We start from the raw sequence: 57,671 nt of genomic DNA on the forward strand, positions 1-57,671 counted from the left end.
AAAGACTGATTAATCTCCATCTTTTTAAAACAATAAATAATGCTATAAGTAATTCAATTATCGGTATCATCCAAGCAATTGATCCGGCAAAAGCACTTAATAAAGGGGATTGTCCCAATTGAACTTGAAAATTTTCAAAATCAAGCAATTTACTTACTGCTGCGTATACAAATAGAATCATATACAATAAACAAATTGCATCGAGAATCTTACTTTTAATATCTGCACTAAGTTTCATTCTTTCTCATTTTTATTAATGATTTAACCCTTATTGTTTATGGAAACTTTCATTTTGTTTTCTATACATAACCAATAAATTAAAATTGATATCCAGATAATAACATGTATCAAAATTACAACGGCCCGATTAACAAAAAAACATCAAAAACATACCAAAAAACATCAAAAACATACCAATTTCATTTTAAACATTATTTACAATATTAAATGCTATAGACTATCAAAAAACTGATTCGAATTTGGCAAGTTTCTGTATTTAAGATTTCTGTTGATACAAATTTACTGCTGTTGATTTGAACGCTTGTTATCAAAATCGAGCCAAAAGTTTTCAAAAACGCGCCATTTTCATTCAAAATGAGGAAATTTTCTTACTTATTATTTATTTTACATAAAACACTGATATTAAAGAGCTTATTTTCACTTTATAAAATTGTTATTTTAATACACAAAATTACATTACGCTTTTTAGTTACTTGTTATCAAAAACAGGCCAAAATTTTTCTAAAACAGGCTTTTTGAGTTAAAGTTTTGCAATGGGAACCAGTCCTTAAATAAAAATGAATCTCTAATCATCTTTTAAACAATAAAGATTTAAATCAGAAAAAAAGCAAAGCAAGATATTGGACACAGTCAGAGAAGTGCTCATAATGCCTTTTTCTCGTTCCTCCAAAAAGCCACCCTTCGGGACTTATAGCACTTCAGCTGCCTGCTTATCCAATTTGAAGACTGCTTTCTTTTTTTCCTTTTTCTTTTTTAAGTATTTATTCATTCTTACTGTCTGCAGTCATGATAGGTAAATTTTACTTATCAAGATCTGGAAGATTCTCATTAAATTAGTTGCTGGCTTTTAAAATATCTCCAAAGATTGCCACGTTCCTGCAATCAGCAAGATGAACGGTTGTTTAACAACCGCCTATCTTGCCACCCATTGTCGCGGAACTCGGCGGTGGAGAAACTTAAAAGATAAGAGTTTGATAATAATGAAAATGAAAGATGATGAAAAGAGAAAATTCAAACAGAACACGAATCGTGGGACTGCGATTCACTCCTTTGGAGTATGCCGAACTGGAAAAAAGATTTAGAGCTAGCACTTGCCGAAAATTAAGCGACCACATCAGGAGCCACTTATTCAACAAACCCATTGTAGCCATTTACAGAAATCAGTCTTTAGACGAACTGATGGAAGAGACAGCTGTACTTACTTCCGAATTACGGGCAATCGGCAATAATATCAATCAGATTGCCAGAAAGATAAACACGCTCAAAACAGTTCCCGATTTCAAAGGACATCTTTATCTGTTCGAAATCCAGAGAAAAAGGCTTTTTGATAAAATGGAAGAAGTCTCAGGTCACACCCAGAAAATAGCAGAAAAATGGTTGCAGTGATAAAAACAAGCTCGTCCATAAGAGGCATTCTGAATTACAACGAAAATAAAGTTGAGATCGGAGAAGCGGAATGTATAAGTGCAGTGAATTATCCGCTGGAACTGGAAAAACTGAGTTTCACTTTAAAATTAAACCGTTTTATAAAACTGGCAGAACTCAATACCAATGTGAAGCGAAACACGGTGCATATCTCGCTCAATTTTGATCCCTCGGAGAATCATTCGAAAGAAAAACTGGCTGAAATCGCGGATGTCTACATGGAAAAACTAGGATTTGGCAGACAGCCTTATCTGGTGTATCAGCATCACGATGCGGGGCATCCGCACTGCCATATAGTGACAAACAACATTCAGAGAGACGGAAAAAGAATCGATCTGCATTTACTGGGGATCAGAAAATCAGAACCTGCCCGAAAAGAAATTGAAGAAATGTTCGGGCTTGTAAAAGCCGAAGGAAGAAAACAGGAAGAACAATTTTCGTTAAATCCGATAGATGTCGGCAGAGTCCAATACGGAAAAGCAGAGTCCAGAAAGGCGATAAGTTCAATTTTAAACAAGGTTTTATTTGATTACAAGTATTCAAGCCTGGCTGAACTCAATGCAGTTTTAAACCTGTATAATGTTCATGCTGACAGAGGAAGCGAGGAATCGAGAGTTTTTAAAAACAACGGACTGCTTTATAAGATACTTGATCGGGATTCAAAGCCGATTGGAGTTCCGATAAAAGCAAGCGAATTTTACAGCAAACCTACCTTAAAATTTCTGGAAGGAAAATTTAAAACTAATGAAGCCGAGAAAGAGCCTTGTAAAAAATATGTAAAAAATGCCATTAAACTGGCTTTCTTTCGTGAAAACATATTTTCTCCCGAAAAATTATCTAAAATACTGGAAAAAGAAAGCATTAATATAATATTCAGAAAAAGCAGAGAAGGACAGCTTTACGGAATAACTTACGTTGACCACAAAACCAGATCCGTTTTTAACGGAAGCAGTCTCGGAAAGGAATTCAGTGCAAAAGGAATTCAGGAAAGCTGTGCCTTGAAGATTCTTGAACTTGAAAGAAAGCATCAAAACTCTATCTCTAATAATTCAGAAAATTGTCTAAATCTCGAATTAAAAGAGTATGTAAAAGAAAATCTCGTTGACATACTGCTTCGTGGAGAGAGAATAAATGACTATGTCTCAAAAGAATTTAAACCAAAAAAGAAAAAGAGGCTTTATAAAGGGATTTAATAACGTAAAGGGTGCCATTATTTTGCTCCCTTTACCATTTTAGTAAACCTGAGTTATCTGTTTAGTTCTTATATTTTGCTTTTCCATATGAACCTTTCTATTTTTCTAAAAAAGTTGTTTATAATCAATTCTTTTTTAGGCAACATATCATTTTTAAAAGGTGGAAATTTTTCTTTTAAAATCGAATCTTTATAAGTTGGATAATTTTTTAATAGAGTATGTTTTTCAAAAATTAATTTATCAGAATATTCTATTATTTTTTCATATGCTCTTATCTTTTCAAAATATCTATATGGTTTCATTTCATCATCAAATGCACTACGTTTCTCCTTCTTAAGGAAAACCCAAGTTAAAAATTGAAGCAAAAAAAATATTTTAACATAGTTTTCAAAGTTATATTCAAACTCAAAACCTAACTCATGTAAAATGGAATGCCTATTAATTTCATTGGAAATTATCTGCCCATTAGTTTTTAAATAAAATGATTCATTAACAAATTCAGTTACAAAAGAAAACCAAGTATCATAGTACTGATTATGATTAGAAACTAATTTATTGAATTGTTCTTCTGTAAATTCGATTGATTCTTGATTTTCAGTTTTATAATTTTTCAAAAAATCTACGTAATTTTCCGATAAATCATTTTTTATATACTCAAAACTTCTTTTTAAATCTTTAAATTGAATCCTGTCACTAGTATAACCTTTTTCATTTGTAAGATATTTTCTTAAAATACCTTCAATAATTGGAATTATAGTTTTTATGCTTCCTTCATAATCTTTTTGGAAACATAAAATCAAACTATTTTCAATTGATTCTAAAAAAGGACTAATATTTTTACATCTTGAACAATCTCCTTCAATGAATGAGGCAATATGTTTTAAATTATAAAATTTTGTCTTAATTATTTTAAGAATATCGATTTTGCTACTATTTTCATTTTCGCTTAACTTAAGAAAACTATTTAGTTCATAGCCTTGAAAAAAAAGAGGTGAAATAAATAACCAATCATTAGATTTTAAAAAGTTATTTACAAGTTTATATTTCAGTAAAGTTTTATTTTCGTTTTTATTGCCTAAAAGCAAATGATAATGATATTTGGCTAATTGTTCATTCATTTTCAGTGTTAATTTTTTATCGATGTATATTTACCCGATCAGGTATCAAAATAGTATTTATTTTATTGTACAGATTTATGACGTGATAAAGAGGTTTTCATTACCACTAGACGCATTTTATTGCATTTAATCGTATTATTGCTCTCTTGTATCTTTTCATTTTTTTAATCTTCTACTATTCAAAGGTATTCATCTAGTGCGCAGTGTTCTTGCGTAATAAAAATATGTTCAATTTTACTGAATATTTTTTTTCTGATTATGACTGATAATTTAGCTAATGTATTAAGTCATATTTCCTCATTAGAATCAATCATTAGCTTATCAATATTTGTTATCGTTTTTGCTATACTTATGCAAAAAATCTATAACTTTTACTACACAAACCTTATTGTCAGGATATTTATAAAGCAAAGTATCATCGCCAATATCAAAGAAAATTGGTGCACCTGCTGATGCCCAGCTTTTCCTTTCATGCTTCCAAGATAAGGTCAGTTTATCTTTATCCTTGATAATTTTATTTCTTTCCTCGTCAAAATTAGCTTCTAATATTTTTAAATTTGTTGTGATATAATTGTCGATTGAACCTTTTAATTGTTGTAATTCCTTATCATTTTCTTCACTCTCGCTTTTAAAAAAAGCAATAACTCTTGAAAGTTGAGTAATTTCGTCTTCTCGTTTTAAAAACTGCGATGCAACAAATTTCAATTCCTCTTTCAGTGCTGGTTTTAGATTATCAAGATCAGCCTCTAAGTCAGCACGCTCTTTGTAAAGCTGTTCAATTTCTACACTATTTTCAATAGCTACACTCAGGAAGTACTTATTCCTTTTCAGCTCTCCTAACAATTTAAAAAATGGCTTTTTAGAAATAAGTGCGGCATCATTTGTAATATCAACAAGGGAAGGTTCAACAAATAAGTTTTCGCTTTCCCAGATTTTTATAATTCTCTCTACAAATGTTTCTGCATTTTTATTGTCAAAACTAAAAATATCTGTTAGAGATTTCAACAATGATAGATCGTTTTCCCTATTTTGAATTTCAGAAGATAAAGATTTACTTTTTCTCTTTATATTTTGAAGTTCTATAGAATTGTATTGTTGTAACGAAGTTCGTTGCACTGAATAGCGATAATCGATTTCTGCAAGATGTTTATCTGATTTATTTTCTGTAATCAAATTATTCTTAAATGTCTGAGCATTTATAACCCAAATCATTTTTTCGTAAAACATTTCCCGCTCCGCAATAGTTGACGAAGAAATCATTGAGTTTTGAAATTCTATTACAATTCCATTATCTGTAAAAATATCAGCAATGTGTTTTTCGTTATTTTTTTTAATAATTTTTTCTTGCCACTCAGATGGAAATTTGTTTTTCCAAGACCGATGCCACTCGGTTTCAGCTTCTTTCCATAAGTCACAATTTGCATTATGTGCATGTTGCCAATGCCAAATATAAATTTTGCCACATTTACCAATTACTTTCTCTTTGCAAAAGGCACAAAATGCAATTTGACCTGAGTAAGTAGGCTTAATTTTTTCTCCTTCTATGTCTAATGCATGTTGCATAGCCGAAATAATAATGTATAATTACTAGTTATAAAATGGAGTTGCGACTAAGTTAAATCCTCTTCTTGAACTTGCCAAGTCTGCCTGCATATTTACATTAGTAAAATCAGCAAAACCATTATTTTTAATATTTTCTATAAGTGACGATTCAAGGAATTTAGCGGTTTCTGTAATTGTTACTACATTGCATTAAAAATCAGCTCTTTGCAAAATTATCTTTATTTCAACTGTAAAACCTTTTTAAGTAAATACATTTGCAATATCCATTTTAGAAGATGCATTCTCTAACGAAATTATTGCTTATTCGGGTGTATCGTAACTGTAATTCATAATTTATTTATCACCAAATTTCACTGTGTTTTGCTTTTAAGTTATTAAATCTCGTCTAATTCTTTTCGGACAGCTTGTCTCAACTGTAATTTAAGAGCATTTAATTTATTGGCAGTCTCTTCAATTTCGGACTTATATTGTTCCAATTTGTCCATTTGTCTTGAAACCAAAAGCGAAGCATAATCTTTCATCATTACAGCTGATCTGTTTAAGGCTTCATCATTTTCAATTTCAGTTTCTTCTAATAGTCTTAATACTTCTTCACCAGCTATTATTTTTAATGAAGCTGTTTCTGTTTTAAATCGCAATTGCGATTGATTCGTTCTAGCCATAATCCCTTGTATGGACTCTGAAAATTCAATTGTTGCCTCCATTTCTTTTTCAGAATCATTTTGAGCAATCAAAAATGAAGCATTAAATTTTGACAGCGCAGGTAAAAATTCTGTTTGAGCCTCTTCGTTCGACTTTGTATTAAGTTCATCAAGCAAATTAAAATACTTTATATACAAATTACTTTTATATTCATATTTATATTTCCGTTTTGAGTTTTCTAAATCAAATTTAGAGGTAACCTTTTCTTTTTCTTCAGTCAACAACTTTGTATCTTCTATGGTAGCCCTATTTTTACCTTTCTCTTTTATATATGAAGTTAGATATCCAAATAAAAAACCAGTTAATAGACTTACAGTAATAAGTATAATTTCGTACATATTCATTGCGTTAGTTAATATTAAAATCGCTAATTAGATTCACTTATTTGAACAAACCCTTCTGATTCATCGTAAAATTTTATTTCTATTGTATCAGTATTATTAACAATGCGCTCTGCTAAGTTTTCTCCAATAATTTTATATGTAATAGCTCTATTCATCTTATCTATTGTTTGCAGATATCCTTTCGTGGAATGCTTATTGATAATTGAAAATTTATTATCATCAAAAAGCAAAAATTTGGGTTCTATTTCCCGCCTTGTATCAAGAATCTTAATATCTGGCTTAGGAATATATTCTTCAAAATCACCTTTATGCTTTTCATATTGATGAAATCGTTTTGAAGATTCTTCAAAAAAATCAGTTGCTCCAAAATTTAATATGTATTCAAAGCCTTCAACTTCCCCTTCTAAACTATAATAATCTCCTTTTTTTACAAAAAAATATATACCACCTTCATCATGTGGTCTTCCTAAAATCAGCCCGCCCATAGTTGCGTCAATTGCGCGACCATCATTCAAATATTCTTCCATTTGAGCTAACAAAAATTTCATTTTATAGTAATACATAAGTTTAAAGGTTAAAGGATTATTTGTTAATAGCATAGTATAATATACCTTTTTTTTAATAAATAATATCATGAAAGATGGCGTCAACATGTTTTTCCCAATATTTCATTCTAATGATTTGACTATTTGTTGTATCACTATTAGGAATTTTCTTTTCAATGACCTTTTCAAATGTTGGATAACTTAAAATTAGCTGTGCAATCAACTTTCTTCCTTCTTCGAGAATTGACGGTTCAGAACCTTCGTAATCATAATTTATAGATACTGATTCTCCGCTATGAACAAAATTATTTCTTTTATGATATAAATTGTCAAAATCTCTTGCAACCTTTTTTTGCTTATCCTTTGGTAACTTCATTAAACGTGGAATGATTGCTGAAATCCTAAGTCTTTTCTCATTTCTGTTTCTTGTTAAAATACTTTCAGCAATTGTCATTGTTATGATTGTTGAAATTGAAGTATTTTGCTTTATCGATTCATTAAATAAAATTAATGCATTAAGAAAGCAAACATTAAAATCATCTAAGTTTTCTTCAAAATATATTCTCTTAAGGAAATTTTTGAATTTTTTAGCCAGCTCTTTTTCTTCCAACCAGTTTAAATCAAATGGAACGCTAACATCAAAGTTTAATGGTTTATGATTTTGTCTCCAAGTTTCTTTAGAATAAATTGCTAAATGGCTTGCTTCTGCCAAACTTGTTTGTGCCCAAGTGAGAAAAGATGTTTTATCTTTTGAAGTTTTATGTATATTCCCATAATAAAAACATCTTATGGAATATATAATTATTTTTGCAATATTAAGTGAATTGTAGTGAACAGTAGTTGTTTGATGTGTTTGTTTAATAAGTAAAAGTGGATACTTCAAGAAATCCTCTGATCTTGATTTTTCGGTATGATTTGCAATCCAAACAGTTTCTGCTAAAGTTTTTTTTGTAGATCGGGCTATAATTTTGAGCTTATCTTCTCGTGAATAATTTTGAGGTATAAATGTAAGATTATCAATCTTCATAATATTATTAAATTGCGCAGATTGAATGGGAACTATTATTACATGATCTGCTAAATTGTGTTTAAGAATTGTAACAATTTCTTCTACAACTTCTTCAATAATGTCTTCTTTAAATTGTACAGGAAGGTTTTGAAATCTTTTAGTTATAGTTTGTTCTACTCCATACATCATGATATCACCATCATATATTTCTTTAATGTCTGGAATATTATACAAAGCTTGAAATAGATTCTGAAATGTTTTATCTTCATAATCATAATCGATTTCGCCTTCTTTAAGACTTTTATTGGCGAAAGCATTAAATAGATTAGCCATTTTTTTTCTTTCTAATAAATTAAATATTGCCATAAAACCCTTGTATTTAGTGGTTAATATATTTTGAATTAAGAATGACGAGATGATATTTTTGAGATGTTGAGCTACTTCAAAAATCCAAGGTTTTTAAATATTACGACCTTCTTACTGTTAAAATAGTTAGAACATTTATTTCTTATTTATACCCTGTCTTGTATGTGATATCCAGCTTGTTTTGAATTATTGTTGCAACAACTAATACTTCTGTCATTTCAGTCAGTTGAGTGTCCTCTAATAATTTTGGATCATGTGCTTTTGGATTTCTATACATACTAAAAAAACCTTTAACGAAATTTGAAAAACCTTTATGTTCACTTTCCTCACTTTCGGATTGCAAAAGGTTAAATGCTAGCATTGGCTTTTTATCACTTCCTAGCCCAAAACATTCATCTACCAATATCGCTCCATCCGATGCATAACCACTTTTTTGACGCAGTTTATGTGCTACACTCTTAGTAATCTCAAGTATTGCGTGAAAGTAATTTTCATTAAGCCATTCAGATTCGCAATAAGCTAAAATGTCACGATGAATTCCTATCCCATGGACGCGTTCTTTTATTTTTAGAGAGCGATTCTTTGCTTCTGATATAGTTTTAGCTTTAGTTACATTTTTCGGTTTTCCTTCTTTATCTATTTCGATTCCTTCAAAAAGTAATTTTTCATTTATGCTGGTTCGATGCTTTTCAAAACTAGCTTCGTTGTCATAGCGTTTCGGATCTATGATTTTCAGCAAAAAATTTAAAACATTATTTGCACAATTATCTTGTTTTTGCCTTGATATTAATGTGTAATAAATTCTGTCAGCCTTATTCGTTCCTTCGTTAGTATCAAAAAGCCCCGCATTATGAAATTGTTCATTAATTTGTTTATGGGTCAGAATCTGTTCTCCAACTATGTTAGATATACTTCTCAATGTGCTCGGATCAAAATTTTGTATCATCTTTTTATGGTATTTGAATGGAGCATTACTATGTCTAGAATCTAGAAATTCAATCATAAAAAATGCTTCCTTTATTTAAGATACGAAGATATTAATATAGTGCGCAGTGATTCTGCGCACTATATTAATATCTGTCTTAAAAAATTAGACAAATATTATTAATCAATTTTAGTTCTCTTTACGGAAAACCATAAATGCCATAATTATTACTTTACAATTTCGCAAGAAATTGTATGTTTTCAATTTTTTTACGTACGCTTTTCTGTTGTTAAATGAATGTTTCTTTAAAAATTTTTACTTACAATTTTATTTTTGCCTATTATTATTTGAAGCTTACTGCCTTTAATGAGATAATATTTTTAAGAATTTATCATATTTAAAGATTGCCGATGATTGAAACAGATAAGCATGTTGTTTTAAGTAAATTGGTGAAACTGAGCACGTTTAATTTTTTTGATATACAATAATATTGAAAACTCATTTTTTTTTAGGCAAATTAAATATTTAGCAAGTGCTTCCTACAAAAAATCATTAAATTGTCAGCGAATAAAATTTTAAATACATATTTATCGACAATTTTAGAACATTAAAAAAATTCAAATAACAATTATAATTCATGAATACTAGATTAAAAATTTTAAGGGCAGGAAATGGAGATTCATTATTGCTTACATTTATTGGAAATGATGGCGCCAATAAAAACATTTTGATTGATGGTGGGAATAGTAAGAGCACATATAATACTTGTCTAAAATCCGAAATCTTAAATTTACAGAATCAAAATGAATATATTGATTTATTAATTATAACCCATACAGATCAAGACCATGTTAAAGGAATACAGTACTTACTTAATGATGAAGAAATTAATAAAAATATCATAAAAAAAATATGGTTTAATTCATTTGACAATTCAGACGCGCAAGATACTGGCGATATTAGTTACATTGAAAGTTGCAGAATACAAGCACTAATAAAAGGGTTTCAAATTTCTAGAGAAAGTAACATATTAATTGATAACAAATTTGATTTTTTTGGCGCTAAAATCACATTACTATCACCAACAAAAGACGACTTAGACAAACTTATAATTAAAAATTCAGTAGATATATCTTCTAGAGGTAATGATTACAATTTTACAATAGAAGAACTGATTGAAAACAATTCTAAAATTTTCATTGATGGAGAAGATGACTTAGATTCTACAATAGAAAATAGAGTTAGTATTGCTTTTTTATTAGAAATAAAAGATTTATCAATATTGCATTTAGGTGACGCAAATCCTGATATTATTGAAAACTCGATCAAAAACATTTTGAATGAACGAAAGAGTGAAAGATTAAAAGTTAATGTTGTAAAACTCTCGCATCATGCAAGCCATAGAAGTCTAAGTTTAGAATTAATTGAACTTATAGAATCTAATTACTTTATTGTAAGTACAAATGGTAAAAAAGCTGACCTGCCTAATAAACTAACGTTTTCCAAAATATTAAATCGCTCACAAAAAAACAATCAAACAGATTACTTTATTTTCAATTATGAAGATGTTATCAATAATTTGAACTTTCTAAATAATGAAATGGAAAAATATTTGTTTTGTTGCCTACCTCCAAATGATGTAAATGGCTATATTCTTGAATTATGAGTAAAAACTACACTTTAAACCAAAATCAAGCAGAATTATTGAAAGCCAATACTGTTAGATTGGAATCAATATTTAACGGTACAAGTCAAAGAGTAATTGGTACTGGTATAATTTACAAAACAAATAATGATAATAATACCCATTATATTTTTACTGCCCTTCATTGTCTATACGGAAAAAGGACAGGTTCAGTATTTGCAAATGAAACTGATTTAAAAGAAATTGAAATTTTCTGGTTAAATGAAAATGGAGAGTATGACAGGAGCCATGTATCTAAGAAGTATATTATTCCAATTCACGATCAAGATCTTGCAATAATAATTATCAAATTTGACTCTTCAAAATTGAAAGAATTCGTTATTGGAGACATTGACCATAAAGGGTACTTTAATTCGTATGGTTATCCTAAATTTAAAGAGAATTCTCCCTATGAATTAATATTTAAAAGGAAGCTTTCTCCAAGCAATATAAATACATTCAATATAGAATGTACTTCCCCAATTAACGATGAAGATGCACAAAATAAAATTGCTGGATATTCTGGAGCTGGCCTTTTTTATTCAAATAGATCTGTACTGGTAGGCTTAATTACTCAAATTTCTGATTCAAGTGGATTTGCAGGTTCAATTATTGCAAAAAAAATTGATTATCAACTTTTAAACAAAAAACTAGAAGAATTTGATAATAAATTAGAAAAAATAAAACATATTAATCATACTCTTAAAATTGGTTTAAAACCTGACGGAAGTATAATTGATTATGAAAAAATATTAATTAATGGCTGTGAATTAAACATATGGAAAGCAATTAGTCGACTTAAAAAAGATTTAAAAGATGACTGGTTTCAAGACCCAATAAATTTCCGATATTTATTATCAAAAAAGTTCTTTTACAAAAGAGTTGAACAATATATTGGCCGAAATAAACCTTATACATCTTCCTCACTTGCAAAGCATTTTACCATACCAAAATCTGGTTACTCCACTAGACCAGCGATTGAAACAAGTTTTATAGATAGAATTATGTATCAAGCTTATGTCGATAAGCTTGCAAAAAATTTAGATCATGTACTACATCCTCAAGTTTATTCATTTAGACATAACTTAGGAAAAGGAAATGATAAATACATGTATCATTATTCTATCGAGCAATGGAAAAAGTACGTTTACCAAACAAAATCAGTTTTAAAAAAGGAGAAGCCTTTTCTAGTAGTTGCCGATATCACAAATTTTTTCGAAAATATTAATACTAAACTTTTATTAGAGTACATACAAAGTCTCATACACGATTACACAACAGTAGATTCTAAAGATGAATTATATAGAATCTTGGAAAGTGTAGGAGATCTTATTAGGCAATGGAATGAAAAACAGATAAATGCAGAATTTGGAATTCCTCAGAACAGGGATGCATCATCATTTTTAGCAAATTTGTTTTTAAGTAAAATTGATTACATAATGATATACTCAAATAATCATAAGTGCTACTATAGATATATGGATGATATAAGAATTGTCTGTGATTCGAAGGCAGAAGCAATTAAGGCAATTTATGATTTATCAATTGCAATGAGAGATATTGGACTTAATTTGAACTCTTCAAAGACTACAATTTTTGATTTTAATGACACAGAAGAGAGTAAACTAATAAATGAATTTCTACCTGAATCATTAGTTCAAATTGATCAGATTAATAGTTTATTATCAACTAAGAATAAAAGGGATGTGCAAATTGCAGTAAACATGACATATAATCTTTTTCTGAAAACAATTAAAATGGATAACAATGAAAAGAAATTTTTAAAAAACAGAAAAATTAGTTTTTGCATAAATAAACTTCAGCTTTTTGCTAGAACTAAAGGACTGCAAAATATAATTGACTTTTCCAAGATTATAGATTATGTTATTGAAGAACTAGACAATCAGCCTTGGCTCACAACTTCTTTTATTAAATTATTAATGTCTATTGACAAGGAATATTTTAAGCCTGAACATTTTATTGTCATAAAAAAAATCATAATGAACAACCTAAAAAATATCTACGAAAGCCAAACCTACTATTTGTGGCTATTTCTAAGTTATCAGAAACATTTTGATGATGAATTAATTCAAATCGCAATATCTAATATTAAAAGTACAAATCAACAAAATCAAGCGAATACCGCGGGCTCTTACATTTATCTAGCGTCGATAAATTGGAAAAATTATAAACATGTAATGTTAAGCTCATTTAATAAAGGAAAATTATCTAATAACTATTTTTTACAGCGAAATGCTCTTATTGCACTGAGAAAAATTTCTCCAGATGAATTGAATAAAGAAGTCATTCTTGATGATTTAAGCAATTTACACGATAAATTATATAAAGAAAATAAAGAGGAATTTGTTTCAGATTTACCACCGATAAAAATTTCTCAAATAATTAAAGATTCACCAACTTTAATATCACTTTAAATGGAAATCATTATAATTAAATATACTTCCTTTGATAGAGGAAAGGAAACTATTCAATTTTATACTAAAATAGTAGGTCATAAATTTAAAATTTACAATGATTTAAGTTTTTTAGATAAAAATACAAACACAACTATAATATCATTTGAGTATGTCAATATTCTTAATGATGTATGCTTAAATAATAACTTTCAATACTTAGATATTGAAAGTTTAAAAAAACAACTGGAAGGAAGATCGAAAATTGAATTTAAGCTTAAGCAGAGACCTTGGAATGTTTGGGTTATGATTCAAAAATTAAATCCAGAAGATTTTAAAATGAAGAAAAGTGAATTTGAACAATCTGTAAATAATGCAAAAGCTGTTTTTATGGGGTTAAATTCAAAGGAGACTCCTGTTAATAAAACCTATCCTTTTTTACTTGAATGTATTGAAAAAATTTATTTGAATTTGAAATCAGAGCTTTCTACTTCTAATGAAAAAGAAAGATATGAAAAAGTTGAAAGCAAAATGAATAATGTATTATTCGAAGCAAGTAGAAGAGGAATACGAATAAATATAGATATAGTTAAAAAGCACATTGAAAATATTAATATTAAATTATATGAAACAAAAAACAAATTGCAACTACAATATGGAATTTTCTCCTTAAATGATTATGAAAATATTAAAGCGAATCTATCTAAAGAAAACAGATATTTTGAAGAACTTAAAGTGAATTCGAAAAAGTTCTGGAAAGCAATTAAATTGACAAGAGAGAAATCTGAACTCATTGAGCTTCTTTATTTGGAACGAAAATACACGACAAATAAAACTATCTTGACTAGAATAGGTTCTTTAGATAAAAATTATGTCAATCCTTTATTTGAAGGTTTAGGAACAATTACTGGACGAATAATCGTTAATTCTCCATCATTACAACAGCTCCATAAAGACTACAGAGATGTGATTATTCCAGAGCAAGACAAGGAATTAATTTATATTGATTACTGTCAATTTGAGGCAGGTATATTAGCTCATGAGGCGGATGATGAAAAACTCATTCAAATGTATAACACTAACGACATTTACACCGAAATTAGCAAAAAACTAGGAGACACAGTTGTATCAAGAGATCTAGCAAAAAAGCTTTTCTTTAGTTATTGCTATGGAATGAGCAAAGAAAATATTTTAGCATTTAGCGGACACGATCTTAATATTTTTTTCAATGAATTTGCAAGTTTGGAAATCTATGAAAAAGGAGTTCTTGAGAATTTTTTAAGAGACGGTTACGTTGACACAATTTTAGGCAACAGAAGGTACAAGAGCTTAAAAAATGTTGAAAACATCAAAGAAAATTGGATAATTAGTCAACGTATCCAAGGAGTTGCATCTCTCATTTTAAAAGATGTAATACTTAGTGTATATAATAGCGGTAAAGACATTGAATTTTTACTCCCAATGCACGATGCTATTCTATATCAAATACCTAAAGATAAAATTGAAGATTACACAAAATTCATCATTGAGCGTTTTGAATTTGAATTAAAAAAATATTTCAATAAATTAACTCCAAAAGCCTCAATAAAAAAATTTACAGATCGATGATTCTTAGCTGGCAAACTTGAACTTTTCGCACTAATATAAGTTTAATTTTCATGGCATTAGTACTTTGATAAAATAACAGGAAGGCAACTCTAAATATCATTTAAAACCTTCAAATCTTCTAACAAATGGTTCGAATTTTGTACCGTCAAGGTCATATTAATAACAAAAGTCTACCCGTTATTAATTTGTAGATTTTTTAATCTCTAGTGACTGCGGAGGGGTTCGAACCATAGTTATATTGAGTTTGTTTTTTGACTTTACAAAAGGTCCATTATTATAATATCTCATTTAATTTCGTCACAAAGTTCGGGAATCACCTGCGGGCGCTTGCAAAAAATTCCCCCATAAATGCAGGATAAAAATCCTGCTTTATTGCGTTGCTTTTTGCGCTTGCTGTATGATTTCCGACTGATGTTCCATAATTAATTTTAAAATTTAGAAATTATGGAAACTTTAAATCAGAAATGGCAGATTGTATCGGAAATTGAATTAATCTACAAATCAAAAATTAAAACCTCTGAAAGACCTCAGATCAAATCATCTAAAGACGCGTACTTACTTTTGAAATCCTCATGGGATCAGGGTAAGATAGATTATTTTGAACAATTCAAGATCTTGTTTCTGAATCATTCATTCAAAGCCTTAGGACTTTACGAAATGTCCTCAGGAGGAATAACAGGAACTATAGTAGATCTTCGCATGATATTTTCAGCAGCCCTAAAAGCAAATGCGACAAACATTATGATTACACATAATCATCCATCAGGAAATACAAGCCCCTCAGAAGCAGATAAACATATGACTGCAAAGATCAGACAGGCAGGCGAACTGCTTGATATAAAACTACTGGATCATCTAATTATAACCTCGGATACTTATTACTCCTTTGCGGATGAAGGCGCCTTGTAGGCGCCATTTACCATTTTTTGGTTAATATTTGGATTTAAAAACCATTTTTCTTTTTCCTGTCTTAATTTATAATCAGGTATTTATACTTAATAGTTTATATTCGCTAAATGATACTTTTGATATATATTAAAAAATCTTATGAATTACGGTTTTCCGTAAAAAACATAAGAGATAAACATTAATATTTGCTGACTAAATAGTCGCAGTATTCAAATTCATTTATAATTAAATAAAAAATAAAAAAATGAGCGATTTCAAAGGTTTAAAAAACTTAATGAACAAATCATTGTCAATTGCTGTCGCAGCATTGTCATCTCTTCAATCTATGCAGGCGAAAAGTTTAGAACTCCCAAAAACAATGGAGCATGATTATAATGACTTCACCAATGTAAATAAATTAAAGCCAAAATTAGTTTTGAAGTTAAATATGTCAAATCCAGAAGGACATATGCTTTTACTACATAGAAGTCACAGCTCTCATAGAAGTCATTCTTCACATAGAAGTCATTCTTCACATTACTCTTCATCGTATAGTTCGGGTTCAAGTTCGAGTTATTCAACTCAAACAACACCTTCTGCAGTATATACACCTTCGAGTTCCTCAAGCTCTTCTTCGTCCGGAAGTAGCACTTCAAGAAATTCCAATTCTTCTTCATCATCCGGATCAACTACAAAGCCTACCACAACTAATAAGGAAGTAAATACATTATACAATACTAATTATGAAAAGACTTCGCCATCAATTAAAATGACTCTTGGTGATAGGGAATTATACAAAGGATGCCAAGGAAGTGATGTAGAACAACTACAAAAACTTTTATCTGCCCTTGGATATGATATTATTATTTCAGAATATTTTGGTGACCGAACAGAAAAGGCTGTTATACAGTTTCAAAAAGATAATGAACTTAAACCAGACGGTCGTGTTTCAGGAATAACACTTTTAAAGATAAAATTAAAATCATGAAAAATATTGTAACTCTCATCAATAACGAATTACATTTTTCATTGAATGAACAACTTTACGATGAAGACGTAGTATTCAAATGCTTTTATTGGTATGGCACAGATTATAATGTAGAGATTGATAAAAAAGATAACGTTTTTTTTGTAAAAATTTCTTCTAAATCAGAAACTAAAATCGATCATGATCATTTATTAATCAAAATCAAACAGGATTTAATTGATTTTAAACTTCGTGATATTGTCACCAAAGAAACAAAAAATATAAGAGAACTCTTAACCGCAAAAGCTTTTGCACATTTCGAAACAGATGAAAATCCTGTAACTGAAATTTCTGATCCAATAGGTTTTGATCCAACTAATTTCTGATTGACAACTATGATTTCAGTAATACAAAAGAAAAATAGAAAATTTAAAGAAATTAATTATTATCAGAATCATGATGTAAGTAATTACTTTCTCCTCCCTTTTAGATTTCAAAAAATTAATTCTAAAACAGAAATTTTAGTAAACGAAGTTGGAGACTTTCTACTGGTGCCAGTTGGAACGGCTGAACAAATAATATTAAAAAAACTAGATAAAATTAAGGATGAAGATCTTTATTTAGACTTAATCAGCAACTTTTTTATATCCGAAGAAGTTATACCGCCACTTTTAAATATACTTGAAGCCCGTTATAGAACCAAAAAATCATTTTTAGATCATTTTACTGCTCTGCATATTTTTGTGATATCACTAAGATGTGAACATACTTGTCATTACTGCCAAGTGTCTCGAGTTACAGAAAACAAAGATGAATTTGACATGTCATTATACCATATTGATGAAGGAATAAAGATAATGATGCATTCTCCCAATCCGCATATTACAATGGAGTTTCAAGGAGGTGAAGCTCTCCTTGCATTCAATAATATCAAATATGCTGTATTAAAGGCTAAAGAAGAAGCCTTACTATATGAAAAACATATGACATTTGTAATTTGTACTAACCTTGCACCTCTAACAGATGATATGTTGCCTTTTATAAAAGAGCATAATATTATGATTTCTTCTTCTTTAGATGGACCAGCTTTTATTCATAACCAAAATAGACATCGACCGCAGCGTAATAGTTACGAAGTAACTATTGAAGGATTAAACAAATGTCGAGCGATACTAGGAGAAGATAATATTTCAGCGTTACTAACAACTACAAATTTATCACTGGATTATCCTACTGAAATTGTTGAAGAATATGTTAAACAAGGTTTTTCAAATATTTTTCTGCGTCCAATAAGCCCATATGGTTTTGCCACTTACAATGAAAAGAAAAACAAATATCAAACAGAAAAATTCTTGACCTTTTATAAATCTGCATTTGAAAAAATAATTGATTATAATAAAAAGGGATATTATATACGTGAAGATTACGCCACAGTAATTTTAAAAAAGATTTTAACTTCTTTTCCTGTTGGATATGTAGATCTTCAATCTCCAGCTGGAATGATTAATAATGTCATCGTATTTAATTATGATGGAAAAATCTACGCTTCTGACGAAGCCAGAATGCTGGCAGAAATGAACGACTTTACTTTTCAGCTTGGGATTCTCGGGCAAAGTACTTACAATGAAATTTTTTATGGAAAAAAAGCAATGGAAATTGCAGAAAACTGGACGAATGAATCTTTAGCAGGATGCTCTGAGTGTGCTTTTCAATCATATTGTGGAGCTGACCCTGTTCTCAATCATGCTACCCAGGGAAATATGTATGGTTATCGTCCAACAAATGTATTTTGCCAAAAAAACATGGAAATAATTCGTTATCTCTTTGATTTAATGGAAGACAAATCGATTGAAAAAATATTTAGAAGCTGGATAACAGGACATAGCGAATGATACTTAAAACTAAAGGAAGCCCGTACGACATTAATACACCCATAATCGGCAGAGTTACAAGAATTCCTGAAAATATAGAATATGAAATTTTTATTTCTGAAACTATTTTTTCAAAAACCTGGTACAAGTTTAAAGCTGTTTTATCCACCGTTAAAATCATTTCTTCTTTAGAAATTCCAATTATTCATTCAATAGAAAAACTAGACCATCTAGATGAAGGTGACATTGTAATTATCAATACAGACGGTATTATTAATACAATTTATCGTAAAAATTCTGATCATAATTTTTTACTTTTTACAGAACGCTGTAACAGTAATTGTTTAATGTGTTCACAGCCTCCAAAAGACAGAGATGACACTGATTATTTCTTTAGTCAGTACAGTCAAGCTATTCCATTAATACCTAAGGATTGCCCTGAAATTGGAATAACGGGTGGAGAACCAACTTTACTTGGCAATAGATTTTTAAAATTAATAAAGCAGTTGAAAGAAGAACTTCCTGAGACTGAGCTTCATTGTTTAACAAACGGAAGATCTTTTGCATGGGAAAATGTTGCGCAGAAAGTTGGAGAAATAGATCATAAAAGATTGATGTTAGCTGTTCCATTATATGCAGACGTTTATCACATTCATGATTATATTGTACAGGCTAAAGATGCATTTAATCAAACCATACAAGGTATTTATAATCTTGCCAAATACGGGCAAAGAATAGAAATTAGAATAGTACTACACAAACAGACAATTCCCAGATTAGCAAAACTGGCAAAATTCATATATAAAAATCTGCCGTTTGTTGAACATATCGCTTTTATGGGGTTAGAACATGAAGGTTATACCTCTTTCAACATTGATAAATTATGGATTGATCCTGTTGAATATCAACAGGAATTGACAGAAGCAGTAAGCTATCTATCAGATTTTGGAATGAATGTTTCGATCTACAATGCCCAGCTATGCACATTACCAGAGAATCTTTGGAAATATTCCCGTAAATCAATTTCTGACTGGAAAAATATTTATTTCGATGAATGTAACAAATGTGATTTATTAGATCAATGCGGAGGAATGTTTGCATCTGGAATTAAGAAACATAGTGATTTTATAAAAGCTATATATTTTTCATAGCTTAAAAAACATTTAACCAAATCTCCTATTGAGGCTTTTCTTTAGGCAATTTGTCTCAAACCAAAAAAAAAAAGTATTTCAAAAGAACCATGAAAGAAATAAAAACAGTATTTGATGCTACATTAAATTATGGAAAAGAATCTAACACGGGATTAAAAGGAGTAGTTATAGAATCTCGAGGCGGTACAAAAGAATCTAATAATTACAGAAATCCGGAGCATAGTTTATTACTTGCTTTTGTTCTGAAAAGTTTACAAAACTGTAACGTTTCTGACTTAGAAATATACGTTGCCTCTAATTCTTCATCGTATAAAAATAATACGGACCGAAAAATTTCTTTTAATGAAGATTTCAAAATAGACCTAAATAAAATACATGATTTTGAAGCCTTTTTAAAAAATATAAAAAAATCAATCAAAGAGTCGGGACAGAAAAAAACTGCATACGGAGGAAACAGCACAAAAAAAATACTTCTTTATTCTCAAGACTTTGATTTAGAAAAAATTCTTGAAAATCCTATAATCAGTTTAATTGAAAATGAACTTGACGAAGAGCAGCTGGAATATTTTTTTCAAAAAATAAAAAAGCGCTTTCGTCAATCCAAATTCAGATCAGAACTTATAAAAGCCTACGAAAAAACGTGTGCCGTAACAGGAAGTAAAGTAGAACGATTGTTAGAAGCTGCACACATACAACCGTATGCCGGAGCAGACACAAGTGTTATAAGCAATGGTATTTTACTACGATCAGATATTCACGATTTGTTTGATTTATACCACGATGAAAAACGATTGCTTACTATTTCTGAAAATTATGTAATTGAAATTCATCCTTCATTACAGGATTCTGAATATTGGCAGTACAACAATCAAAAAATAAATCTGCCCCGTGACAGCAATCACTATCCTAATTTTAGTTCCGTAAGAAACAAAGAAAAAGTAATTAAATGAAAAAAGTAATATCACTTTTTGATCAGGACAAATTATCTGATTTGAATTATGAAGAATTAAATATTTTTAAAACTAACTATTTAAAACTACTGACAGACAATCCGTTTCCTGTTGTCCCCAATTTGGGCTCTCATTATGAAATGATCACTTTTCTAAAAAGAAAAGACGAAAGCAATCCCGTAAAAATAGGTGTTTATGAAAACATTTCTCCTTTTGAAGCAGCAAACAGAATAGCATCTGATCTTGTGATTTTAAATGGTTTACTACAATTGATCGCGGCCAACAATGAGATTAAAGATGCTAAATTCACACTTCGTCTGGGCACAACGCATCATGTTGGAAAAGGAGATTTCACCATTAAAATAAAGGATGAAGAATTTGAAGGAGAAGCTTTTAATGCTGCTCCCTCTTTCCTGAAACAAAAAATGAGAAAAACTTTAAAGAAATGGGAAGGCAGTCCCAGACTACGTTATATTTTGGTGAATGTTGAAGCTTTTGAATTTATTGGTGCTTCAAAAATAGATAGCAGAGTTTTTAAAGTTGAAAATTGGCACTTGTAAAAAATGGAGGAAATTAAAACGACATTAGAAAAGAAAACTGCAGCTCTTGAAGTTGGTACGATCAGCTTACACGATCTATTTCAAAACAAACTCACGATCCCCGATTTTCAGCGCCCATACGAATGGGACGAACGATTGGTGTTAAAATTATTTAAAGACATCGATGAGCATTTCTTTTTACGTGATGAAGTAAAAGACACGAGCGACTTTTATCTGGGTTCCATTTTATTAAACAAAAACGGTGATGACGAATTGCAAATCGTCGACGGGCAGCAGCGTTTAACCACCTTTCTTATTCTGGATTATCTCATTGACCCTGAAAATTGTTTCCTGAATCACACACAGTTTATTTTTCACAGTACTATATCTGTTAAAAACATTACAGCAATTAAAAACATTATAAAAGCTAACAAGGATCAATTTTCGTTTACAAAAAGTCATTATAATTCTATCATTAACAAAATATGTTTAAATGTAGTATTGACATCAGATGAAAATAAGGCTTTTCAGTTTTTTGATTCACTTAACAGCAAAGGGAAAAAGCTGGATACAATCAATATTTTAAAATCGTATCATCTTAGAGAACTAAAAGGCGAAGAACTGCTTCAAAAGAAAATGGCTACCAGCTTTGACAGCTTAAATGCGAAAGTAGAAAGCAGCAATTTCAAAAACAATCGCATCTATTCTCTTAATTATTTTGTCACACTTTTATGGGTTCAGCACAATTACTGGACGAAAGGAAACTTTTCTATCATAACCAAAAATACAATAGAAACATTTTTTAGAGAAAATTCGATACGATACATTGACGATATAAAATTGATTAAGTTATTTCCAAGTATAAGAAATATGAACAGGACAGTAATCGACAATGAAGAATCCGATACTAATGATAATTCTATTTCTAAGGAAACAGTCAATTTTAATAAGTTTATTGAATTCAATCCCCTTCATCCAGTTCAAAAAGGTTTGGGTTTCTTCCTTTCTTTAGAAAAACTGGAGAGTTATTTTGAGCTGCTCTTTATAAATCCCCAGTCTGAATATTTAAAGAAAATCACTGAACTTGTAAAAACATCATTTAATGATTATTTCCTCCATTTCTATTATGTCTTGATATTGGGTTATTATATTAAATTTGAAGATTATCGTTTAGAAGAATTTGCATTTGAAATTGAACAAATTCTAGGCAATAAATTTTTGACACTGCAAAAGGTCCAAATGAACTCTCCTATAGTAATTATGCGTGGTGAGTTCAATATTTTACAATATATCTATCTTAATACTTCCCCAGATATTTTAATCGCCGAAACAGTTCAGTATAAAACAAAAGTTAGAGTCAGAGATATTAAAGTATATAAAAAAGACGGAGTTTTAAAAACAAGCGTAGGTGCTATTGAATATGGATTCTATACATCCAGGCCAATATATATTCGCGGAGCTTTGGCACTTTATTCAAATGAAACTGATAGCAAACATTACAGAACAATCAACTGGAAAAACAATAAATTAAACAAAGAAAATGATAGGATTTAAAACCATCGGAGAAGTTATAAAAACAGAAGATGAAATTACTGCAAACAGTTTTAGTTTAGAAAAACTGCTGTATCATCCTGTCACTATTCATCTTCAAATTCCATTGTATCAACGTTTGTATGTCTGGGAAATTGAAGAAATAAAACTTTTTGTAGAAGATATTATAGAAGCTTTTTTTGAACAAGAAGAATCCTATTATATCGGCAACATGATGTTTGCTAATACTGCTAATGATAACAACATAACTATTGATTTAATTGACGGACAGCAACGTTTTACCACTTTGTGGCTTATTTCGATCCTGCTGAGTAAATACAATGAAAATTTAAGAAACTTTGCTTTTATAAATGGCACGCCGCGTTTAAGCTTTACTTCGAGAGAAAATGTAAACGACTATTTTGCATCATTAAGTTCTAAAACCATTGATATTTTATTAAATGAAAATATCGACCTGAAAAATAGCGATGATTCAATCGAGCCAATCGTTACCGGAATTATCAACATATACAATACGATTAGGAATGGAAAGGGAAAATATGGCTGGAACACAGCGTTAATAAATAAATTTGGAGATTATATTTTTCAAAATCTACTTATGGTTCAAACCACTGTGCCTTCAAAAAATAATCTTAATCAAATTTTTGAGTCTCTGAATAGCGGCGGAAAGCAGTTAGAAAATCATCAGATACTTAAATCAAGATTTTTAAAAGTTTTAAGAGGATACAAATATTCACAAGAACAAATAGATCAATTAGTCTATAAATGGGAGGTTTGTTCTGACATGAATCTTTATATAGAAAGAAGCGTTTACAGCATAGTATCACAAAAATGGGAAGATGTAATTAATCCTCTCATTTTTAACAGCGATTTCGATTCCAATAAAGCCAATGATTATTTTTCATTAAACAACTATATTGATACTTTCAGAAAACCAATTGATCTCCTCAAAATTTTAAAAGATGAACCGGATGCATCAGTTACTAAAAAGAATAAAGAAAATAAAAGTGCTAAAAGCATTATTAGCTTTTCGCAGTTTCTTCTACACACTTTAAGAGTCTACAACCTTATACATAAAGGCGATGCAATTTCAATAGATTCAAAAAACCTGCTCTTATATTTTAACATCGAAAGTGGTATATTTTCATTTCCTGAGAATGTCGAAAAATTTATAAATCTACTATTCGATTTGAGATTTCTTTTTGACAAATTCGTCATTAAATGGACTTTAGAAGATGAAGAAAATCAAGAAAGTTTATTGGTAAATAAATACTATTTTAACAAAGTTCATTCAAACAAAGGTAAATATACATATTCCGTAAAAAGAGAATTTGTTGAAAGTAATAGACAGCTCAGTCTAGCACAGTCTGTCCTTCATATCGTACAGGAATCTAAAACACAATACTGGATTACTCCTTTTCTACACTATTTATACAACCGATATTTTCAAAATTCTATTCAAGAAACGTATGCCAATTCTATAATCTCAGCTGTATCTTTTATAGAAAATCTAGATAATTATTTTTACAATCAACAAAATGAAGACCAAAATATGTCTGAGTTGAGTTTTGCAGCACTTTCCAAGACAGAAACGAAATCACATGGAGATTTTAAATTTGTTTCGCATAAATTAACAGCATTAAAGGGAGTATTTTTCTTTAGATATTGGTTTTACAAAACAGAATATCTTATTTGGAAATATAGAAATGATTTTAAAGAGATGATACAAGATGCTGAATTTGATGTATGGAATAAATACAAAATAACTTTTAAAACTTCTATAGAGCATATTTTTCCTCAAAGCAAAAATGGTTTTGAAGAAGAAGCTGATCGCGCTTTATATCCGCAAGTAACCGATCCAATCTTAAAAGATTATTTTGGAAATTTGGTGCTGCTGACTGTGAGTGAAAACTCGCAATATGGGGCACTTGATGTAAATGAAAAGAAAATAATGCATAATTTAAAACTAGATAAAAATTCTATTAATTCCCTAAAATCATCCCTTATTTTTAAGCTGGTAGATTTTGAAGATGAGGAAAAAGGCTGGAAAAAAGGAGATTGGAATTTTAATAAAGCAAAATATCATTTAGAAGAACATTTAATGCCTTTATATAAAAAACATTTAGAATCTTAGTAATTAAAAATATTAAAAGATATACCCAGTTTTTTTGTGAAAGTCGGATGTCAAAATCTTATTTTATCAACAACTAAATTCGATGTCTCATATCAATTCTTTATAAAATTACAGCATTAAGATAGATTAGATGTTTTATAATTTTATGCTTGTTATTCTCATAGATTTTATGCATTTTTACATGATTAAAAAATAAAGATTATTAAGAGTTACCTATTGGTACCCTTATTTTTTTGAATAAACATAACACTCAGTGTTTACTGGTGCTTACGATACAGGTGGCGGAGCCTCTTTCTCCGCCAGTAGTAGTTTCAAAAGAAACTTAAAAAGTAAAAGCCTTTAAATACGTGTATTTAAAGGCTTTTTTTATTGCTTTTAGCATTTTTTATCAAAACAAAGAGGATTAAAAATACCAGTTAAAATAAAAAAACGGATGAGTTATTACCTCATCCGTTCTTGTTTTTAATCGCAAAGGAAACTGACCGCTCCTAATAATGCTGCAATTTCATTATCATTTGAAATGGAAACCTCAACTTTTAAGTCAGACTCCTGAATTGTTTTATTGAATGATGACAAAAACAAATCGCTCGCATTGGCAATTTTTCCACCGATAATAATATGATCTGCTGTAAAGTTTTTAATCCACGGAATAACAACTGTGGCTAAATCCTCTCCCATTCTTTCAAACACCTGAATTGCCTGCTGATCTCCCTTTTTTGCTAGATTATAAAGTTCTAAGCCATTATTAAGATCACTACCGCTTAAAGATTTATAATGCGATAAAAGGCCTCTAACCGAAACATAATCTTCGGCAATTCCATCTTTATAGGGCAGATTGTAAATTTCACCATCAGCGGGAACAGAATTACCCGAACTGATTGATGTTCCTTTATCAATGAAACAAGCACCTAATCCAGTTCCTAATGTTACAGCCATTACTTTTTTAGAAAGATTCTCCTGCTGTTTAAAAACTTCACCTTTTCCAAAACAAACAGCGTCATTTTCAAAAAGAACTGGAAAATCTGCAGGAAAACCCAGAGTTTCCAGAAGCAATTCTCGAATGTTTAATCCGTAAAAATGTTCGTATTTAGACTGGTCTTTAATCCAACAAACACCAGTTTTATAATCAAATGGTCCAGGCATGCAAATCGCTATCCCTGTAATATCTTTAATTTTAGAATTTTCAATTGAGGTGCTGACTATTTTTTTCCAGATACTCATGACCTGATCTGCTGGCATATTCGAATCAAAAGATTCTTTACAAAGCGAAAAATCAAGAACTTTCATTTCTGTTTTATTAATAACCGCAGCTGTAATATGCGTTCCTCCTATATCTAGCCCAATGGCATGTGATGTATTCATTTTTGTTTATTTAGCTTTAGTACTAGATATTTTTGTCTTTTAAAATTTGAGGATAATGAATACTGGTATGTACAATCATTTCGCCAAATAATGTATTCGCCCAAGCAAACCATTTACGGGTAAATTTATTCACGTCATCTTTATGGAACGATTCGTGCATGAATCCGGTGTCGGCATTGGTTTTAATCAAATTACTTATACAAGCTTTTATTTCTTTTTCGTCTACACTTGTAATCGCTCTCAAAACAATACTCATAGGCCAGATTGTATCAACTCCTGTGTGCGGACCACCAATACCTTCTCCTGCTTTTCCTTTATAGAAAAATGGATTATTCTCAGATAGCACCACTTTTCGTGTATTCAGATATAAAGGATCATTTGGAGCAATTGCACCTAAATAAGGCAATGACAATAAAGATGGTACATTAGCGTCGTCCATCATGTGGAAACTACCATATCCGTTTACTTCAAAAGCAATAATTTTTCCGAATTTCGGATGATTGATAATTCCGTGTTCATTAAGTCCTTTTTGAACTTCGTCTCTTAATTTTGTGGCTTTCGCAACCAAATCATTGTCTTTTAAAGCAGGTAAAGAGAAAATTTCGATTAAATAACCTAGTATTTCAATAGCAAACATATTGCTTGGAATCAGATAACCAAACAAAGTAGAATCGTCACTTGGTCGGAAAGTTGAAACGATCAATCCGCACGGTTTTACAGGATAACCATAACCGCCTAAAGGAACGCCATCTGTCGCCCAAGCCGTCTGACGCTGAAAACTATAAGGTCCTCCTTTGCCGTCCATTCGCTGCTGTTCTTTAAAAGTCTGAAGGATCAAAAGCATCGCTTCTTTCCATTTGGCATCAAATAAACTGATATCTCCCGTTTCTTTCCAATATCCATGCGCTAATCGAACTGGGTAACACAAACTGTCAATTTCCCATTTTCTTTCATGGATTCCGGGCTGCATTTTAGTAAGGTCATTTTTCCATTCGCTTTCCTTCGTAAAATCTTTATAAAAAGCATTCGCATACGGATCTAACAGAATACATTTCGCTTGACGATTAATTACGCCTTTTACCAGTTCTGCCAGTTTCGGATCTTCTTTTACAAACGGAATATACGGCCAGATTTGCGCTGTACTGTCTCTAAGCCACATCGCGTCAATATCTCCTGTAATTACATAAGTATCGGGTTTTCCGTCAATAATTTCAAAATCGACTGTTGTATCTAATGTGTTTGGAAAACAGTTTTCGAATATCCATGCCAATTCTGGATTAGCGATTTGTTTTTTAATACGTACAATAGCAGCTTCAATTGCTTTGCTTGTAAATTTTCTTTCGGCAACAGGAGGTCTTTTAGAAACAAAATCTTTTAGCGGAAAGGGAAAAGTATCTGAATTAAATCCGAAAGCTTCTGTTTGAAGTGCCAATAATCCTGCTGAAAAAATGCCTGCGTTTCTTATAAATTTTCTACGTGACTGCATATATTTTTATTTTGAAGTTGAATAAGAATATGGATAAGCTTCTTTTGTTGTTCCTCTTTTGAAATTTGGAGAACTTGTCATATCAAAATTTAATTCTCCCCCTTTCAATACATCAAAATGATTGATATAATTTTTGGTATGAAGAGTATTATCCCATTTTAATTCGTTTACATATTTGTTGGTTTCTGAATTATTTGGTGCATTGATAATAAGCTGTTTTCCGTTTTCTAACTGCAAAGTTGTTTTTTTAAACAAAGGTGCTCCCAAAACATATTCTTCTGTTCCTGGGCAAACTGGATAGAATCCCATGGCCGAGAAAATATACCATGCAGAAGTTTGTCCATTATCTTCATCTCCGCAATAACCGTCTGGAGTTGGTTTATACAAACGGTTCATGACTTCTCTTGACCAGTATTGTGTTTTCCAAGGTTCTCCTGCGTAATTATATAAATAAATCATGTGCTGAATTGGCTGGTTTCCATGCGCGTATTGCCCCATATTCATAATCTGCATTTCGCGGATTTCGTGAATAACAGCTCCATAATAACTGTCGTCAAAAATTGGAGGCATTGTAAATACGGCGTCTAATTTTGTGGTAAAATTTTTCTCTCCGCCCATTAAATCGATCAAACCTTGAATGTCGTGAAAAACACTCCAGCTATAATGCCAGCTGTTTCCTTCAGTAAAGGCATCACCCCATTTAAACGGATTAAAATTGGCTGGAAAACTGCCATCTTTATTTCTTCCACTCATTAATCCTATTTCTGGATTGTAGAGTTTTTTGTAATTCAACATTCGTTTTTCATACAGACTGATTTCTTTTTTCGGGCGATTTAATGCTTTCGCCAGTTTCCAGATTGTAAAATCATCATAAGCGTATTCAAGCGTTCTCGCCGCATTTTCGTTAATCTTCACATCATACGGAACATATCCTAAAGTATTATAATATTGAACACCTTTTCTACCAACCGCTTCTAGTGGACCTTCGTTATTAGCTCCGTGCAATAAAGCTTCGTATAAAGTATTGATATCATAACCACGTAATCCTTTCATATAAGCATCAGAAACTACAGAAGCAGAATTATTCCCAACCATTACATCTCTAAAACCTGGACTTGACCATTCTGGCAGAAATCCGCCTTCTTTATAATCGTTTATCAATCCTTCCTGCATTTCTTTGTTTATAGAAGGATAAACCAGATTTAGCAAAGGGTATAAGGCACGGAAAGTATCCCAAAATCCAGTTCCTGCATACATATAACCTGAGAGAACTTTTCCGTTGTATGGGCTGTAGTGCACAATTTTTCCTTCTTTGTCAATTTCATATTGTTTCTGAGGAAAGCAAACTGTTCGGTATAAACATGAATAAAAAGTTCTTAACTGATCTATATTGTTGTCTTCTACAGCAATTTTTCCTAAAACTTTATTCCATTCGGCTTTAGACTGTGAAACTGTTTCTTCAAAAGTCGATGTGCCTAATTCATTTTTCAGATTCAATTCGGCCTGCTCCTGACTTATAAAAGAAGATGCCACTCTAACATTTACTTTTTCTCCTTTTTTGGTTTTAAATCCAACCACAGCACCGACATGATTTCCTTCTGCGTCTAATTTATCAGCAGTTAAAACTTTATCAATCCAAGTTGAATTGGTTAAGAACTTCTTGTCAAAAATCATCACAAAATAGTTTTTGAAATTTTGAGGAACTCCACCACTATTTCTAGTTGTATAACCTATTATTTTATTCTCTGAAGGAATTATTTTGATATACGAACCTTTATCAAAAGCGTCGATTACAATAGAAGATTTTTCGTTTTCTGGAAATGTGATCTGAAAATGCGCTGCTCTTACTGTTGTCGTAATTTCGGTGGTAACATCATGATCAGCCAGATAAACGCTGTAATAATACGGTTTTGAAACCTCAGCTTTATGGCTGAACCAGCTTGAACGTTCGTCTTCGGCGAAAGCCAATTTACCTGTAACCGGCATAATCGAAAACTGACCGTAATCGTTCATCCAAGGCGATGGCTGATGTGTCTGTTTAAATCCCTTTATTTTTTCTGCTGTATAAGTATATGCCCATCCATCACCCATTTTCCCTGTTTGAGGCGTCCAGAAATTCATTCCCCAAGGTCTGCAGATTGCGGGATACGTATTTCCGTTGGAAAGATTGTGCAAAGACTGCGTTCCCATTAACGGGTTTACATACTCTACAGGTTCTTTAACTTGTGCATTTATGGAAATGCAACAGTGTATTAATCCAAAAAAAATTAAACTTTTTATTTTCATACTATGTGTTGTTATCCGAACAGATTTTTTAAACCTGTTAGGTATTTTTATTCTTTGTAAAATGCCTATCTCGTTTGCCTAAAGCTTAAATTATACCTAACAGGTTTTAACCTGTTAGGAAACTGCTCACTAAAAACTGAACACTGAACACTACTTACAACGGCCTATCTTCTTTCTTAACTCCAAATGTTGCTGATGGTTTATTTCCCATATATAATTTCAGCTCTCCTCCTTTTACGATCATTTCTTGCGTGATATATGATTTTGTGTAAGGCTTTCCGTTATATTCAGCTTTTTGAATATACATATTTGGAGTGCTGTTATTAACCACATTTATCGTAAATGAAATTCCTTTTTTATAATGAATTACAGCATTATTTACTAACGGACTTCCTAAAACATAAATTCCGTTTGCAGGATTAACCGAATAGAATCCCATAGAAGATAAAATATACCAAGCCGACATTTGCCCTAAATCTTCGTTACCGCACAATCCGTCTGGTTTTGTTGAGTAGAATTTCTCATCGATTTCTCGAATTAATTTCGCTGTTTTCCAAGGCTGTCCTACATACGCATACAAATACGGAATATGATGATTTGGCTCATTTCCGTGAGCGTACTGCCCTATTAAACCGCTGATATCTGGCGAAACATCCTCACCTTCTACTTTATCAGTCAGCAGGAAAAGCGAATCCAATTTTGCGATAAATTTCTCTTCGCTTCCAAATAAATCGATTAAACCGTATGGATCCTGCGGCACCAGCCAAGTGTACTGCCATGCATTTCCTTCCACATAATCATCTTTACGATGCGCTGATGAAAGCGGATTAAATGGCGTTCTCCAATTTCCATTTGTTAATTTACCACGCATAAAAGTGGTTTCTTTATCAAAATACAGTTTGTATAAATTGGCTCTTTTCGTGAAATAATTATAATCGTCTGTTTTGTTTAAAGATTTCGCCATCAAAGCGATACAGTAATCATCTATGGCATATTCTAAAGCGTTTCCAACAGATTCTAATAGTTTATCAGCAGGAATATATTCGAGTTTCTGAACATAATCCATTCCGTCACGCGTCTGCATAGCCGTTTTTTTAATGGCTTCGTATGCTAAATTGACATCATAATCACGATATCCTTTTAAATACGCATCGACAATAACAGCTATAGAATGATTTCCGTTCATGGTATTGGTCTCATTGCCCATTAAATGCCAAACCGGCAATCTGCCCTGCTGCTTATAAATCGCTAAAAACGATTTTACAATATCATTGATTTTTTCTGGCTGTGTAATGGTATACAATGGATGCAGTCCGCGGTACGTATCCCAAAGTGAAAAAGTAGTGTAATTGGTAAAATTGGCTTTTTCGTAGACTTTTTTATCTGTTCCCAGATAATCTCCGTTCGCATCATTAAAAATGGAAGGCGCAAACATAGTGTGATACAATGAAGTATAGAAAACTTTCATTGTTTTTTCGTCTGCTTTTATCTGAACTTTATTGAGCTCTTTGTTCCATTTTGAATCTGCCAGTTTTACGACAGCTTCAAAATCCCAATTCGGGATCTCTGCTTTTATATTAGCAGATGCATTTTCTGTACTAACTGGAGAAATCCCCACTTTCACCAGAATCTGTTTATTTTTTAAGGTTTTGAAATCTAAAACCGCTTTTATTTTTAAGCCCTCACCTTCTGTTCCTTTAACTACGGCTGTACTGTCGTAAACCATCATATTTGTGATTGGTTCAGAGAATTCCATTGCAAAATAAATGCGTTGATCTGCTGCCCAACCTGCAGAATAACGATAGCCTTCAATCTTAGTTTCGCTTATTTTTTTAATGAACGTTTTTACAGGTCTGTCCCAACCAATTCCGTCAGCAAGATCAATTAAAATGTGTGAATCGTTTGTGTTCTCAAAAGTATATTTATGAAAACCGACTCTTTCGCTGGCTGTTAATTCGGCTTTAACTTTATATTTATCCAGTAAAACGCTGTAATATCCTGGTTTTACAACTTCGTTTTTATGAGAGAAATACGAACCATAACCGTTTACCATATCTTCTTTTGTTCCTTTGGTCAAACCGACTTTTCCGCTGACAGGAAGCACCAGAATATCATTTAAATCTCCAATTCCTGTTCCACTTAAATGCGTGTGTGTGAAGCCTAAAATGGTATTGCTGGCATAATTGTAACCGCTGCACCAATCCCAGCCTTCAAAAATATTTACCGGACCTAGCTGTACCGCTCCAAAAGGAACATTTGCACCCACAAATACGTGGCCATGTCCAGCCGAACCAATAATCGGATCTACATATTGTGTATAATTTACATTGGTTTGTTTTTCCTTTTTTTGCTGCGAAATTGTTGGATTGGCGAATAGTAAGCTCAAAGCCAAAAAACTATTAAATAGTATTCTCATATATTTTTATTTTTGATTGCGTCTGTTTAAGTTTGAAGCAAATATTTTTAAATTCTGTATGTTAGACGCACTGCGGTGCGTCTCTACAAAAAACCTTTGTCCCTTAGAACCTTAGCATCTTAGTACCTTTTAAGAACCTCATACAAAGAATAAATCTTAATCTCAGGCTTTGCTATTTTTCCTTCAAACGAAATTGTTTTTTCTTCTCCTGCTTTTAGATCAAAATAATTATCGCTCCATTTTCTACTATAACCTTTCATTGAAACGCAAATATATTTTGCCATTTTCTGTGCTTTTATAATTATGTTATTCCCTTTTATTTTCCAGCTTATTTTTGGGTCTTCTAGTGATAAATCTTTTGGATGCATAAAATCGGTTTCTGGTTTTATGTCATCTCTGTAGGCTTCTTTTATGGCATACCAAGCCGCTTTTGGCTGTCGATTATGGTAATCGGTAATACTCCAGCTTGCTACAGGCCAGCAGTCGTTTAATTGCCAGACTAGAGTTCCCATATTATAAGGCGCTTTCAAACGATGAATCCCAACAATATTTTTTATGGAATAATAATGCAGACACTGACTCAAATAGGCATAATCTTCTAAATTCATTTTTTTAATTTTAGAAGCATCGATGAAATACTTACCGAGATAGGAATCTAATTTTTCAAAACCTTTGCCCGCTTTTAAATGTACTTTTAGTATATCTGAATATAAATGTCGGTCTTCTGATGAAGTAAAACCTTCAATTGAATTATAATTTGGTAAAGACAACATTCCGTATTCGCTCACAAATCTTCCTGTTTTTTTCTGAACGGCTTCAATATCTTCCAATCCCCACCAAATTCCCCAATAATGGCTGTCTCCTTCAGTGATGCTTTTGGCTTTTGACCAATGGTATAATGGCGAAGAGCTTAAATACGGACGTTTATCATCGACTTCTTTTACCCATTTTGGAATACTGTCATGAAACAAACGCGTATAATCTTTCCACAAACGAATGGAATCTTGCTTTGAAATTTTGAAACTTTTCATCCAGCCCCAGTTTTTAAAGGCTTCATCAGATTCATTATTTCCGCACCATAAAACAATACTTGGATGATGGCGCAGTCTTTTTACCTGATACTGAACTTCTTTTTTTACATTATCAAAAAAAGCATCATCTCCAGGAACCATCGTGCCTGCAAACATAAAATCTTGCCAAACATTTATGCCGTATTTATCGCATAAATCGTAGAAATAATCGTCTTCGTAAATTCCTCCGCCCCAAACGCGAAGCATATTCATATTGGCTTCTTTGGCAGATAAAACTATTTTTTCATATTCTTTTTTATTTACTCTCGAAAGAAAAGCATCTGATGGAATGTAATTGGCTCCTTTCATGTAAACGGGTTTTCCGTCAATTTTAAAATAAAAAGAGCGCCCGAGACTGTCTTTGTCTTGTATCAATTCAATTTTTCGATTTAACACATACGGTTTTTCAGGTTCTTTTTCATCGTAAGCTTCCAATCTTGGCGTTTTCCATATTCCGCAAGTTGTAAATTTTGGTCCCCAATCCCAACCAAAATGGTATTGTGCTTTACGTACATAAGCACGCGGATTGTCTGGAATTATAAATGGATAATCTTTTTTAGCCAAAGAATCAACCACATTTTGTGCCGATTGAAATACGATTCTCAAATCATTATTTCCTGATTTCAAGACTTTTTTAACCTCAACACGCCATTGACGAAACATATTATCGGCTTTTAAAACCAACTGATTATTTAAGTAAACAGAAGCATAAGTATCTAATCCGTCAAAAACTAATTCTGTGTTTTTCTTTTTCAGCATATTTGCCGAAACCTGAAAAGCAGTTTTGTATTCCCAGTTTTTGCGTTCAATCCATTGCAGTTTTTTTTCGTTATCTCTGTAAAATGGATCTGGTATTAATTTGCTGTTGAGCAAATCGGTGTGAATTTCTCCCGGAACACTAGCCGAATACCATTTTTGTGTTTTTTCTTCACGATATGTCCAATTGTTTTTTAAATCAATTTTCTGCGAAAAGATAATTGATGTAAAACCTGCCAGAAATAAGGACATTATCCAATGAAGTTTATTTTGATAATTCATTTTACTGAGTAATATATTAATACCTTCTAAAATTACTAAAAAGGTAAGTAATCTGGTAATTTGGCAGTTTTAGAGAAGGAAAGAACTGACCGCATCTATTCCTTCTCTTTAGAATTTATTCTTTGTTAGTAACTCTAAAATACAACTAGAAATATCTTCTTTACCACTGCCTATGCTTTGTTTTATTTTGATGTGGATTGTTTTAAATTCAAATAATTGAAATAAACTTTAAGTATAGTATTTTTAAATTTTTAAAATACAGAAAATAAAATCCATCTTTTTCAGCAGAACCAAAATTTGTTTTATGCGAAAAAAAGGGTATTTGAATCTATAAAATAACTTTTCAAATATTTACTTCTCAGATCAATCAATTGCAGATTTTAAAAATAAGCCGGGTATGCTCATTACCCGACTTATCTTAACTAACCAACCAATTTAAAAATTATTTATCCCACCAGATTCTTGTGGTCATTAAATCTAAACCTTGACGTTGAATTGCTTCTTTATAATTAGCCTCGTTTGTAATAAGTTCTGACTGATCATAAATTAATCTTCTCGGAATTGTTCCTTTTGTTTCTCCAGTTGGATCATTAACAGGAACTAAAACTGGGTAACCTGTTCTTCTGTATTCTGAAAATGCCTCAAAACCGTTGAATAATAATACAATCCATTTTTGCGTGATAATCTGTTCGATTTTCTGCGCTTCTGTCCCTGTAGATTTAAATGGATATGTTGTAATGTAAGTGTTGTATTCTGCTAATGAAACTGCTGGCACTTTATCTCCAAAAATGGTCAAAATATTCATCGCTGCTCTTACTCCATTTTCATAATACGTTTGAGCCGATCCTCCAACGTTCCATCCTTTTACTGCTGCTTCAGCCAATAAAAACTGCACCTCAGCATAAGACATAATTAATGTTGGAGCATCTAAACGCAATACTGTAGAAGTATTTGGGTCTGAAAAAAGTTTTTTGTCTCCTCCTGGAAATTCTTTTGCATCATTTGCCAAACCTTGCTGACTTGCCGGATTATTGTCTCCTGTAGCTTCCAGTTTTGCATAAATTCTTAAACGTGGATCGTTTGTGTTTTTCAACATATCGATAAACGTTTTACTAAATTTAATGTTCGATTCTCCTCCGTTCAAATCGTTTCTAACCCAAGAAGATGTAATTGGATTGGTTTTAACTCCTGCAGGACCTGCATCGTGTTTTAAAACCAAACTGTCATCATTTGAAGTAAAAACTCCTTTTGCATAAGCCTTTTCTACAAATTCTTTTGCTTTTGCAGGATTTACTTTAGATAGACGCATTGCCACTCTCAGCATTAAAGAGTTTGCTAATTTTTTCCATCTTGCAACATCACTTTGGTAATACAAATCTGCATTTCCAACGAAAGGTTTTCCAGCGTCTAAAGCAGTTCCTGCTTCGTCTAATTCCTTTAAAAGATCATTGTAGATAGCTTCTTGCGTATCATATTTTGGAGAAAATACGTTTCCGTTGTATCCTTTTCCAGCATCAAAATAAGGAACTTCACCATAAGTATCTGTCAATTTTTGGAACAAGAAAACTTTCATGATTCTACAAGCCTGAATCATATTTGAATTCTCTGGCGTATTCTCTACCACAGATAATAACTGGAAAATCTGATTTAATCCTTTTCCGTAAGTTTCGCCAAAAAGCGCTGCAGAATATTCAGAAGAATAGCTGTATTTTGAACCTGGTCCTCCAAGTGAAGAAAACTGCTGTACAATTTGTGCTGCGTATAAATTGTTTCCTCTTGTATTAGAAAAATCTTGCCCATCTACATAAATCTCAGCAAGCGTAAACATTGATTTTACAGCTGGATCTGTTAAAGCATTTGGATTCTTATTCATTTCTTCGAATCCTTTATCGCATGAAGCTAATGTCAAAGCACCAACAATTGCGACACAAAATATTTTGATATATCTATTTTTCATCTTTTTAAGAATTAGAATTTGACATTAAGCGAAAAACCATAGTTTCTTGTCAATGGCATAGAAGCTCTCTCCATACCTTGAGCATTACTGTTTGAGTAATTTGACTCAGGATCGATGTTTGGAACTTTGTCATAAATAGTCCATAAATTATGAGCAGAAAATGCTAAACTAACAGACTGGAATGGTGTTTTTTGCAAGTATGCTTTTGGGAAATTGTAAGCGAATGAAATTGCTCTAAGCTTAACAAAATCAGCATCATAAACAAAGTTTGAGGTTACATCACTGTAACTTCTCCAGTAATCATAAGCCGAAACAGTTTTATTAACTGGGTTTCCGCTCACATCTGTTCCGCTTACCTGAACACCATTTTCACGACCTGGAAGTGTAATTTCAGATAATCCGTAACGTGTTCCTAACTGGTTTGTTGCAGAATAGATTTCTCCTCCAAATTTCGCATCAACAAAAACTGAAAGTGTAAAACTTTTGTATGAAAAATCATTTGAAAGTCCCATAGACATTGGCGCAACACCTTGCCCTGCAATGATTAAATTTCCTCTTAAGAATTTACCATTTGTATCCAAAACAATATTTCCGTTTGCATCTCTTAAATAGTCGTATGCTTTAATAACTCCAAAAGGCTGTCCTTTTTCTAGAACGACATTAGCTCTTCCGTCTCTGTTTCCTTCTAATGTTTTTGTTGTGATTTTATCAGAAAGATTTAAAACTTCACTATCGTTGTAAGCAAAATTATAACCTACATTCCAAGAAAAACTTGGCGTCTTAACAGCTTTCACATTAACAGCAAACTCCACCCCTTTGTTTAGGATTTCTCCAACGTTGATTTTTGTAGTTCTATAACCAGAAGCCTGAGAAACATCAGCATCGGTAATATCATTCGTTGTCTTTTTGCTATAGAAAGTCAAATCTGTACTCACTCTGTTATTGAAGAATGTATTCTCGAAACCAAACTCAATTGTACTTACATTATAAGGTTTTAAAGTTCTGTTTGGAATTGTTTCTCCATTTACACCCAAAATTGGCTGTCCTAATGAATCTGTCTGTCCGTCTGGCGTTGTGTAAGTCAATGCTAAAGCATAAGCATCTGGCAATGCACCTCCAACGTTACCCCAACCTGCTCTAATCTTACCATAAGAAATCCATTCTGGAAGACCGATTACTTCAGAATAAATAAAACTTGAACTTACAGAAGGATAAAAAGTACTATTGTTTGAAGGATCTAAAGTTGAAAACCAGTCTTCACGGCCTGTTAAGCTAAGAAACAAGTAATCTTTGTATCCAAGATCTGCAGAATAGAAAAGAGAATTCACTTCACTTTCTGAGAATAATTTTTCAGTTTTATCAGGCTGCGTATTTCCGTAGAAATATTTGAATGGAACGATAAAATTGTTTCCTTTCATTTTGATACCGCTGTATCTGTTATGCTGACGGTTTGCTCCAATAAAAGCATCTAATGAAAGATCTTTAGCAATATCTCCTTTGTAGCCTAAGAAACCAGAAGCATTTACTTCAGAACGAGTTTCGATTCTGTTTTCGATAGATCCGCCTGGGTTATAATTTATTCCAGTAGGCTCAATTTCAGTATATTCATAATTAACATCATCAATACCAATAACAGCTTTAGCATAAATTTTGTCTGTAATGTTATAGTTTACTTTTGCCGAACCGATAAAACGCTTTCTAAGATCGTCGTTTAATGGAGATTTCGTAGCAAAATAAGGGTTTGTATGATATACGTTTGCTCCCAAAAAGTCTTCTTCACCTCCGTTAGCATCGTAAGGATTGCTTAACCATCTAATATCTGAACCTGGAGTCATGAAAGTAGTAGGAAAAGAAGGGTTTCTTGGTGAATCATTTAAGTATGGACGATTATGGCTTTTTTCAGAAATATATTGAGCATTACTTTCAATGCTGATTCTTTTATTTGGAGCCGAGTTTAAGCTCAAAGCCACGTTATTTCTTCCGAAAGTAGTTTCTGGCATAATAGATTCATCTTTAGTATTTCCGAAAGACAATCTAAAGTTAGTAGATTCATTTCCTCCAGAAATTGCTAAAGTATTACTGAAAGAATATCCAGTTCTGTAGAAATTCTCCACATTATCTTTTCCGTAAGCCTGATAAGGTCTTGTTTTTCCATCAAGTGATAATGAAGGCGTACCGTCATACTTATCTCCCCATGCAAAATAATAAGAATCTCTAAGTTCCTGTAAATTGTTAAATCTAGTTGGCACACCACTCGCATTTGGAGCTCCAGCACCGTATTGATCCTGCCATTTCAAAAGGCTTGCAGGTGTATTGAAAGCAGAATTTGTACTGAAATCTACTCCAATTCCTGTTCCGTTTTTACCTTTTTTAGTTGTGATTAAGATAACACCATTTGATCCTCTGTACCCATAAAGAGCAGAAGCCGCACTACCTTTTAATACAGACATCGAAGCGATATCGTCTGGATTAAAAGACGACATACCATCTCCTTTATCGGCACCTCCCCACATTCCGGCATTTCCCTGCTGTGTATTATCGATCGGAATTCCGTCAACAACATACAACGGCTGATTAAGACCAGATGCAGAAGTTGCTCCACGAATTACCACACGGCTAGAACCTGAAGGTCCTGTAACTGGCGCCGAAACGTTTACTCCGGCAATTTTACCTTGAAGAGCGTTTCCTAAGTTAATTTCTTTATTTTTTGTCAGATCCTCGCCTTTTAGTTCTCCAACTGCGTAACCTAAACTTTTCTTTTGTTTTTTAACTCCAAATGAAGTTACAACAACATCTTTTAATTCTTGCGTAGTTTCAACTAATGTAACTGCAACTCTTGTATCTTTTTCTTGCACTGCCACTGATTGTGACTGAAACCCTATAGAAGATACATTTAAGGTAACTTTTCCTTCAGGAACATTCATTCTAAATCGGCCTTCGGCGTCTGTAATAGAACTAAATGGTTTTCCTTGAACTTCGATTGATGCACCGACAATTCCCTTGTTCTCTGCATCTGTAACTATACCGGTTATTAATCGATTTTGCGCGGCAGCACTCAAACTGCTAAGCAATATCACTCCTAACACTGCTAATATTCGTCTCATAAGCGTTTTTTTGGTTATTGGTTTTGATTTTGTTTTGTTGATTTGATCTGTTGTTTGTTTTTAAATAATTAATAAAAAATTGTACTCTGTTTGCAATATCACGACAAGCAGCTTTTTTGAATTGCTGCTGTATTTTTATTCTTACTAAATCGTTTTAGTGAAATGATTAAAAAAAAGCCTCAACTTTTTTAATTCAATTTTTAAACTGATTCCCTGACAATTAAAGTTCCTCTCTTGAGAACTTTTTCAATTTTGAAATCTTCAAAGTTTGTCATCTGACTCATTAACAGCTGTATCGATTTGACAGCAATTTCTTCAATGGGCTGCGCAATGACTGAGATTGTTGGTGTATGCAATTTGAAGCTGTCATGATCATCAAAGCTTATAACAGAAACGTCTTCGGGAATTTTATATTTCAAAGTCCTGAAAGCCTGGAGTCCTGCAAGCCCGAGATAGTTGGCTGAAAAAAGAACCGCATCTATCTCTTTATTTTTCTTAAAGAAATTTACTATCGCATCAATTCTGCTTTGTTCACTTATATGATAATCTAGATGAAGCGTGTAATTTTCGTTATAAATTCCTTCTTCTTTTAACGCATCTACATAACCTTTTTCTCTTAATTTCATCTGAATCATTCCTGATTCATTATTCACAACGGCAATATTCTTTTTTCCTTTGCCGATTAAAAATTTAGTAGCTGAGTAAGATCCTTCATAATTATCCATTAGAACGTGACTTACTTTTTGATTGGCAAAATATCGGTCGATTAAAACCACTGGCTTTTGAAGTTTTAAAAGCTGGCCGATTGTTTTCTCTAAATTTCGAGTCGGTGTAATAATAAAACCTTCAACATTTGCTTGTAAAAGACTTTGTACAAGCTCTTCTGAACGATTATTATCATCACCCGTACTACAGTAAAAAACTCTGTAATCTATATTTTTTGCTTCATCTTCTATAACTCTCGCCAAATCTGCAAAAAACTGATTGGAAATATCTTCTACAATAAGTCCGATCGATCTTGTTTTTCCTGTTCTCAAACTGCTCGCAATCATGCTTGGCTTATATTGCAGTTTTTGCGCTACATCCTGAACCTTTTTGATTACAGTTGGACTAATAGCCATTTTTTCGCCTTTTCCGTTGATAACAAAAGACACAGTAGAAATAGAAACTTCTGCTTGTTTAGCAATATCTCTAATTGTAATCTTTTTCATCTGGCAACAAATTTATTTTTGAATACTTAGTACATCGCAAATATATGCAACTACAGTTTACAAAAACGTTTTAGTAAAATTTTTTTTCAATAAATCTCTTTTTTAACGCCAAAATAAAACGAAAAATTTAGCAAATACTAGATTTTACTAAGTTATTGTCATTTTGACTTTTATGATGGATTTTATGATTTTTATACTGTTTTAGCTGTATTTTGATAGAGTTTTTAACAATATCGAATGTTCCTTTTTTACAAAAACTTAAAAAATTTTACAATTGTTTGGAATATTCTTTCTCTGCATAAAAAAAACCGATTAGTTTCCTAATCGGTCTTCTTTAAACTCATTCATATATTTTAGACTTTCTCACAAGCCTTATAATTCTCTAATTAAAATCATAAACAACACATCAAATTAGAGTTTTTATTAACTTCTAAAAGGAATTATTTAACTGATTTCTTGATAAATAAATTCTCTATTTCATCGATAATTTTTAGTCCTTCGGCAATTTCTTTTGCTGTCTGAGTCTTTTTTACATTTGTTTGTAGCGACAAAAACTCTATTTTACCTTTATAAAATTCTATTTGCTCTGATAAGAACTCAAGTTTTTCTTTTAAAAGATTATTCTCGGCTTTCAATGTTTTAATTAGCAAATCCTGATCTTGACTAAAACTTTTCGAATCTTCAATATTGTAACTTCCAATTTCAGCATTTTCAGAAAGCAAGTATTCAAAACTTATTTCAAACAAGTCATGCAACTTAACTATAAAATCAAGCTTTGGCATAGTTTCTTTCCTATAATTTCGAATGTTTGCCTCACTTGTATTCATTGCCTTCGCAAATGAACTATTGTTTCCCTTAAATTCTTTAACTGCTATATCATCAATCTTTTCATTTATCGTGCTCATCTAAAAAAAGTGTTACGAAATAATACCTCAAAAAGATTCGATATTGGTTTCGGATTATTAACAAATTTAAAAAAAATAACAGAATATGATTTTTTAAAGAAACCATATTTCTTATTATAAATTAATTCTTTTTACATCATTGTATTGATTCGAATACTAGCTTTTATAAGTGCTAGAGCCGAAATTTTTGAAATATGGATATCTTTTGGCTGATGATGCGAATTCTGGCTTACCAATTTCACATACTCCATCCCCTGATCAGATTTCTGAACATATTTTACTGTAATGTATTCTTCCCAATCATTTAATTTTACACTTAAAAGATACATTTCGCCAAAAAAGATATTTTCAAATTCAGTTTCCTTATACAGTACAATATCTCCTGATTTCAATAACGGATACATGCTATCTCCTGTAACCGAAATTGCTCCGTCACATTTTGGCAGGTTCGGAATTTTTATCGTATCCAAAACCCTTTGTGGTTCACCGCTGTTGAATAACTCTCTTAATCCGGCAACAGCTTCTAAATCATATAATGGAATTTCTTGATTTACATGAATTGCGTCGGCAGTTTTTCTATCATTCTTCATAATCATGACACTCGTGTTATCTTCTTTAATCATAGGTCCATTTCCCGTTAAAAGCCACTCAGAATTTATTTCAGGATAGTAGTGTAAAATTTTACACGCCTTATCTGTTCCCATATTACTACTATTGTCTAAAAACTTATTTGAAAAACCCAAATCGTTACAAAACTTATACTTAGTAATCCCTTTATAATCAAGGTACTCTCTCATCCTATCAGTTGACCCCATAAAAAAGCGTATTTTTTTACGTTAAAAATTTGTTTTGATGTATAATTTTACATTATATTTGCAAAGTAAAGAAAAATAAATTTTAAAAACAATAGAAATTTTAACAAATTCATGCAACACACAATTTACCGCATCAACACAACAAGAGTACAAAAACATAAAAATCAGTTAATTAAACAACAAAAAACACGACAAAACAAAGCTCTTTAATCCACTACGCTGATTAGGAATAAAACTACGAAACAAGCGTAATATTAATCACGAATCATACTAATCACAATTTACATAAAAACTTAAAGAATATGAACGCGAGTCAAATCAAAGAGAAAATTCAGGAACTAGAAAGTTGGCTTATCGAGAACCCTACTAGTCCTGAGAGAAATTTAATAGAATCAGATATTAAAACATTAAAAACCTTATTAAATAAAAATTATGAATAAAAGCCAAATCGAAGCACGAATTGCCCAATTATATCTGGCACTTCAATATTGTTCTGAACGAACTAAAACTTTTACAGCCGGAGAAAGGATCTGCATCAATCAGGAACGTTTTCAATGGATGCATATTTTGGATGACGAAACCGCTTCTCCACGTCCCGTTCCAAAAAACATTGAAAACAAATTAAAAGAGGTCTCAAAACTTGCCTTAAAGCACAATTTTAAACCTTATTACGGCGACCCTTTTAAAGATGAAATTATACTGTACAACTAATTATTAATACATTAAAAAAACAACCATTATGAACACTTCTTTAACAAACACAATCAACTCACCTATGGATTTATCTCAGTTTTCTGCTCAAGAATTAAAAGATGCTTTATACCGAATTGAAAATAAAAAAAATGAAGAGAGAGATGCTTACAAAAAACTAGTTGCAGAAACTATCCCTAAAGCACTTTCTAGATTGCACGAAACATCAGAAATGATGAGAAACGCCAAAACTGAAACCTTTCAATTATTTGAAACTATTTTGGATTTAAAAAATCAAGTTTATGGTTTCAAAGAAAAACAGATGTCACATACTTTTTCTAATGACAAAGAAGAAATTACAATTGGATACCGAATTAATGAGGGTTGGGACGACACGGTAACTATTGGGATTGAAAAGGTACAGAATTACATTTCTTCTCTTTCTACCAGCAAAGAAACAGCATCATTAGTAAAAATCGTTTTTAACCTCTTAAAAAAAGATGCCAAAGGAAATTTAAAAGGCTCAAGAGTCTTAGAACTTCAAAAACTAACGAAAGAATTTAACAATGAAGAATTTACTGATGGCGTAGAAATTATCGCTTCGTCTTTTAAACCTGTGCGCTCAAGCTGGTTTATAGAGGCAAGTAGAATAGACGATAATGGAGTTAGAACCAACATTCCGCTATCTATGTCTTCTGTGGATTTTTTACAAGGATATGCTTTTGACTTTTTTAATCAACAAAACAACCAAAACCATGCAGCCTAATAATGATTTTTACGCATCAGCTCTACTGGCATTATTACTCATAGCAACTAATTTAAAGCCTATTTTGACATTTCGAGAATGGCTAAGTTTCAAAATAAGCACAACTTTCAAACAGTATCAAAACGAACGCAAAAAGAGAATTGCTAACAGATCTTAAATGCCCTGGACTATGATAAAACATCTCCTTCCAAAACGCTTTTCGTAGCAGAATAAGCAGTTTCATTAAAATTACTTTAATTCATTTATTTCAACATTTAATCATTTTACTATGCCTATATCCAATCAAAGAAGCTTGGGAATTCAGAAAAACAAATTACTTCGATATAAACTTATAAAAGAATTATATCAAAAACACAAAACTGAAGACATTCCTACTACGGTAGTCTGGCGTAAATACATCTACCCAATCTACCCCATATCACGAACTACATTATACGAAATCCTTTGTACTCCTATAACGATCGAACTGAAAAAAATTGAAGAATTAAGCCAGAAAGCTGCTTCATAATTTTATGCATAAGCAAAACTTACTTTGCTGTACAAGATTGTAAAAACTTCGAACATGAATGTTCAAATACCTTGCATTCTCTTTTATTAAGCATTTAAAGTCCACATCTTTGTCTTCACATTAGATTCACAAATTTTTGCAGTAAAAAGAGAAATCAAATCTCCACAAACAACTTAAAGACCAAAATCTTAAAAAAATACGTTCTCTTGACATTCCAGTATAGAAAAAGCCTGTAGCAATTTATTTCTTACAGGCTTTTTCTTCTAATCAAACATAACATTTTCATTATTCATTATAACAACAGAATGTTAAATAAATAATAAAGGAGTTATGAAAATTATTGAAAAGAAGTTCTAATTAAGAATCAACACAATAGCATAGAATTTACATTTTTTTCATAAAAAGCAATCCTCAAATTCTGTTTTATCAAAAATGACAAATTATAGACTCTTTTAAAAAGAAATAGACAAAAAACAGATTTTCTCTCTAAATGTTAATTTTTAAGAGAATATTTCGACCTATAATTTAGTCCGATACCGCTTTACGTGAAACCTCAAATATAGGATATTGAATATTACGAATTTTACTACTTAACCTATAACAAACATAATCATGCTTACCAAAAAACAAGAGTACTTAAAATTATTACGTAGACTATTTTTAGAAGGAAAAATCAGTATCGAAATATTAGAATTATTGTTAATCTGCGAAAAAGAATCTCTTAACTGATTTTACTAAAGAACCAATTTAAAAGCCTCAATAATTTTAGCCCGTTCTTAAAAATTCTTTTTGCGATCTGGGCTTTTTTCATGCCTCTCTGAAAATACTCTTAATTTTTCATTTTAATTCGAAAATCCAACAAATCTACTCCTTTTTAATTTCTTTAAAATCAAATCTTAATAAATCGCTATCCAAAAAACAAATTCGAAATATGTTTCGAAAAACATCTTGTTGGATTTACAAAATGCTTGCATTACCATTTATACTTTGTCATTTATGGGACACAATTAATCACTCATCACCAAATCGATCAGATTTAAAACTATTAAAACACTAAACATAAATACAATAAAAAATAAATCGAAAAAAGTTTCGTTTTTATTTTGATATTCGAAATAACTTTCGATATTTGTAAGAAATTTAGAAGTGCTTTTTACGAAATAATAACTTTTATCCCATGATTGTAACTATAAAAAACTCATTAACCTTAAAACTAAATCAAAATGACTATTTCGCAAATAATTGAAAAAATACAGGAGTTAGAATCCTGGCTCGTTAAGAATCCAAATAGTGCTGAAAGAAATCTTATCGAATATGATTTAAAAAAATTAAAAACCATTTTACAATTACGAAAAAATGAATAATCATCAAATTAAAGAACGTATTGCACAGCTTTACACTGCACTTCAGTTTTGCTCAGAAAAAATAAAAACATTTACCACTGGAGAGCGCATCTGTATCAATCAGGAACGTTTTCAATGGATGCATATTCTAGAAAATGCAGAAGCTGAACCAAGGCCAGTTTCACTAGATCTAGAGAGAAAGATAAAAGAAGTGACTCATCTTGCAGTAAAATATCATTTCAAACCTTACTACGAAGATCCATTTATAGATGAGAATGAATTTAACCTTATAGCCGAAAGAAAATAAACTGCTATTTAAATCGTAAAAAAACTCAATTAATACTACCAAAAATAACCCATAAAACTATAAATCAATGCACCCAAACAATGACATCTATGCTTCTTTACTATTAGGAGCCTTATTAATTGCTACAAACTTAAAACCTATAATGACTTTTCGTGAATGGATTAATTTTAAGATAAATTCTACTTTTAAGCAATACCAAAATGAGCGCAAAAAAAGACCTCATCACAGATCCTAAAATTAACAGGCTAAAAAATCAAATTGTTTGCACAGATATGAACTAAAATTGGTTTTCATAAATATACTTCCTTCATAAAAAAACAAGTATTTTAAAGTAATAAAAGATACTGATTAAAATACTTGTTTTAAAATACAAGCCTTCAAATAAAACCAGATTACTCCGAAGTCTCAAATCTGTTGCTAAAACATTTTTTAGTCTTATAGAATAAAAAAGGTTCCTGTTTTTCTCAATAAGATTAAGAAAACAGGAACCGAAAAAGCGGGCGCTTACTGCCCTATTCAAATAACTCAAAACCATTCTTTTTCCCGGGTGTTCCAGTGTTTTCATGATTCTGGAACAGGATTGTTGTGCGGACTCTGGAGACTTAAATTATTAAGTTATTTCGGCAGAATGGCTTCAGGACGAAGCTCCGGAACATTTCGGCATTAGAAGAAGAGCGGCCATTGATATATTAGGATCAAATGGTTTTGGTTATCTGTTATATCATTTATAATTATTCATTGATGCCTCTAAGGCAATACTTTAATCTAAAAAACAATTCATTTAATCATTTTTACCTCTTTCATTATGGCAATATCTAACAACAGAAGTCTTGGTATCCAAAAAAATAAACTTTTACGCTACAAGCTTATCAAAGAATTATATCAAAAACATAAAACTGAAGATATTCCTACTACTGTAGTTTGGCGTAAATACATTTATCCGATTTATCCAATTTCGCGTACTACATTGTATGAGATTCTTTGTACTCCTATTACATCTGAGCTCAAAAAGATTGAAGAACTGCTGCAAAATCAAACCAAAACTTTATAAACTATTAAGCTTATTTGACAAGTAATATTTCAGCTGAATTGCTCTGCAAAGATGTGCCTTTTTTTTCAGTAAAAAAGCTCGTTGTTCATTGACTGAACAACTCTGTAAAGCACCAGAATACAAGTGTTTAAGCACCTTTCATTTGTTTTTTTTACTGCTTTTTTAAGCCAATCTTTGTACTCACAAAAGGAAACAACTGCAGCAATTAAGAACAGAAAACTAGGCCTTATTTCTCCCAAATAACAATACTCAAAAAGCTGTTTCTCCCAAAAACAAAATTCAATCCTAACATATATTTTTTAAACATTAAATGGAACAGTTTCTATACCCCACTCTTACTGCATTTTTTGCAGCATTTATTACTTGGTTTTTCTCGATGAGAAAATCATTGGCTGAGGACAGAGCCGCCGAACTAGACAATGCCGTGAGCGCTGTAAAATATTACCGTGACTTACTTGATGATCTTACTGCCCGATTGACCTCAGCAACCGAAACCATAAAAAAAATGGAAATACAGCATAAAGAACTCATGCTGATTAATCAGCAACTAGTCGATGAACTACAAAAATTTAAACAACTAAACGGAAAACAGCAATGACATTAGCCCAAAAAACCTTAGAAATTGCAATTGCTCAGGTTGGCGTTGAAGAAATGCCACGAAACAGCAATGCTGGTCCTGAAGTCGAAATTTATTTGAGAAGTGTCGGACTCGCAAAAGGATATCCATGGTGTATGGCTTTTGCTTACTGGTGCACTCAAAAAGCGGCATTACAATTAGGTGTCAAAAACCCTTTAAAGAAAACTGGGGGCGTGCTCGACCAATATAACTCAAGCAAAGCTTTAGTTAAAAAAGAACCTCAACCAGGAGATGTCTTTATTCTAGACTTTAAAAACGGAACTGGTCATGCCGGAATTGTCGACAAAGTTGCAGGAACACTTATCTACACCATTGAAGGCAATACAAACGACATGGGAGGCCGCGAAGGCTATAAAGTAGCCAGAAGAAAAAGAGAGATTAAAAGTATTAAAGGCTTTTTAAGGCTCTAGAAATCAGAAACAATCAAATTATAACTTATGATCCATAATTTAAAACGTCTTGTTTTTTTGTTTTTTTTAATCTTAGTTCTGGTTTCGTGCAAAAGCCCGAAACCGGTTCTAAGTGAAGAAAAAGCAAAAACTATTACTATCAAAGAAACGGTACATGATACTGTTTTTAAAATTCAGAAAGACAGCAGCTCTTATAAAGCTTTGCTGGAATGCCAAAACGGAAAAGTAGTTGTTAAGAATGTTACTCAGGCCGAACCAGGGCGTACATTAAAAAGCCCAAGGGTTCGTCTTGAGAACAACAAACTCAACGTAGATTGCGAACTCAAAGAGCAGGAACTCTATGCTCGCTGGAAATCACAACAGGTTAAGGAAACTGAAGTAAAAACCATCAACACCACAAAATTTGTGAACTATTTGACTTTTTGGCAAAAGGTGCAGATTTGGCTTGGGAGGATTTTTCTTTTGGTGCTGGTTTATTATGCTGTCAAACCAATTGCAAGATTCTATAGGCTATTCTAGAATCAGGTAAACAATTTTAAAAATAATTCATTCTAAAATTTTCAAATGGATTTTAGAATATAAAAATAAACATATGTCAAAAATATATTTTTTTACAAAAGAAAGTTCAATAGAAACGGATCAATTAGCAGAATTGGCTTTTGGACAACAACCCGACGTAGGGAGTGTTGAAAAATACAATTTAGATAATAATTTTACTGTTTCTGAGGATGCTCCAGCCTATGCCATTACAAAATCTTTAGTATTGGCAATGCCAAGTAATTCCAATTCTTCCTTATTAAACATCGCATTGCTTCCATTAAATACTTATGTGAGTGGGTTCCCTGTAAAAATGTTTATTTACAGAGGAATTAAAAAATCATCATTGGTTGATGCGCTTCAAAACATTCCAGAATCTGATGGAACATGGGATTCAAGCAATATTCTTAAAGTCATCAAAGAAGTACAAGATAAACTAAATGCAAAAAATGGCACCAATTTAATTGCTAAACCAGACTGCTTAGGCCTAAACTTTTCTGAACTTCCCGATACTACTTTTATCGAAAAAATATTTTTTGACGATACCGATAGTTTCCATCCGCTTATTGTTGAAGCTGGATGCCAAATTGGAAAATTTGCTGGCGGGTCAACTCTTGCGGGAATCGAAGTTGTCCTTGATATGATTGGTTATGAGCCAACATTAAAACTATTAAAAGCTTCAAACCATACATTAGAAATCGATAAACTAGTAATTGACAGCAATGCAACTGAAGCTGATAAACTTAAAGTAAAATTCAATAACCGATTTAAGAAAGAAGAAATCTTAAACTATGTTGATATTACTGCATTTTATGGTGCTACAAAAAATCAGGGATTAAGAATAAAAGGTGTCGATAGCGGTGATAACTTCTTAAAGAAGTTTTACAATAAAAATACGGTTTATATTGATATCAGAGATGATTGGGGTTTTTCATACAATCACTTCTTTAAGTTCAAAGACGAGTTAAGCGTTGGTTTTTACTCAGCAGATAGTGCTGTCAAGGATCCTGTATATACTGATATGAATTATTATACTGATTGGCCAATCCTTAAAATTACTAATCAAGTTTATAATAATAGCAAAAAGTGGTTTCATATCAAAATTCCTGTAAATATTGGAAGCCCTGTAAATTCAAACTTTCTTTCCTCATACGTTGGTAAAATTTCAACTGAAAAGGATACAACTCAAAAAAAACACTTCATAATTGCTGATGATGATAGTACTAATTCGATAGAATTGGAACAATCAGAAGGCATAAAATTAAAGAGCTGGAAATATGATGATAACAAATTAGGTGCAAATTATTATCTTCTAAAAAAATCAACAAAAGGAAATAAAAATAACAAAGAAAATATTTCATCAATATGGAATAATTTTTTCTCCTTAAAAATGAACAATGTTTTTGGTTTCGATAACCTAATCGATGGTGATTTTAGAGTCTACACTTATTCTTCTATAAATTCGCCTATCATTATTGATTCATCAAAAGGTGAGGCATATTTACCTACTTCTGGTATTGCAGTTGACAAAAATCATGTAACCTTCTTTTCTTTCAAAGATAATACTCTTTACAAGAGTACTAAAAATAAGCCTGATAGTCCAATTTCATTGATTGGAAAAGGAAAATTTAATTTAAGTTTCAAAACATCGGATTATGATTATGAAAATACTACAAATCCCCATATAGGTTTTTTAAATCAAATTGCAAAAACTGCACAAAATTTGAACTTTGAGTTACGCAAATTTTCAGTTCCAGATCCTCAAAATGAAAACAATATATTCAAATTTCTTTCTTATTCAAGATCAGGGGATTTAAGTGAATATGATTCCATTTTTCAAACCTTCGAAGCTATTACTTTCACTCACAATGAGTACAATGCTTTAAAAACATATCAACAAACAGAAGGTGAATTCTCCAGTCATCCTTTATATATAAAATGTAAGGAACATACCTATCAAAATTTCGAAAGATATACTTTGGAGAACTATGTTTTAACATTAGGAACACCCATTGTTGTAGAAAATGAGAATGCTACATTGTTTTACATAGATATTTCAAATTCTGTAAATGATATCACATATAATAACCTCCCCATTAGTTTAACCAGTGCAAATTAGGAACAAATTAAAAATAATAAAATTTAAACTATGCCAATATATATATCAAAAGATGCTATAGGTAATATTCCATTAGCAGAACAAAGCCTTGTAAATAGTAATAATGGAGGTACCCTTCAGAGTTTAATTCTTCGCAATAATCCTTTTTTAGTAAGGCTTGCAAAAAATGATACAATTAATAGCCCATTAAAAATAGGAGCAGAAAATGAAGCTGTAAAATTAATTAAAGTTGCTCTAAATTTTATTAATGAACGAAATGATATATATCCTGGTTTTGTTATTACTGAATTAAATACCAATACATTTAAATTTGATACAAATTTAAAAGATGCCATCGAGAAATTTCAATCTTGGGATGGAATATCAATAACAGGAACAGTAAATTCTGAAACATTACTTGCAATTGACAGAAAGTTTTTAGGTAATGAATTCTTTGATTCGGAAAGAAAAAAATACATCGGAAGTGCCTCTAACAAACAATTAAATTTCAAACAATCATTTGCCAACAATAAATATGAATATTCTATTTCATTAACTGAAAATGGTGAAATCATAAAAGTTGAAACTGATTCTGTTATAACAGGAACAATTGTGCACAAAGGGATTAGCAATGCTAAGGATACAATAATAAATCCATCTCCTAAAAGTAAAAACGACCTTTTAAAAAACAAAAAAGTTCAAAAATTTATTCAAGAAAAAAAAATTGATGATTCTGGTTTCACATTTAGTATTAAAACAATAGATACTAAACTTGAATTTAGTAACACAGAAACCCTATTGGACTTTTCTTTAGAAGAAGAAAATACACCACCTTTATTATTTGATGACGACAATGCTAAGTTACACAAAGTGGAGAAAGGAGACACTCTTTCACAAATTGTAATAGACAATTATTATAGTGGTGATTCTAATGGATTCCCTATAAAAAATCCGTACGATAATTCTGTTATTTTCACATTACCAAAAAGAGAATTATTTCCTAAAGACAAAAGAAGTGAAGATGCCCGTTATCAATTTTATCTTAATCTAATTTATTATTATAACATAGAACAGGTTGGAGAAGATGTAAAAGAATGGGGAGTAATAGGAGACAATGGCTACGAAAGATATAAGGTTAACCATCTTGATGATGTAAATATTTTCAATGTTAAAACAACCGATTCAGAATCAGCTCTTCCAAATTACAATCGTTTTTTAAAAAAAATGGAAAACTTGAATCCAAAAGCAAAAATTAATTTTGATGCTGAAGGAAATACTACTTCTTTTAAAATGGTTGAAGGCAAAAACGTTAGAATCCCTTCAAGACAGTTTGCAGATTCAATGTTTTATTTTTTAAGTTTTAGGTATAATGACATGTTAGTCCCTGTTGTTTTGCCTCCTATATTTCCAGGGGCTCCTCAAACATCAATAATGGATTATGTTGTTGACCATGGGCTAGATATTCTTATTGACAGTCTCTCTTCAGTAATCAACGAAGTAAAAAATGATGCTAAAGAATTATATGATGAAACTCTTGCCTTTTTTAAGTCTGCTTACAATTTTGCTATTTCTGTAGCTAGCAATTGGCCAAGAGGGCTGGGTGGCGTGCTTGACGCTAAAGCAAACGTTACTTGGGGGCTTCCTATTAATACTAAAGGTGAAATTGAAAAAAGTCTCAAACGTGAGATAACTGATCGAGAGGAATTAAAAATAGTTTATAAAGTAAAATCTGCTCTAGGAGTTTCTATCGATGAATACCAAGGATATACTATAAAACTAGGCCAAAGGTTTGGTCATGGAAGATCTAGGAGAAAATTTGAAATCGGGACAGGTGTTAGTGCTAGTGTCGGTGTAGATTTCAGTATATCAACAGAGTATACTTTTCCAGTACGAAAAGACGAGACAGCATTATTAACAATGATTATGAGTGTTTTTGCAGGTTCAATCATAAACTCATTGGCAAAAATTTTAAATCATTTCGAAATACTTAATCTTGATCCAAATCAATATTTAACAAATATGGAGATTGGAGTGGATTCTAGCATCAGTGCGGGACTTCTTTCAGAAATAGGTCCAGATAACGAGAATGGCCTCCGAATGCCTACCGAAAATTCAGAAAGTCCTGAGGTCCAAAATACAAATAGAAGTTTTGGAGAGGCTGGGAATCTTTTAAATAAGTTACCAAGTTTAAGTGTTGATGCTAATTTTAATGCAGGCGTTTCCTTTAGTTTTAAAGCAGATTATGGAACAATGCCCTACGAAGGTGAAGAGAAGCATAGAGTTTTCGAAAATATTGAAATAGATTGCAAAAACTATGTTAAGGCAGTTCTAGATACAAAACTTAAAATGGGACTTCTTTATAAACTTTTTGCTGGAATTACCCCAATTGGAAATATAACTACTTTGCTAACTAGTCTTTTGTCATTTGACGTACAATTAATGTATGGAATTAACTGGAAGCTTAATAGGAAATCAAGTCCTAACTTAATAAATGCATTAGATTTTGCTTTTGACCATATAGACCTTAATGCCATTAATTCAACAAATAATAATAGAACACTCAAATATAAACGAGGCGATAATCTAGACAATAATGTTGATACAGAGGTATCCATATATTTTGCGACTAATACAGGAGATGTAGGCAGCATTTGTCAGCCAGGTACAGAAGTAAAATATAATATTGATATGGGAGTGCTATTCGATATGTTAAAAAATGAAAATAATCGAGACTACTATGATTTTGAAAGCATTTTTAAATTGGTTAAAAGCATTGAATATCGCAAAAAAATTGGGTACTTACACGATAATAGAGGTAAAAAAATATTGATTAAAAAAGTTGTAAATGACGATAGTCTTACAAACAGAACTGTCGATGCATATAATTCAGGTGATCAAGAAAATACAGAAATACAATTAACGACAAAAATATTAAATGCAACTCTAGAGAACATAGGTCCAGACAATTTTTTCGTTATAGCCGGTTTGGGACTTGACATGAAAATGGAAATTAATCCAAGCTTAATTCGTCAAGTTTTTGAATTTACTTTAAAGAAATTATACTTAAAATATATTGTCAACTTGGAGAAATCTGATCAAGAGAAAGTAGATACAACTATTGTAAAATATAGAACTCTAATTGAAAATGCTATCAAAGAGTATAATAAAAATGAGAATCACAAAAAAAAGATAGAAGGTGAATTATACTACAATTACCTATATGGTAAAGATCAAATTCCCGGAAATTCAGTTAGAGGGCTTTTATGGAAAATAGATAAAATGATTGACGAAGAAGATGATAGCAAAAAACCCACAATTAATACATATTTGAATGTTTTTAAAGAATATGTCAAAGGTGTTATAGTTGCCAATTTATATATGGATGGACAACAGCCAAAAGATCTTGATTACAATACTTCTGATATTATAGACTTTTTCAGTTTTGTTACTGATTTAGGGAAACTTGATATAACACTGGAAGGCACATTAGGTGGTGCAATTGGTGGGACTCTAAAAGGAGGTGAAGCATTATTGACCGCTGGAGTTGGACTAGATTTGGCGGCAACGTTAACGTATGAGGCAAAATTATATGAAAAAGGTGCAATATCTTATTTCAAAGAGGATGATCCCTTACGTTTTATTTATCAAAACATTCGAAACATATTTGTTCCCCCAAACTCTAATGGTCGTATTGAAGGGAAAAAAGTTTTTAAACTATTAGAAGATTAATCTCAAAAAATTATTGGAAAAAAATGAGAATAAATCAGGTTAATATCCTTATTTTTAATTATTAAATTTATTTTCATTTAGAAAAACAAGATGATATTTATGAAATTTTTACTTTCAATTTTGTTACTCAACACATTACTATTCTCAATTAATGTTAAAGCACAAGCTAAACAAGAATATAGCAGTTTACTATTCGAAAAACGAAATGATTTTACGGGTCAAAATTTAAAAGATTCTGTAAAAATTGTTTACTCAAAAATGGATGTTGCCAAACAAAACTTAACAGAGGTTGAGAAAAGTGATTTTTTGCGTAATAATGACATCCATGGTTATAAGTATATATACTTTGACAGACTTGGCCGAATCAAAGAGAGGCTCGGATCTTCTTTAAGTAAAAACTATGTAATTAATTTCGATAAAAAGAAAACAAAGTCTTACAAGTATGATGAGAATGATTGGATAGAAAAAAACAAGCATAAAATATCATTAAAGCAATATATCCCAATAAACAATCATAATTTACTTCAAAAGTTAAACAAAATCAATGTGCATAAAGATACAGTAATTATTGGAGATAAAATATGGCAAGAATACGACGTAGATGTCTATAATTACATCTATGATAAACAAGGACGAATTCAAGAAGAACAATCTTTTTGTGTTTACCGAGCGGCTCCAACAATAGATGACAAAAAACCTAATGATGGCGATTTAAGAACTCGGAAATTGTTTATTTATGATAAAGACGGCCTTGTTGCAAACCAAAAAATAATTAAAGGTGCTTTTAGTAAAAACATACCTTATACAGATATGGGTACAGAAAGTCCTTTTTGTGATGACTTGCAATTACAGTATAAATACGATAAGCAAGGTAGAATAACACAAACAACCATGTATGGCTGTGAAAAAATAGTAGCTAAAGAAGAATACTCTTATCACCCTACAAAAGATTATGTAGAAAAAGTAAAATATTATGTCACGGGACCTGGAGAAATTTCCAATCCAACCAAAAATTTTATAAAGTTTTATAACGAGCAAGGAGATCTTATAAAAAAAGAATTTATTCCTGACAATTCAGAACAAAATCTTAAAGTAAAAGTTCGTTACTACACCTACGAATACGACAGCCATAACAACTGGATAAAATGCAATATGTTCCTTGAAGGAACACCAGAAGGAGAACCGACTTTGGTTGCCGAAAGAAAAATCGAATATTACAATTAGTTTTTACAAGATACTATCTCAATACTGCGCTTTATTTTAAGCGCAGTAAAAGATAGTTTTCTTTTCCTTAAAGCACAGACATCTTTCCTGATGCCATTGTTCTGTAAGCGTATTTAAAATCCTTATTTCTATTGAGATTTATATCTCTCACTTTCTAAAAACGGCTTAATTCAAGCGCGCAATCTCAATTTCTAAATATTGAGAAATTTCCCTTTTATTTTCATTCAAAGACTAGCTTTTTCACCTTGAAAAAAGCATAGCTGTCCACTTTCTGTACAACTCTGTTAAGTGTTACAATACAAGTGTTCAACAACCTTGCAGTTGTTTTTTAAAGCACTTTTTTTTGTAAATCTTTGCAATGTCAAAAAGAAACAAATATCTAATTAAGAGCAACATGCATCAAAAAAACTACTTCAACATTAAGTAGTAAAACAAAATCAAAAATACTTTTCAAAACCCTTCCTGTCCTCTCTCTCAAGAAAGGAATGCAGAATACTTATGTCTTTTTCAAAAGATAATCATTCTGACATAATAGAAGACAAATTTTGAATTGTAATCAGCAAACCATTAACAAAGAAATAAACTTAAAAATATGTCAAATCAAATAATGCACCCGTCATTAAGCCAATTATTACCATTGGACAAGATTCCAAATGAGCTCGAGGCAATTAGAGATGCACTTGCTAGTCTTTTTGATTCTGTATTTGTAAAAAATCTTATTGCCAGTCAAAGCTACGACAACTCTTCTGGTTTTTACAGCATGACATTAACCACGTACAACTCCCTTGGACTTGATATTCCTCTTGCACAAGATTTAAAATTAGTTTTGAATCCAACTGTAGATGGCAATACTGAAATTCCAATCAGTTTTGATTATTCATGGATTATTCTAAAATATATCAATGATTTCAATTTTGAATCATTTGATAATACCGTTGAATCCGTTTTGCGCATTCTTTTTGAATTAGCAGAAATAAACGAAAAAACATTTTTAAATGAACTAATCAATACATTTTATCCAGGCGCAAATGCATTGGTTGATTTTGTTGATCAGTTCAATACAGTACATACAGATGCTTTAGCAACTTTAAACGACGTAAATGCATCTTTCGACAATCAAGTCGAGCACTTATCACAACAAATTGGAAGTCTTGACATTGACTTGCTAAAATTTGCTTACGAAAACCTTTTAAATGTAGGCAGTGAAGGATTAGATCGCTTAAAGAAGTTATTTGCTCATTATTTCGATAATATCGAAAAAAACATCAAAGAAGCATTAACGCTTCAATTTAGAATGGCCATTAACGAAATTAGCGTAGGTCTACAATTTCCTCACAAATGGTTACGACCAGTTTATACAGGTACCGAAAATGTTTCCACTGATATAGTTTTAGATCAACCGTTACCAGATAATTATTTTAGCTACTTAAAATTTGATGTTGGAAGCTTAGAGTATTCTTCTAATCGCGGATTTATCTTTAATAATATCTCTAGTTTTAGCTTAAATAGATCTATGATCGGAAACACTGGATTA

Annotated in this window: 44 protein-coding genes (2 of these 44 cut by a window edge); 27 read left to right on the forward strand and 17 right to left on the reverse strand. The window is 31.4% G+C overall.

Annotated features, from left to right (window positions below; all coding sequences use genetic code 11):
- On the reverse strand, window positions 1-238 hold the 5' portion of the coding sequence (locus tag DMA14_RS06375) for a MauE/DoxX family redox-associated membrane protein (RefSeq protein WP_111423934.1). It extends 1,283 nt beyond the left edge of the window; 238 of the gene's 1,521 nt are visible here — the first part of the coding sequence; its start codon is at window positions 236-238; its stop codon lies beyond the left edge, outside the window.
- Window positions 239-1,269: 1,031 nt separating this feature from the next.
- Here DMA14_RS06375 and DMA14_RS06380 point away from each other — a divergent pair.
- Together DMA14_RS06380 and DMA14_RS06385 are read left to right on the forward strand one after the other, a co-directional pair.
- Window positions 1,270-1,626, forward strand: coding sequence for a plasmid mobilization protein (locus DMA14_RS06380; protein ID WP_238989924.1), 357 nt, complete (start codon window positions 1,270-1,272; stop codon window positions 1,624-1,626).
- Complete coding sequence (locus tag DMA14_RS06385) at window positions 1,614-2,858, forward strand: relaxase/mobilization nuclease domain-containing protein (RefSeq protein ID WP_111423936.1); 1,245 nt, start codon at window positions 1,614-1,616, stop codon at window positions 2,856-2,858. Before DMA14_RS06380 ends, DMA14_RS06385 begins: the two co-directional genes overlap by 13 nt.
- 68 nt (window positions 2,859-2,926) lie before the next feature.
- On the opposite strand, the gene DMA14_RS06390 is transcribed toward DMA14_RS06385, so the two are convergent.
- The 6 genes from DMA14_RS06390 to DMA14_RS06415 all read right to left on the reverse strand — a co-directional run bounded on the left by DMA14_RS06390 (window position 2,927) and on the right by DMA14_RS06415 (window position 9,451).
- Entirely contained in the window at window positions 2,927-3,976 is a 1,050-nt protein-coding gene (locus DMA14_RS06390) for a hypothetical protein (RefSeq protein ID WP_111423937.1), read from the reverse strand.
- Window positions 3,977-4,297: 321 nt separating this feature from the next.
- A complete protein-coding gene (locus tag DMA14_RS06395) occupies window positions 4,298-5,539 on the reverse strand; it encodes a competence protein CoiA (protein ID WP_111423938.1) in 1,242 nt (413 codons plus the stop codon).
- A gap of 374 nt (window positions 5,540-5,913) precedes the next feature.
- Window positions 5,914-6,579 carry a hypothetical protein gene (locus DMA14_RS06400; protein ID WP_111423939.1) on the reverse strand — a complete coding sequence of 222 codons (666 nt, stop codon included), beginning with the start codon at window positions 6,577-6,579 and terminating at the stop codon, window positions 5,914-5,916.
- Between the two features lie 29 nt (window positions 6,580-6,608).
- The gene (locus DMA14_RS06405) at window positions 6,609-7,148 is read right to left on the reverse strand and encodes a hypothetical protein (RefSeq protein ID WP_157957682.1); all 540 of its coding nucleotides are present in this window, start codon (window positions 7,146-7,148) and stop codon (window positions 6,609-6,611) included.
- A 55-nt stretch (window positions 7,149-7,203) separates the two neighbouring features.
- Entirely contained in the window at window positions 7,204-8,505 is a 1,302-nt protein-coding gene (locus tag DMA14_RS06410; protein WP_111423941.1) for a HEPN domain-containing protein, read from the reverse strand.
- A 142-nt stretch (window positions 8,506-8,647) separates the two neighbouring features.
- On the reverse strand, window positions 8,648-9,451 hold the full coding sequence (locus tag DMA14_RS06415) for a TIGR02391 family protein (protein WP_111423996.1): 804 nt from the start codon (window positions 9,449-9,451) through the stop codon (window positions 8,648-8,650).
- A 616-nt stretch (window positions 9,452-10,067) separates the two neighbouring features.
- On the opposite strand from DMA14_RS06415, the gene DMA14_RS06420 reads away from it, so the two are divergent.
- The 12 genes from DMA14_RS06420 to DMA14_RS06475 all read left to right on the forward strand — a co-directional run bounded on the left by DMA14_RS06420 (window position 10,068) and on the right by DMA14_RS06475 (window position 25,187).
- On the forward strand, window positions 10,068-11,096 hold the full coding sequence (locus tag DMA14_RS06420) for a ComEC/Rec2 family competence protein (RefSeq protein WP_111423942.1): 1,029 nt from the start codon (window positions 10,068-10,070) through the stop codon (window positions 11,094-11,096).
- Window positions 11,093-13,549, forward strand: coding sequence for an RNA-directed DNA polymerase (locus DMA14_RS06425; RefSeq protein ID WP_111423943.1), 2,457 nt, complete (start codon window positions 11,093-11,095; stop codon window positions 13,547-13,549). Before DMA14_RS06420 ends, DMA14_RS06425 begins: the two co-directional genes overlap by 4 nt.
- On the forward strand, window positions 13,550-15,136 hold the full coding sequence (locus DMA14_RS06430; protein WP_111423944.1) for a DNA polymerase: 1,587 nt from the start codon (window positions 13,550-13,552) through the stop codon (window positions 15,134-15,136).
- A gap of 444 nt (window positions 15,137-15,580) precedes the next feature.
- Window positions 15,581-16,045: a JAB domain-containing protein gene (locus DMA14_RS06435; RefSeq protein WP_111423945.1), complete on the forward strand. Its 465-nt coding sequence runs from the start codon at window positions 15,581-15,583 to the stop codon at window positions 16,043-16,045.
- Window positions 16,046-16,289: 244 nt separating this feature from the next.
- The gene (locus tag DMA14_RS22890) at window positions 16,290-17,012 is read left to right on the forward strand and encodes a peptidoglycan-binding domain-containing protein (RefSeq protein ID WP_111423946.1); all 723 of its coding nucleotides are present in this window, start codon (window positions 16,290-16,292) and stop codon (window positions 17,010-17,012) included.
- Window positions 17,009-17,377, forward strand: coding sequence for a His-Xaa-Ser system protein HxsD (gene hxsD, locus DMA14_RS06445; protein WP_111423947.1), 369 nt, complete (start codon window positions 17,009-17,011; stop codon window positions 17,375-17,377). The genes DMA14_RS22890 and hxsD overlap by 4 nt, the downstream gene beginning before the upstream one ends.
- A gap of 9 nt (window positions 17,378-17,386) precedes the next feature.
- A complete protein-coding gene (gene hxsB / locus DMA14_RS06450) occupies window positions 17,387-18,883 on the forward strand; it encodes a His-Xaa-Ser system radical SAM maturase HxsB (RefSeq protein WP_111423948.1) in 1,497 nt (498 codons plus the stop codon).
- Entirely contained in the window at window positions 18,880-20,013 is a 1,134-nt protein-coding gene (gene hxsC / locus DMA14_RS06455) for a His-Xaa-Ser system radical SAM maturase HxsC (protein ID WP_111423949.1), read from the forward strand. Before hxsB ends, hxsC begins: the two co-directional genes overlap by 4 nt.
- Window positions 20,014-20,102: 89 nt before the next feature.
- Window positions 20,103-20,963: an HNH endonuclease gene (locus DMA14_RS06460; protein ID WP_111423950.1), complete on the forward strand. Its 861-nt coding sequence runs from the start codon at window positions 20,103-20,105 to the stop codon at window positions 20,961-20,963.
- A complete protein-coding gene (locus tag DMA14_RS06465; protein WP_111423951.1) occupies window positions 20,960-21,523 on the forward strand; it encodes a hypothetical protein in 564 nt (187 codons plus the stop codon). Before DMA14_RS06460 ends, DMA14_RS06465 begins: the two co-directional genes overlap by 4 nt.
- Window positions 21,524-21,526: 3 nt before the next feature.
- Window positions 21,527-23,056 carry a DUF262 domain-containing protein gene (locus tag DMA14_RS06470; protein ID WP_111423952.1) on the forward strand — a complete coding sequence of 510 codons (1,530 nt, stop codon included), beginning with the start codon at window positions 21,527-21,529 and terminating at the stop codon, window positions 23,054-23,056.
- Window positions 23,043-25,187, forward strand: coding sequence for a DUF262 domain-containing protein (locus DMA14_RS06475; protein ID WP_111423953.1), 2,145 nt, complete (start codon window positions 23,043-23,045; stop codon window positions 25,185-25,187). The genes DMA14_RS06470 and DMA14_RS06475 overlap by 14 nt, the downstream gene beginning before the upstream one ends.
- Window positions 25,188-25,649: 462 nt before the next feature.
- Here the strand turns inward: DMA14_RS06475 and DMA14_RS06480 are convergent, their stop codons facing one another.
- The 10 genes from DMA14_RS06480 to DMA14_RS06525 form a co-directional block, all read right to left on the reverse strand.
- On the reverse strand, window positions 25,650-26,549 hold the full coding sequence (locus tag DMA14_RS06480) for an ROK family protein (RefSeq protein WP_111423954.1): 900 nt from the start codon (window positions 26,547-26,549) through the stop codon (window positions 25,650-25,652).
- Window positions 26,550-26,571: 22 nt separating this feature from the next.
- On the reverse strand, window positions 26,572-28,035 hold the full coding sequence (locus DMA14_RS06485; protein ID WP_111423955.1) for a glycoside hydrolase family 125 protein: 1,464 nt from the start codon (window positions 28,033-28,035) through the stop codon (window positions 26,572-26,574).
- Window positions 28,036-28,041: 6 nt separating this feature from the next.
- Window positions 28,042-30,321 carry a GH92 family glycosyl hydrolase gene (locus DMA14_RS06490; RefSeq protein WP_111423956.1) on the reverse strand — a complete coding sequence of 760 codons (2,280 nt, stop codon included), beginning with the start codon at window positions 30,319-30,321 and terminating at the stop codon, window positions 28,042-28,044.
- Between the two features lie 154 nt (window positions 30,322-30,475).
- Window positions 30,476-32,737, reverse strand: a complete 2,262-nt coding sequence (locus DMA14_RS06495) for a GH92 family glycosyl hydrolase (RefSeq protein WP_111423957.1) — start codon at window positions 32,735-32,737, stop codon at window positions 30,476-30,478.
- A gap of 119 nt (window positions 32,738-32,856) precedes the next feature.
- Window positions 32,857-34,845 (reverse strand): beta-mannosidase, encoded by a 1,989-nt coding sequence (locus tag DMA14_RS06500; protein WP_238989925.1) that lies wholly within the window; start codon window positions 34,843-34,845, stop codon window positions 32,857-32,859.
- A 442-nt stretch (window positions 34,846-35,287) separates the two neighbouring features.
- On the reverse strand, window positions 35,288-36,802 hold the full coding sequence (locus tag DMA14_RS06505; protein WP_111423958.1) for a SusD/RagB family nutrient-binding outer membrane lipoprotein: 1,515 nt from the start codon (window positions 36,800-36,802) through the stop codon (window positions 35,288-35,290).
- Window positions 36,803-36,813: 11 nt separating this feature from the next.
- Complete coding sequence (locus DMA14_RS06510; RefSeq protein ID WP_111423959.1) at window positions 36,814-39,906, reverse strand: SusC/RagA family TonB-linked outer membrane protein; 3,093 nt, start codon at window positions 39,904-39,906, stop codon at window positions 36,814-36,816.
- 200 nt (window positions 39,907-40,106) lie between these two features.
- Window positions 40,107-41,117, reverse strand: a complete 1,011-nt coding sequence (locus DMA14_RS06515; RefSeq protein WP_111423960.1) for a LacI family DNA-binding transcriptional regulator — start codon at window positions 41,115-41,117, stop codon at window positions 40,107-40,109.
- A gap of 440 nt (window positions 41,118-41,557) precedes the next feature.
- Entirely contained in the window at window positions 41,558-42,022 is a 465-nt protein-coding gene (locus DMA14_RS06520; RefSeq protein WP_111423961.1) for a hypothetical protein, read from the reverse strand.
- 131 nt (window positions 42,023-42,153) lie between these two features.
- Window positions 42,154-42,819 (reverse strand): S24 family peptidase, encoded by a 666-nt coding sequence (locus DMA14_RS06525; RefSeq protein WP_111423962.1) that lies wholly within the window; start codon window positions 42,817-42,819, stop codon window positions 42,154-42,156.
- Window positions 42,820-43,139: 320 nt separating this feature from the next.
- On the opposite strand from DMA14_RS06525, the gene DMA14_RS22730 reads away from it, so the two are divergent.
- The 13 genes from DMA14_RS22730 to DMA14_RS06585 all read left to right on the forward strand — a co-directional run.
- The gene (locus DMA14_RS22730) at window positions 43,140-43,277 is read left to right on the forward strand and encodes a hypothetical protein (RefSeq protein ID WP_157957683.1); all 138 of its coding nucleotides are present in this window, start codon (window positions 43,140-43,142) and stop codon (window positions 43,275-43,277) included.
- Window positions 43,270-43,548, forward strand: a complete 279-nt coding sequence (locus DMA14_RS06530; RefSeq protein ID WP_111423963.1) for a hypothetical protein — start codon at window positions 43,270-43,272, stop codon at window positions 43,546-43,548. The genes DMA14_RS22730 and DMA14_RS06530 overlap by 8 nt, the downstream gene beginning before the upstream one ends.
- 28 nt (window positions 43,549-43,576) lie before the next feature.
- Window positions 43,577-44,293, forward strand: a complete 717-nt coding sequence (locus DMA14_RS06535; RefSeq protein WP_111423964.1) for a DUF3164 family protein — start codon at window positions 43,577-43,579, stop codon at window positions 44,291-44,293.
- A 268-nt stretch (window positions 44,294-44,561) separates the two neighbouring features.
- Window positions 44,562-44,801: a hypothetical protein gene (locus DMA14_RS06540; protein ID WP_066032510.1), complete on the forward strand. Its 240-nt coding sequence runs from the start codon at window positions 44,562-44,564 to the stop codon at window positions 44,799-44,801.
- Window positions 44,802-46,157: 1,356 nt separating this feature from the next.
- Window positions 46,158-46,451: a hypothetical protein gene (locus DMA14_RS06545; RefSeq protein ID WP_111423965.1), complete on the forward strand. Its 294-nt coding sequence runs from the start codon at window positions 46,158-46,160 to the stop codon at window positions 46,449-46,451.
- 805 nt (window positions 46,452-47,256) lie between these two features.
- Window positions 47,257-47,502, forward strand: a complete 246-nt coding sequence (locus tag DMA14_RS06550) for a hypothetical protein (RefSeq protein WP_111423966.1) — start codon at window positions 47,257-47,259, stop codon at window positions 47,500-47,502.
- A gap of 310 nt (window positions 47,503-47,812) precedes the next feature.
- On the forward strand, window positions 47,813-48,100 hold the full coding sequence (locus DMA14_RS06555) for a methyl-accepting chemotaxis protein (RefSeq protein ID WP_083219804.1): 288 nt from the start codon (window positions 47,813-47,815) through the stop codon (window positions 48,098-48,100).
- Window positions 48,097-48,549 carry a CHAP domain-containing protein gene (locus DMA14_RS06560; RefSeq protein WP_111423967.1) on the forward strand — a complete coding sequence of 151 codons (453 nt, stop codon included), beginning with the start codon at window positions 48,097-48,099 and terminating at the stop codon, window positions 48,547-48,549. Before DMA14_RS06555 ends, DMA14_RS06560 begins: the two co-directional genes overlap by 4 nt.
- A gap of 27 nt (window positions 48,550-48,576) precedes the next feature.
- The gene (locus tag DMA14_RS06565; protein ID WP_111423968.1) at window positions 48,577-49,068 is read left to right on the forward strand and encodes a hypothetical protein; all 492 of its coding nucleotides are present in this window, start codon (window positions 48,577-48,579) and stop codon (window positions 49,066-49,068) included.
- Window positions 49,069-49,141: 73 nt separating this feature from the next.
- Complete coding sequence (locus DMA14_RS06570; RefSeq protein ID WP_111423969.1) at window positions 49,142-51,205, forward strand: hypothetical protein; 2,064 nt, start codon at window positions 49,142-49,144, stop codon at window positions 51,203-51,205.
- Window positions 51,206-51,235: 30 nt separating this feature from the next.
- Complete coding sequence (locus DMA14_RS06575; RefSeq protein ID WP_111423970.1) at window positions 51,236-54,913, forward strand: hypothetical protein; 3,678 nt, start codon at window positions 51,236-51,238, stop codon at window positions 54,911-54,913.
- 99 nt (window positions 54,914-55,012) lie between these two features.
- Window positions 55,013-56,137: a hypothetical protein gene (locus DMA14_RS06580; protein WP_111423971.1), complete on the forward strand. Its 1,125-nt coding sequence runs from the start codon at window positions 55,013-55,015 to the stop codon at window positions 56,135-56,137.
- Between the two features lie 592 nt (window positions 56,138-56,729).
- Window positions 56,730-57,671: the start of a hypothetical protein gene (locus tag DMA14_RS06585; protein ID WP_111423972.1), read on the forward strand. The gene runs 6,054 nt beyond the window's last position; the window shows 942 of its 6,996 coding nt (coding positions 1-942); it begins with the start codon at window positions 56,730-56,732; its stop codon lies off the right edge, out of view.

This window comes from Flavobacterium sharifuzzamanii (assembly GCF_003254585.1).
Classification (GTDB): Bacteria; Bacteroidota; Bacteroidia; order Flavobacteriales; family Flavobacteriaceae; genus Flavobacterium; species Flavobacterium sharifuzzamanii.

Bases quoted from the DNA above. Each gene is read 5' to 3' on its own strand.
- DMA14_RS06385 (WP_111423936.1), top strand. From the start codon at position 1,614: ATGGTTGCAGTGATAAAAACAAGCTCGTCCATAAGAGGCATTCTGAAT.
- DMA14_RS06390 (WP_111423937.1), bottom strand. From the start codon at position 3,976: ATGAATGAACAATTAGCCAAATATCATTATCATTTGCTTTTAGGCAAT.
- DMA14_RS06395 (WP_111423938.1), bottom strand. From the start codon at position 5,539: ATGCAACATGCATTAGACATAGAAGGAGAAAAAATTAAGCCTACTTAC.
- DMA14_RS06400 (WP_111423939.1), bottom strand. From the start codon at position 6,579: ATGTACGAAATTATACTTATTACTGTAAGTCTATTAACTGGTTTTTTA.
- DMA14_RS06405 (WP_157957682.1), bottom strand. From the start codon at position 7,148: ATGTATTACTATAAAATGAAATTTTTGTTAGCTCAAATGGAAGAATAT.
- DMA14_RS06410 (WP_111423941.1), bottom strand. From the start codon at position 8,505: ATGGCAATATTTAATTTATTAGAAAGAAAAAAAATGGCTAATCTATTT.
- DMA14_RS06415 (WP_111423996.1), bottom strand. From the start codon at position 9,451: ATGATACAAAATTTTGATCCGAGCACATTGAGAAGTATATCTAACATA.
- DMA14_RS06420 (WP_111423942.1), top strand. From the start codon at position 10,068: ATGAATACTAGATTAAAAATTTTAAGGGCAGGAAATGGAGATTCATTA.
- DMA14_RS06425 (WP_111423943.1), top strand. From the start codon at position 11,093: ATGAGTAAAAACTACACTTTAAACCAAAATCAAGCAGAATTATTGAAA.
- DMA14_RS06430 (WP_111423944.1), top strand. From the start codon at position 13,550: ATGGAAATCATTATAATTAAATATACTTCCTTTGATAGAGGAAAGGAA.
- DMA14_RS06435 (WP_111423945.1), top strand. From the start codon at position 15,581: ATGGAAACTTTAAATCAGAAATGGCAGATTGTATCGGAAATTGAATTA.
- DMA14_RS22890 (WP_111423946.1), top strand. From the start codon at position 16,290: ATGAGCGATTTCAAAGGTTTAAAAAACTTAATGAACAAATCATTGTCA.
- hxsD (WP_111423947.1), top strand. From the start codon at position 17,009: ATGAAAAATATTGTAACTCTCATCAATAACGAATTACATTTTTCATTG.
- hxsB (WP_111423948.1), top strand. From the start codon at position 17,387: ATGATTTCAGTAATACAAAAGAAAAATAGAAAATTTAAAGAAATTAAT.
- hxsC (WP_111423949.1), top strand. From the start codon at position 18,880: ATGATACTTAAAACTAAAGGAAGCCCGTACGACATTAATACACCCATA.
- DMA14_RS06460 (WP_111423950.1), top strand. From the start codon at position 20,103: ATGAAAGAAATAAAAACAGTATTTGATGCTACATTAAATTATGGAAAA.
- DMA14_RS06465 (WP_111423951.1), top strand. From the start codon at position 20,960: ATGAAAAAAGTAATATCACTTTTTGATCAGGACAAATTATCTGATTTG.
- DMA14_RS06470 (WP_111423952.1), top strand. From the start codon at position 21,527: ATGGAGGAAATTAAAACGACATTAGAAAAGAAAACTGCAGCTCTTGAA.
- DMA14_RS06475 (WP_111423953.1), top strand. From the start codon at position 23,043: ATGATAGGATTTAAAACCATCGGAGAAGTTATAAAAACAGAAGATGAA.
- DMA14_RS06480 (WP_111423954.1), bottom strand. From the start codon at position 26,549: ATGAATACATCACATGCCATTGGGCTAGATATAGGAGGAACGCATATT.
- DMA14_RS06485 (WP_111423955.1), bottom strand. From the start codon at position 28,035: ATGCAGTCACGTAGAAAATTTATAAGAAACGCAGGCATTTTTTCAGCA.
- DMA14_RS06490 (WP_111423956.1), bottom strand. From the start codon at position 30,321: ATGAAAATAAAAAGTTTAATTTTTTTTGGATTAATACACTGTTGCATT.
- DMA14_RS06495 (WP_111423957.1), bottom strand. From the start codon at position 32,737: ATGAGAATACTATTTAATAGTTTTTTGGCTTTGAGCTTACTATTCGCC.
- DMA14_RS06500 (WP_238989925.1), bottom strand. From the start codon at position 34,845: ATGAATTATCAAAATAAACTTCATTGGATAATGTCCTTATTTCTGGCA.
- DMA14_RS06505 (WP_111423958.1), bottom strand. From the start codon at position 36,802: ATGAAAAATAGATATATCAAAATATTTTGTGTCGCAATTGTTGGTGCT.
- DMA14_RS06510 (WP_111423959.1), bottom strand. From the start codon at position 39,906: ATGAGACGAATATTAGCAGTGTTAGGAGTGATATTGCTTAGCAGTTTG.
- DMA14_RS06515 (WP_111423960.1), bottom strand. From the start codon at position 41,117: ATGAAAAAGATTACAATTAGAGATATTGCTAAACAAGCAGAAGTTTCT.
- DMA14_RS06520 (WP_111423961.1), bottom strand. From the start codon at position 42,022: ATGAGCACGATAAATGAAAAGATTGATGATATAGCAGTTAAAGAATTT.
- DMA14_RS06525 (WP_111423962.1), bottom strand. From the start codon at position 42,819: ATGAGAGAGTACCTTGATTATAAAGGGATTACTAAGTATAAGTTTTGT.
- DMA14_RS22730 (WP_157957683.1), top strand. From the start codon at position 43,140: ATGAACGCGAGTCAAATCAAAGAGAAAATTCAGGAACTAGAAAGTTGG.
- DMA14_RS06530 (WP_111423963.1), top strand. From the start codon at position 43,270: ATGAATAAAAGCCAAATCGAAGCACGAATTGCCCAATTATATCTGGCA.
- DMA14_RS06535 (WP_111423964.1), top strand. From the start codon at position 43,577: ATGAACACTTCTTTAACAAACACAATCAACTCACCTATGGATTTATCT.
- DMA14_RS06540 (WP_066032510.1), top strand. From the start codon at position 44,562: ATGCCTATATCCAATCAAAGAAGCTTGGGAATTCAGAAAAACAAATTA.
- DMA14_RS06545 (WP_111423965.1), top strand. From the start codon at position 46,158: ATGAATAATCATCAAATTAAAGAACGTATTGCACAGCTTTACACTGCA.
- DMA14_RS06550 (WP_111423966.1), top strand. From the start codon at position 47,257: ATGGCAATATCTAACAACAGAAGTCTTGGTATCCAAAAAAATAAACTT.
- DMA14_RS06555 (WP_083219804.1), top strand. From the start codon at position 47,813: ATGGAACAGTTTCTATACCCCACTCTTACTGCATTTTTTGCAGCATTT.
- DMA14_RS06560 (WP_111423967.1), top strand. From the start codon at position 48,097: ATGACATTAGCCCAAAAAACCTTAGAAATTGCAATTGCTCAGGTTGGC.
- DMA14_RS06565 (WP_111423968.1), top strand. From the start codon at position 48,577: ATGATCCATAATTTAAAACGTCTTGTTTTTTTGTTTTTTTTAATCTTA.
- DMA14_RS06570 (WP_111423969.1), top strand. From the start codon at position 49,142: ATGTCAAAAATATATTTTTTTACAAAAGAAAGTTCAATAGAAACGGAT.
- DMA14_RS06575 (WP_111423970.1), top strand. From the start codon at position 51,236: ATGCCAATATATATATCAAAAGATGCTATAGGTAATATTCCATTAGCA.
- DMA14_RS06580 (WP_111423971.1), top strand. From the start codon at position 55,013: ATGAAATTTTTACTTTCAATTTTGTTACTCAACACATTACTATTCTCA.